The organism is Primorskyibacter flagellatus (assembly GCF_014638275.1).
Lineage (GTDB): Bacteria > Pseudomonadota > Alphaproteobacteria > Rhodobacterales > Rhodobacteraceae > Pseudooceanicola > Pseudooceanicola flagellatus_A.
On record NZ_BMFJ01000002.1, the window covers coordinates 112479 to 169393 of the forward strand.

50 protein-coding genes (2 of these 50 cut by a window edge) are annotated in these 56915 nt (G+C 66.5%); 24 read left to right on the top strand and 26 right to left on the bottom strand.

All coding sequences use genetic code 11. From position 1 onward, the window contains the following. Nucleotides 1-423, top strand: the 3' portion of a protein-coding gene (locus IEV87_RS14770) for a YeiH family protein (RefSeq protein ID WP_188478560.1). The gene continues 570 nt to the left of window position 1, outside the view; only the last 423 of its 993 coding nucleotides appear in the window; its start codon lies beyond the left edge, outside the window; it ends in the stop codon at nt 421-423. Nucleotides 424-445: 22 nt separating this feature from the next. Here IEV87_RS14770 and IEV87_RS14775 read toward each other — a convergent pair whose 3' ends face one another. Next, nucleotides 446-2716 carry an adenosylcobalamin-dependent ribonucleoside-diphosphate reductase gene (locus tag IEV87_RS14775; RefSeq protein WP_188478561.1) on the bottom strand — a complete coding sequence of 757 codons (2271 nt, stop codon included), beginning with the start codon at nt 2714-2716 and terminating at the stop codon, nt 446-448. Between the two features lie 113 nt (nt 2717-2829). On the opposite strand from IEV87_RS14775, the gene IEV87_RS14780 reads away from it, so the two are divergent. After that, nucleotides 2830-3258, top strand: a complete 429-nt coding sequence (locus IEV87_RS14780; protein WP_188478562.1) for a DUF1489 family protein — start codon at nt 2830-2832, stop codon at nt 3256-3258. 55 nt (nt 3259-3313) lie between these two features. Here the strand turns inward: IEV87_RS14780 and hisG are convergent, their stop codons facing one another. From hisG to hisS, 3 genes are read right to left on the bottom strand one after another with little or no spacing between them, the layout of a single operon-like run. Continuing rightward, nucleotides 3314-4009, bottom strand: a complete 696-nt coding sequence (gene hisG, locus IEV87_RS14785) for an ATP phosphoribosyltransferase (protein ID WP_188478563.1) — start codon at nt 4007-4009, stop codon at nt 3314-3316. Then, the gene (locus IEV87_RS14790) at nt 4006-5139 is read right to left on the bottom strand and encodes an ATP phosphoribosyltransferase regulatory subunit (RefSeq protein WP_188478564.1); all 1134 of its coding nucleotides are present in this window, start codon (nt 5137-5139) and stop codon (nt 4006-4008) included. Before IEV87_RS14790 ends, hisG begins: the two co-directional genes overlap by 4 nt. Then, entirely contained in the window at nt 5139-6623 is a 1485-nt protein-coding gene (gene hisS / locus IEV87_RS14795; protein ID WP_188478565.1) for a histidine--tRNA ligase, read from the bottom strand. The genes IEV87_RS14790 and hisS overlap by 1 nt, the downstream gene beginning before the upstream one ends. 114 nt (nt 6624-6737) lie before the next feature. On the opposite strand from hisS, the gene IEV87_RS14800 reads away from it, so the two are divergent. Beyond that, on the top strand, nt 6738-6935 hold the full coding sequence (locus IEV87_RS14800) for a SlyX family protein (protein ID WP_373284060.1): 198 nt from the start codon (nt 6738-6740) through the stop codon (nt 6933-6935). A gap of 70 nt (nt 6936-7005) precedes the next feature. On the opposite strand, the gene dnaE is transcribed toward IEV87_RS14800, so the two are convergent. After that, a complete protein-coding gene (dnaE, locus tag IEV87_RS14805; RefSeq protein WP_188478566.1) occupies nt 7006-10506 on the bottom strand; it encodes a DNA polymerase III subunit alpha in 3501 nt (1166 codons plus the stop codon). Between the two features lie 96 nt (nt 10507-10602). Here dnaE and IEV87_RS14810 point away from each other — a divergent pair, with 96 nt between their 5' ends. The 10 genes from IEV87_RS14810 to IEV87_RS14855 all read left to right on the top strand — a co-directional run bounded on the left by IEV87_RS14810 (nt 10603) and on the right by IEV87_RS14855 (nt 22666). Further along, nucleotides 10603-11346, top strand: coding sequence for a 5-oxoprolinase subunit B family protein (locus IEV87_RS14810; RefSeq protein WP_188478567.1), 744 nt, complete (start codon nt 10603-10605; stop codon nt 11344-11346). Beyond that, nucleotides 11343-12350, top strand: coding sequence for a biotin-dependent carboxyltransferase family protein (locus IEV87_RS14815; RefSeq protein WP_188478568.1), 1008 nt, complete (start codon nt 11343-11345; stop codon nt 12348-12350). The genes IEV87_RS14810 and IEV87_RS14815 overlap by 4 nt, the downstream gene beginning before the upstream one ends. Next, nucleotides 12351-13109, top strand: a complete 759-nt coding sequence (locus IEV87_RS14820) for a LamB/YcsF family protein (protein WP_188478569.1) — start codon at nt 12351-12353, stop codon at nt 13107-13109. Between the two features lie 165 nt (nt 13110-13274). Beyond that, nucleotides 13275-14633 carry a xanthine dehydrogenase small subunit gene (gene xdhA / locus IEV87_RS14825; RefSeq protein WP_188478570.1) on the top strand — a complete coding sequence of 453 codons (1359 nt, stop codon included), beginning with the start codon at nt 13275-13277 and terminating at the stop codon, nt 14631-14633. Further along, entirely contained in the window at nt 14630-17038 is a 2409-nt protein-coding gene (gene xdhB / locus IEV87_RS14830) for a xanthine dehydrogenase molybdopterin binding subunit (RefSeq protein ID WP_188478571.1), read from the top strand. The genes xdhA and xdhB overlap by 4 nt, the downstream gene beginning before the upstream one ends. Beyond that, the gene (gene xdhC, locus IEV87_RS14835) at nt 17031-17960 is read left to right on the top strand and encodes a xanthine dehydrogenase accessory protein XdhC (protein WP_188478572.1); all 930 of its coding nucleotides are present in this window, start codon (nt 17031-17033) and stop codon (nt 17958-17960) included. The genes xdhB and xdhC overlap by 8 nt, the downstream gene beginning before the upstream one ends. Then, nucleotides 17957-19474 carry an ABC transporter ATP-binding protein gene (locus IEV87_RS14840; protein WP_188478574.1) on the top strand — a complete coding sequence of 506 codons (1518 nt, stop codon included), beginning with the start codon at nt 17957-17959 and terminating at the stop codon, nt 19472-19474. Before xdhC ends, IEV87_RS14840 begins: the two co-directional genes overlap by 4 nt. Nucleotides 19475-19534: 60 nt before the next feature. Beyond that, entirely contained in the window at nt 19535-20617 is a 1083-nt protein-coding gene (locus IEV87_RS14845) for an ABC transporter permease (RefSeq protein WP_188478576.1), read from the top strand. Then, a complete protein-coding gene (locus IEV87_RS14850) occupies nt 20617-21537 on the top strand; it encodes an ABC transporter permease (protein WP_188478578.1) in 921 nt (306 codons plus the stop codon). The genes IEV87_RS14845 and IEV87_RS14850 overlap by 1 nt, the downstream gene beginning before the upstream one ends. Nucleotides 21538-21580: 43 nt before the next feature. After that, complete coding sequence (locus IEV87_RS14855; protein ID WP_188478581.1) at nt 21581-22666, top strand: BMP family ABC transporter substrate-binding protein; 1086 nt, start codon at nt 21581-21583, stop codon at nt 22664-22666. A gap of 150 nt (nt 22667-22816) precedes the next feature. Here the strand turns inward: IEV87_RS14855 and IEV87_RS14860 are convergent, their stop codons facing one another. Beyond that, nucleotides 22817-24079 (bottom strand): MFS transporter, encoded by a 1263-nt coding sequence (locus IEV87_RS14860; protein ID WP_188478583.1) that lies wholly within the window; start codon nt 24077-24079, stop codon nt 22817-22819. A 228-nt stretch (nt 24080-24307) separates the two neighbouring features. On the opposite strand from IEV87_RS14860, the gene IEV87_RS14865 reads away from it, so the two are divergent. From IEV87_RS14865 to IEV87_RS14880, 4 genes are read left to right on the top strand one after another with little or no spacing between them, the layout of a single operon-like run. Further along, nucleotides 24308-24886 carry a TetR/AcrR family transcriptional regulator gene (locus IEV87_RS14865; RefSeq protein WP_188478584.1) on the top strand — a complete coding sequence of 193 codons (579 nt, stop codon included), beginning with the start codon at nt 24308-24310 and terminating at the stop codon, nt 24884-24886. Further along, nucleotides 24883-25539 (top strand): pyridoxamine 5'-phosphate oxidase family protein, encoded by a 657-nt coding sequence (locus tag IEV87_RS14870; protein WP_188478586.1) that lies wholly within the window; start codon nt 24883-24885, stop codon nt 25537-25539. The genes IEV87_RS14865 and IEV87_RS14870 overlap by 4 nt, the downstream gene beginning before the upstream one ends. 30 nt (nt 25540-25569) lie before the next feature. Beyond that, nucleotides 25570-26646 (top strand): NAD(P)/FAD-dependent oxidoreductase, encoded by a 1077-nt coding sequence (locus IEV87_RS14875; RefSeq protein ID WP_188478588.1) that lies wholly within the window; start codon nt 25570-25572, stop codon nt 26644-26646. Further along, on the top strand, nt 26643-27299 hold the full coding sequence (locus tag IEV87_RS14880; RefSeq protein ID WP_188478590.1) for a DUF938 domain-containing protein: 657 nt from the start codon (nt 26643-26645) through the stop codon (nt 27297-27299). Before IEV87_RS14875 ends, IEV87_RS14880 begins: the two co-directional genes overlap by 4 nt. A gap of 263 nt (nt 27300-27562) precedes the next feature. Here IEV87_RS14880 and IEV87_RS14885 read toward each other — a convergent pair whose 3' ends face one another. Further along, a complete protein-coding gene (locus tag IEV87_RS14885; protein ID WP_188478591.1) occupies nt 27563-30055 on the bottom strand; it encodes a GcvT family protein in 2493 nt (830 codons plus the stop codon). Nucleotides 30056-30233: 178 nt separating this feature from the next. Next, nucleotides 30234-32036 (bottom strand): gamma-glutamyltransferase, encoded by a 1803-nt coding sequence (gene ggt / locus IEV87_RS14890; RefSeq protein WP_188478593.1) that lies wholly within the window; start codon nt 32034-32036, stop codon nt 30234-30236. A gap of 231 nt (nt 32037-32267) precedes the next feature. On the opposite strand from ggt, the gene IEV87_RS14895 reads away from it, so the two are divergent. Both IEV87_RS14895 and IEV87_RS14900 read left to right on the top strand, forming a co-directional pair. Continuing rightward, entirely contained in the window at nt 32268-33026 is a 759-nt protein-coding gene (locus tag IEV87_RS14895; RefSeq protein ID WP_188478595.1) for an electron transfer flavoprotein subunit beta/FixA family protein, read from the top strand. Continuing rightward, complete coding sequence (locus IEV87_RS14900) at nt 33026-33952, top strand: electron transfer flavoprotein subunit alpha/FixB family protein (protein WP_188478597.1); 927 nt, start codon at nt 33026-33028, stop codon at nt 33950-33952. Before IEV87_RS14895 ends, IEV87_RS14900 begins: the two co-directional genes overlap by 1 nt. Nucleotides 33953-34006: 54 nt before the next feature. Here IEV87_RS14900 and IEV87_RS14905 read toward each other — a convergent pair whose 3' ends face one another. Further along, nucleotides 34007-34894, bottom strand: coding sequence for a DUF6473 family protein (locus IEV87_RS14905; protein WP_188478598.1), 888 nt, complete (start codon nt 34892-34894; stop codon nt 34007-34009). A 145-nt stretch (nt 34895-35039) separates the two neighbouring features. Between IEV87_RS14905 and IEV87_RS14910 the strand changes: the two genes are divergently transcribed. Further along, on the top strand, nt 35040-35915 hold the full coding sequence (locus IEV87_RS14910) for a 3-hydroxybutyryl-CoA dehydrogenase (protein WP_188478600.1): 876 nt from the start codon (nt 35040-35042) through the stop codon (nt 35913-35915). A 151-nt stretch (nt 35916-36066) separates the two neighbouring features. Here the strand turns inward: IEV87_RS14910 and IEV87_RS14915 are convergent, their stop codons facing one another. The 4 genes from IEV87_RS14915 to ccrA all read right to left on the bottom strand — a co-directional run bounded on the left by IEV87_RS14915 (nt 36067) and on the right by ccrA (nt 40149). Then, nucleotides 36067-36432, bottom strand: a complete 366-nt coding sequence (locus tag IEV87_RS14915; RefSeq protein ID WP_188478602.1) for a DoxX family protein — start codon at nt 36430-36432, stop codon at nt 36067-36069. Continuing rightward, nucleotides 36432-37151, bottom strand: a complete 720-nt coding sequence (locus IEV87_RS14920) for an SDR family oxidoreductase (RefSeq protein ID WP_188478604.1) — start codon at nt 37149-37151, stop codon at nt 36432-36434. The genes IEV87_RS14915 and IEV87_RS14920 overlap by 1 nt, the downstream gene beginning before the upstream one ends. Then, a complete protein-coding gene (locus IEV87_RS14925) occupies nt 37148-38683 on the bottom strand; it encodes an ATP-dependent DNA helicase (protein ID WP_188478606.1) in 1536 nt (511 codons plus the stop codon). The genes IEV87_RS14920 and IEV87_RS14925 overlap by 4 nt, the downstream gene beginning before the upstream one ends. Before the next feature lie 176 nt (nt 38684-38859). Continuing rightward, nucleotides 38860-40149, bottom strand: coding sequence for a crotonyl-CoA carboxylase/reductase (ccrA, locus tag IEV87_RS14930; RefSeq protein WP_188478612.1), 1290 nt, complete (start codon nt 40147-40149; stop codon nt 38860-38862). Nucleotides 40150-40528: 379 nt separating this feature from the next. On the opposite strand from ccrA, the gene IEV87_RS14935 reads away from it, so the two are divergent. Further along, a complete protein-coding gene (locus tag IEV87_RS14935) occupies nt 40529-42496 on the top strand; it encodes a protein meaA (RefSeq protein ID WP_188478613.1) in 1968 nt (655 codons plus the stop codon). 211 nt (nt 42497-42707) lie between these two features. Then, a complete protein-coding gene (deoD, locus tag IEV87_RS14940) occupies nt 42708-43412 on the top strand; it encodes a purine-nucleoside phosphorylase (protein WP_188478616.1) in 705 nt (234 codons plus the stop codon). Nucleotides 43413-43476: 64 nt separating this feature from the next. On the opposite strand, the gene creD is transcribed toward deoD, so the two are convergent. Beyond that, nucleotides 43477-44904 (bottom strand): cell envelope integrity protein CreD, encoded by a 1428-nt coding sequence (creD, locus tag IEV87_RS14945; RefSeq protein ID WP_188478618.1) that lies wholly within the window; start codon nt 44902-44904, stop codon nt 43477-43479. Nucleotides 44905-45018: 114 nt separating this feature from the next. After that, complete coding sequence (locus IEV87_RS14950; protein ID WP_188478620.1) at nt 45019-45861, bottom strand: urea carboxylase-associated family protein; 843 nt, start codon at nt 45859-45861, stop codon at nt 45019-45021. Between the two features lie 124 nt (nt 45862-45985). On the opposite strand from IEV87_RS14950, the gene yghU reads away from it, so the two are divergent. Both yghU and IEV87_RS14960 read left to right on the top strand, forming a co-directional pair. Beyond that, a complete protein-coding gene (yghU, locus tag IEV87_RS14955) occupies nt 45986-46864 on the top strand; it encodes a glutathione-dependent disulfide-bond oxidoreductase (RefSeq protein ID WP_188478622.1) in 879 nt (292 codons plus the stop codon). Then, nucleotides 46861-47349 carry a hypothetical protein gene (locus tag IEV87_RS14960; protein WP_188478623.1) on the top strand — a complete coding sequence of 163 codons (489 nt, stop codon included), beginning with the start codon at nt 46861-46863 and terminating at the stop codon, nt 47347-47349. Before yghU ends, IEV87_RS14960 begins: the two co-directional genes overlap by 4 nt. Before the next feature lie 51 nt (nt 47350-47400). Here IEV87_RS14960 and IEV87_RS14965 read toward each other — a convergent pair whose 3' ends face one another. From IEV87_RS14965 to IEV87_RS15015, 11 genes are all read right to left on the bottom strand, one after another. After that, a complete protein-coding gene (locus IEV87_RS14965; RefSeq protein ID WP_188478625.1) occupies nt 47401-48846 on the bottom strand; it encodes an NCS1 family nucleobase:cation symporter-1 in 1446 nt (481 codons plus the stop codon). A 256-nt stretch (nt 48847-49102) separates the two neighbouring features. Further along, nucleotides 49103-50275, bottom strand: a complete 1173-nt coding sequence (locus IEV87_RS14970) for a type III PLP-dependent enzyme (RefSeq protein WP_188478627.1) — start codon at nt 50273-50275, stop codon at nt 49103-49105. A 323-nt stretch (nt 50276-50598) separates the two neighbouring features. After that, a complete protein-coding gene (locus IEV87_RS14975) occupies nt 50599-50751 on the bottom strand; it encodes a hypothetical protein (RefSeq protein WP_188478628.1) in 153 nt (50 codons plus the stop codon). Between the two features lie 284 nt (nt 50752-51035). Further along, nucleotides 51036-51815, bottom strand: coding sequence for a succinate dehydrogenase iron-sulfur subunit (locus tag IEV87_RS14980; protein ID WP_188478630.1), 780 nt, complete (start codon nt 51813-51815; stop codon nt 51036-51038). 11 nt (nt 51816-51826) lie between these two features. Further along, the gene (sdhA, locus tag IEV87_RS14985; RefSeq protein ID WP_188478632.1) at nt 51827-53632 is read right to left on the bottom strand and encodes a succinate dehydrogenase flavoprotein subunit; all 1806 of its coding nucleotides are present in this window, start codon (nt 53630-53632) and stop codon (nt 51827-51829) included. A gap of 27 nt (nt 53633-53659) precedes the next feature. Continuing rightward, on the bottom strand, nt 53660-54031 hold the full coding sequence (sdhD, locus tag IEV87_RS14990; protein WP_188478639.1) for a succinate dehydrogenase, hydrophobic membrane anchor protein: 372 nt from the start codon (nt 54029-54031) through the stop codon (nt 53660-53662). 11 nt (nt 54032-54042) lie between these two features. After that, nucleotides 54043-54432 carry a succinate dehydrogenase, cytochrome b556 subunit gene (sdhC, locus tag IEV87_RS14995; protein WP_188478640.1) on the bottom strand — a complete coding sequence of 130 codons (390 nt, stop codon included), beginning with the start codon at nt 54430-54432 and terminating at the stop codon, nt 54043-54045. Nucleotides 54433-54656: 224 nt separating this feature from the next. Beyond that, complete coding sequence (locus IEV87_RS15000) at nt 54657-55298, bottom strand: TorF family putative porin (RefSeq protein ID WP_188478641.1); 642 nt, start codon at nt 55296-55298, stop codon at nt 54657-54659. A 240-nt stretch (nt 55299-55538) separates the two neighbouring features. After that, nucleotides 55539-56570: a MaoC family dehydratase gene (locus tag IEV87_RS15005; RefSeq protein ID WP_188478642.1), complete on the bottom strand. Its 1032-nt coding sequence runs from the start codon at nt 56568-56570 to the stop codon at nt 55539-55541. Next, nucleotides 56571-56774 (bottom strand): DUF1737 domain-containing protein, encoded by a 204-nt coding sequence (locus IEV87_RS15010; RefSeq protein ID WP_188478643.1) that lies wholly within the window; start codon nt 56772-56774, stop codon nt 56571-56573. Nucleotides 56775-56787: 13 nt separating this feature from the next. After that, nucleotides 56788-56915, bottom strand: the 3' end of a protein-coding gene (locus IEV87_RS15015; RefSeq protein ID WP_188478644.1) for an NnrU family protein. 418 nt of this gene lie beyond the right edge of the window; 128 of the gene's 546 nt are visible here — the last part of the coding sequence; the start codon falls outside the window, past its right edge; its stop codon occupies nt 56788-56790.

A 56915-nucleotide genomic window follows, 5' to 3' on the forward strand; every position in this document is an offset into this window, starting at 1 on the left:
CTGTTCCTGGGCGGCACGATCCACGATGTCGCGCAGGTGGTGGGCGCGGGCTATTCCGTGTCGCCCGAAACCGGGGACACCGCCACCATAGCCAAGCTGTTCCGTGTCGCCATGCTGGTGCCGGTGGTGCTGCTGATCGGCCTGCGCCACCGCGCCGGAGGCCACCGGGCCCCGCTGCCCCTGTTCGTCGTCGGGTTCGCGGCGCTTGTGGTGCTGAACTCCGCCGGCGCGGTGCCTGCCGCCGCCGCCGGCTGGCTGACGACCCTGTCGGGCTGGTGCCTCGTCACCGCCATCGCGGCGCTTGGCATCAAGACCTCGCTCCGGTCGCTGTTCGAGGTCGGCTCGGCCCCGCTCCTGCTGCTGCTTGGCGAAACCGTGGTCCTTGCGCTGTGGATCGGTCTCGGGATCGCCCTGGGCTACTGAGGGGCGCGGGTCGCGCCGCCGCTCACCCGCATTTCGAATGTCCACAGGAGGTGCAGGTCATGCAGCCCTCGGACATGTGCATGGTGTACTGACCGCAGGACGGGCAGGCCTTGCCGCGACCGCCGGTCTCAAGCCCCACGACCTTTGCGGTCGGGTCGGTCTTGAGCCCCTTGCCCTCGCCCTCGATGAAGCCGATGGAGACGAGATGCGTCTCGATCACCCCGCCGATGGCCGCGAGGATCGAGGGGATGTATTTCCCCCTGATCCACGCCCCGCCGCGCGGATCAAAGACGGCTTTCAGTTCCTCCACCACGAAACTCACGTCCCCGCCCCGCCGGAACACGGCAGAGATCATCCGGGTCAGCGCCACGGTCCAGGCGAAATGCTCCATGTTCTTGGAGTTGATGAACACCTCGAACGGCCGCCGCCGCCCGCCAACGATGATATCGTTGATGGTCAGGTAGATGGCATGTTCGCTGTCCGGCCACTTGAGCTTGTAGGTATTGCCTTCCAGCGTCGTTGGCCGGTCGAGCGGGTCGGACATGTAGACGACCTCGCCCCCTTCGACGGGCATGACGGCCGGAGATTCTTCCTTCTCCGCCTCCACTGACAGCACCGACCCCGTCACATCGTTCGGGCGGTAGGTCGTGCAGCCCTTGCAGCCCGAATCCCAGGCCGCCATGTAGACGTCCTTGAACGCCTCGAACGAGATGTCCTCGGGGCAGTTGATGGTCTTCGAGATCGACGAATCCACCCATTTCTGCGCCGCAGCCTGCATCTTCACGTGATCCAGCGGGGCCAGCGTCTGCGCGTTGACGAAGTGATCGGGCAGAGGCGCGTCGCCCTTCAGCTGCTTCCACAGCTGCACCGCGTAATCGACCACCTTTTCCTCGGTCCGCGACCCGTCCTTCTGCAGCACTTTACGGGTGTATTCATAGGCAAAGACCGGCTCGATCCCGCTCGACACGTTCCCGGCGTAGAGCGAGATCGTTCCCGTCGGCGCGATGGAGGTCAGCAGGGCGTTCCGGATGCCGTGCTCCGCCACCGCGGCGCGCACGTCATCGTCCATCGCCATCATCGTGCCAGACGCGAGATAGGCGTCGCGGTCGAACAGCGGGAACGCCCCCTTTTCCTTGGCCAGGTCGACCGAGGCCAGGTAGGCCGCGCGCGCGATGGCCCGCATCCAGGCCTCCGTCTGCGAAGCCGCCTCGTCGGAGCCGTAACGCAGCCCGAGCATCAGAAGCGCATCCGCCAGCCCGGTCACGCCCAGCCCGATCCGCCGCTTCGCCTCTGCCTCGCGCGCCTGCGCCTCGAGCGGGAATTTCGACGCGTCGACGGTGTTGTCCATCATCCGCACGGCCACCCGCACCAGGTCGTCCAGCGCGGAAAGGTCCAGCGCCGCAGCCTCCGTGAACGGGTCCGACACCAGCCGGGCGAGGTTGACGGAGCCGAGCAGGCAGGCGCCATAGGGCGGCAGAGGCTGTTCCCCGCAGGGGTTCGTCGCCGCGATCGTCTCGCAATACCTGAGGTTGTTCGCGGCGTTGATGCGGTCGATGAAGATCACGCCCGGCTCCGCATAATCGTAGGTCGCCTGCATGATCCGGTTCCACAGGTCGCGCGCCTGCAGCGTGTGATAGACCTTGCCGTCGAACTGCAGCTCCCACGGGCCGTCGGCCTTGACCGCCTCCATGAACGGATCGGTGACAAGGACGGACATGTTGAACATGCGCAGCCGCGCCGGGTCGGACTTGGCCCCGATGAAGGACTCGATATCCGGGTGGTCACAGCGCATCGTCGCCATCATCGCGCCCCGGCGCGATCCCGCCGACATGATCGTGCGGCACATCGCGTCCCAGACATCCATGAAAGACAGCGGGCCGGAGGCATCCGCCGCCACCCCCGACACCGCCGCCCCCTTGGGCCGGATGGTGGAGAAATCGTAGCCGATTCCGCCGCCCTGCTGCATGGTCAGCGCGGCCTCCTTCAGCATGTCGAAGATGCCGCCCATGTCGTCGGGCACCGTGCCCATGACGAAGCAGTTGAACAGCGTGACCTTGCGCCCCGTCCCGGCCCCGGCGGTGATCCGCCCGGCGGGCAGGTAGCGGAAATCCTCCAGCGCGTGGTAGAACCGGTCCTCCCACGTCGCCGCATCCTCCTCGACCGAAGCCAGCGCCCGCGCGATCCGCCGCCAGCTGTCCTCGACAGAGCGGTCGACGGGCGTGCCGTCCGCCTGCTTGAGACGGTACTTCATGTCCCAGACCTGTTCGGCAATGGGCGCGGCAAAGCGGGTCATCGGAATCACCTCGGGGCAGCTTCGGGAGGGAAGCACCACCCTACACCCCCTGCTTGCGTATGCCAACAATTAGCCTATCCTTGTCACAGACCAACACGATCTTGGGGGAGACCGTGGCCAGATTCGTCAATCTGCTGAAACTTTCCGTCGGCTCCGAGTCGGTCGACACCCTGCGCGCCTGGCAGGCCTCCCGCCGTCCGCTCTATGACGACGGCCTGCCCCGGCATGTCACCCGCATGTGGCCCAAGCGCGAGTCAGAGCTTCTCGACGGCGGGTCGATCTACTGGGTCATCAAGGGCCAGATCCAGGCCCGCCAGCGCGTCGTCCGCCTTGACGAGGTGATGCACGACGGCATCCGCCACTGCGCCCTTGTCCTCGACCCCGAGGTGCACGCAACGGCCACCTCCCCGCGCCGTCCGTTCCAGGGCTGGCGCTACCTCGACCCGAAGGACGCGCCCCCCGACCTGTCGAAGACCCGCACCGGGGACGACACGCTGCCCGCCGACCTGTCCAAGGCGCTGGCGGATATCGGGGTGCTCTGACCGCCCTCTTCGGTTTGGGAAATATCCCCGCCGGAGGCCATCCGGCGCAGCCGGATCAATCCACCGCCAGCCGTTCCAGCAACCCGGACAGCACCGCGCGATCCGCATCCGTCATCGCCGCCGAACGCGACCGGTAGAGCGTCGCCTGAGATTTCAGGATCAGCCCGTCCGCCATGATCTTCAGGTGGTTCGCGCGCAGGGTTTCCCCGGTCGAGGTGATGTCGGCAATCGCCTCCGCCGTTTCGTTCTTCACCGTGCCCTCGGTTGCGCCCTGGCTGTCGACCAGCTGGTAATCCGCCACCCCCCGGTCGCGCAGGAAGTCGCGCACCAGCCGGTGATACTTCGTCGCGATCCGCAGACGGAAGCCGTGGCGGTCGCGGAAGGCCGCCGCCGCCGCGTCAAGGTCGTCCAGCACGTCGACATCGGCCCAGCAGGACGGCACCGCAAGCACGAGGTCCGCGTGGCCGAACCCCAGTTCCGCCAGCATCTCGACCCGCAGGTCCCAGCTCGCCAGCTTCTCCTGCACCAGATCGGTGCCGGTCACGCCCAGATGGATGCGCCCCTCCGCCAGATCGCGCGGGATCTCGCCGGCGGAAAGCAGCACAAGCTCAACGCCCTCCACGCCGCCGACGCGCCCGGCATATTCGCGTTCCGACCCGGCGCGTCCCAGTTCGATGCCGCGTTCCCCGAACCAGTCGAAGGTCTTCTCCATCAGCCGGCCCTTGGAGGGCACGCCCAGCTTCACGGTCATGACTCCCCCCCGATTTGGGCCCCGAGTTCGACGACCAGACCGGGGCGCACCACGCCGCCGACGGCCGGTATCCCCTCGGGCCGCCCCGCCGACCGCCCCAGAACCCGCGTCAGCGCGTCATAACGTCCGCCGCTGGCCACCGGCGGCAGGTCGGGCCGGGCCTCGGCGTAGAAGCCGAAGACGAAACCGTCGTAATATTCCATGTGCGTGCGCCCGTAGGCTGCCTCGAAGTCGAGCGCGGCGATGTCCACGCCCCGCGTCTCCAGCGCCTGCGCCCGTGCCGCCAGCCCCTCGACCGCCGAAGAGATCGACGGCATGTCGACGGCGATGTCCCGCAGGTGCTCCAGCGCGAAGGGCAGGGTTTCGCGCACGGCGAGGATCGCGTCGATCAGCGCCACCTCCCGGTCCGAGACCGGCGGGGTGTCCGCGTCGGCTTTCAGCGCCGCGATCCGGATCTCGACCTCCTCGCGCGAGCGCAGGCCAAGCTGCGGCCCGGCCGCTGCAAAGGGGTCGGCCGCCGCAAGCAGGGCCGCGCGGGTCGGCGGCACCTCGGCCCGGCCGGCGAACCGGTCGAGAAGAGAGCGGAACCGCCGGGGCCGCCAGATGTGACGCATCAGCGCCGCCTTGCGCGCCTCGGACGTCTGCAGCCCTCCGACCGCAGCCATCAGGATCCCGATGTCCCCGGTGGCCGCCCGCAGCGACAGGCCGGCGGTCGCCGCACGGATCAGCGCGAACACCTCAGCATCCGCGCCCGCCGGGTCGGCCCCGTCAAAGATCTCCACCCCCGCCTGAAGGTATTCGTTGGCGCGTGCCTCGTCCTCCTCCTGCCGGCGGAAGACTTCTCCGGCATAGGTGTAGCGCGCCGGTTCCGCGCCGCCGTTCATGTGCATCTGAACCACCGGAACCGTGAAATCCGGCCGCATCATCTGCTCTCCCCGGAGCGCGTCCGAGGTGACATAGGCCCGCCCCCGGATGTCCTCTCCGTAGAGGTCCAGCAGGGTCGCGGCGGGCAGCAGGATCGGGCATTCCACCGGCACCGCGCCGGAGGCTGCGAAACCGTCGCGCAGGCGCGCCGCGCAGGCCCGGACCTGCGCACGCAGCTCGGGTGAGTGGCCCTGCCAGACGGCCATTACACCTCTCCCGCCAGAAGCTTCTGAATATGCTGAACCAGCTCGGCACGGGGGATTTCCGCCTGCGCCTCATGTTCCTTCCATTCCTCGAGCGAGGCGCTTTCGGCGATCTTCTTGCCAAGGGCGAGGTCCTTGACCTGCACCACGCCGCGCGCCTTTTCATCCGCGCCCTCGATCACCGCGGCAGGGGCATTCCGCTTGTCCGCGTATTTCAGCTGGTTGCCGAAGTTCTTCGGATTGCCGAGGTAGACTTCCGCCCGGATACCCGCCGCCCGCAGCTCCGCCACCATCGCCTGATAATCCGCCATCCGGTCGCGGTCCATCACGGTGACGACCACCGGCCCCGTCGCGTCCCCGCCCATGCGACCCTTTTCCCGCAGCGCGGCCAGAAGCCGGTCGACGCCGATGGAGACACCGACCGCCGGCACCTTCTGCCCGGTGAACCGCGCCACCAGGTCATCGTAGCGCCCGCCGCCCGCGACGGAGCCGAACTGGCGCTTGCGCCCCTTTTCGTCAAGGATTTCAAAGGTCAACTCAGCCTCGAAGACCGGGCCGGTGTAGTAGCCGAGACCGCGCACGACGGAGGGGTCGATGACGATGCGGTCGGGGCCGTAGCCGCCTGCGGCGAGCAGGTCCGCGATCTGGGAGAGTTCGTCGACGCCCTCCGCCCCGACCGGCGCGCTGCCGACCGCGCTGCGCAGGTTGTCGAGCGTCTCCGCAGCCGTCTCACCCTTCGACGTCAGGAAAGCGATGACCGGTTCCGCCTGCGCGTCGCTTAGCCCGACGCCGTCGATATAGGCGCCCGAGGCATCCAGCCGCCCCTTACCGAGCAGTTCCCGGACCCCGGCCTCGCCGACCTTGTCGAACTTGTCGATGGTGCGCAGGACGTCGGCTTGCACGGCGGGATCGGAAACGCCCATGGCCTCCAGCACCCCGTTCAGAACCTTCCGGTTGTTCACGCGGATCAGGTAGTCGCCACGCGCGATCCCGACGGCCTCGAGGCAGTCGGCCAGCATCGCGCAGATCTCCGCATCCGCCGCCACGCTCGCCGTCCCGACCGTATCCGCATCGCACTGATAGAATTGGCGGAACCGGCCCGGTCCCGGCTTTTCGTTGCGCCAGACGGGCCCCATGGCATAGCGCCGGTAGGGCGTCGGCAGGTCGTTGCGGTGCTGCGCGTAGACACGGGCCAGCGGGGCCGTCAGGTCATAGCGCAGCGCCAGCCAGTCCCCCCTGTCGCCGTCATCGGCCTCCTGCCAGGCGAACACGCCTTCGTTCGGGCGGTCCACGTCGGGCAGGAACTTGCCAAGCGCCTCGACCGTCTCGACCGCGGAACTCTCAAGCGCATCAAAGCCATAGCGATGGTAGACCCCGGCGATGCGATGCAGCATCTCCGTCCGCTCGGTCACGTCGGTGCCGAAATAGTCGCGGAAGCCCTTGGGCGTTTCGGCCCTGGGGCGCGGGGTCTTCTTGTCCTTCGCCATGGCGGGTCCTCTCAGGTCGCTCGCGGCGCGGTCTAGCCCAAGCCCCCCCGCGCGGCAAGGGCTTGCCCCCGGCAGCTTCGGGCCCCACATTCCGGACGGGAAAGGAGGACACCGATGGATATGCCCCACGAAGAACGCATTGCACACCTGGAACGGACGGTGGACGACCTGTCCGACATCGTCGCACGGCAGGAGAAGGAGATCGCCCTGCTCATCCGCCGGGTCCAGATCCTGATGGAACGCGAGGCAGAGCGCGTGCAGGACCTTGGCGGCGGCGTGGTGATCGGCGACGAACGGCCGCCGCACTACTGAAACCTGCGGCGTGGGAACTCCGGGCCTAGCCCGGGGATGACGCCGCGTAGGTTGGCAGGTGGCGAGCTGGTCAGATCTCCTCGACCGCCATCACCCCGTTCAGGCTCTTGATCGCGCCCTTGATCTGCGGCGTCACCGGGTATTCCCGGCCCGTGTCGATTTCGACCTCTCCCGGCAGCCCCGCCCCCATGAGGCAGAAGCTGACCGGCCCGCGCGCCGTGCGCGCGGCGGCCTGCGCGGCGGAGTCCAGCACCTCTGCCACCGCCGGGATCGCCTCTGCCGCGTCGACGAAGATTTTCAGGCCCATGCCGCCAACATCCGCCACCACGGTGTCGAGCGGCGCGATCCCCCGCGCCAGCAGCTTGAGCTGGTCGCTTTCCATCGTCGCCTCGACCGTGAAGACCACCATGGATCCGGCGTCGAGGTAATCCCGCGCCGCTTCAAGCGTGTCAGAAAAGACAGTACATTCGAAAGCCCCGGTAACGTCAGAGGCCTGAACGAAGGCGAACCGGTTTCCCCGGGCCGATTTCCGCTCCTGCCGCCCGGCGACGATCCCGGCCATCTTGGCGACGAGCGGACCGCCCTGCGCCAGCTGCGCGATCTCGTCCAGCGTCTTGATATCCTTGCGTTTCAGCGCCCCGGCGTAGTCGTCCAGAGGGTGTCCGGAGAGATAGAAGCCGATCGCGCGGAACTCCTCTGCCAGCCGTTCGGCGGGCAGCCAGTCCTGGACCGGAGAAAGGCGCGGCTCAGGCAGATCCTCGCCCGCATCGCCGAAGAGGGACACCTGATTGGATTGCTTCTGTTCCCAGATCGCGGCGGAATACTGGACCAGTGCGTCAAGGGAATCGAACACCCGCCGCCGGTTCGGATCAAGCACGTCAAAGGCCCCGGCCCGCGCCATCATCTCCAGCGGGCGCTTTCCGACCCGCTTCAGCTCCACCCGCCGGGCGAAATCGAACAGCGTCACGAAATCCTTGTCGCCGCGCCCCTCGACCACCAGCCGCATCGCATCCACGCCGACGTTCTTGAGCGCGCCAAGCGCATAGACGAGCGCCCCGTCCACCACCTTGAACGTCGCACCGGAGCGGTTCACGCAGGGCGGCACGTAGGGAAGAGACAGCGCCTTCTTCACCTCTTCGAAATAGACGGCGAGCTTTTCGGTCAGGTGAATATCGCAGTTCATCACCCCGGCCATGAATTCGACCGGATGGTTCGCCTTGAGCCAGGCGGTCTGATAGCTGACCACGGCATATGCGGCGGCGTGGGACTTGTTGAACCCGTAGTTTGCGAACTTTTCCAAAAGGTCGAAAACTTCTGAAGCTTTCTTCCTGTCGACCCCGTTCTTCGCCGCCCCCTCCTCGAACTTGGGGCGTTCGGCGTCCATCGCCTCCTTGATCTTCTTGCCCATGGCGCGGCGCAGCAGGTCCGCGCCGCCAAGCGAATAGCCCGCCATGACCTGCGCGATCTGCATCACCTGTTCCTGGTAGACGATGATGCCCTGCGTTTCCGCGAGTATGTGGTCGATGGAGGGATGCACGGATTCGATCTGCCGCAGCCCGTTCTTGACCTCGCAATAAGTCGGGATGTTCTCCATCGGGCCCGGACGGTAGAGCGCGACGAGCGCGACGATGTCCTCGATACAGGTCGGCTTCATCCGCTTGAGCGCGTCCATCATGCCCGAGCTTTCCACCTGGAACACGGCGACCGTCTGGGCGCGGGAATAGAGGTCGTAGGTCTTTTCGTCGTCCAGCGGGATCAGGTTGATCTGGTTTTCGGCCCCCGGCGCGGGGTCGTAGATCTGCGTTCCGTCCGCCGCCGTGTGCAGGTTGCGCCCGCCCGCCGCGATCTGTTCCATCGCGTTCTGGATGACGGTCAGGGTCTTCAGCCCGAGGAAGTCGAACTTCACCAGCCCGGCCTGTTCGACCCACTTCATGTTGAACTGCGTCGCCGGCATGTCCGAGCGGGGGTCCTGATAGAGCGGCACCAGCCGGTCCAGCGGCCTGTCCCCGATCACCACCCCGGCGGCGTGGGTGGAGGCGTTGCGCAGCAGCCCCTCGACTTCCATCCCGTAATCCAGAAGGCGTTTCACGACCTCCTCGTTCTTGGCTTCCGCGCGGAGACGTTCCTCCTGCGCGAGGGCCTGTTCGATGGAGACGGGCTTGACCCCCTCCACCGGGATCATCTTGGACAGCCGGTCGACCTGTCCGTAGGGCATCTGCAGCACCCGGCCGATGTCGCGCACCGCCGCCTTGGACAGCAGCGCACCGAAGGTGATGATCTGCCCGACCTTGTCGCGGCCGTACTTCTCCTGCACGTAGCGGATCGTTTCCTCGCGTCTGTCCATGCAGAAGTCGATGTCGAAGTCGGGCATGGAGACCCGCTCGGGGTTCAGGAACCGTTCGAACAGCAGCGAATAGCGCAGCGGATCGAGATCGGTGATCGTCAGCGCATAGGCCACCAGCGACCCTGCACCCGACCCCCGCCCCGGCCCGACCGGGATGCCGTTGTCCTTGGACCACTGGATGAAGTCCGCAACGATCAGGAAGTACCCGGGAAAGCCCATCCCCTCGATGATGCCGAGTTCAAAATCCAGCCGCTCCTGATACTCCTCCGGCGTCACCGCGTGCGGAATGACGGCCAGCCGCGCCTGGAGCCCTTCATTGGCCATGCGCCGCAGTTCCGCGACCTCGTCATCCGCGAATTTCGGCAGGATCGGGTCGCGGCGATAGGCCATGAAAGCGCAGCGTCTTGCGATCTCGACCGTGTTTTCCAGGGCTTCGGGAAGATCGGCAAACAGGGTCGCCATCTCCTCGGGCGTCTTGAAATAGTGCTGAGGGGTGAGGCGGCGGCGCGGCTGCTGCTGATCGACATAGGCACCTTCCGCGATGCAGATCAGCGCGTCGTGGGCCTCGTACATCGACTCCTTCGGGAAATAGACGTCGTTGGTCGCCACCAGCGGCAGCTCCATCGCGTAGGCCATTTCGACAAAGCCGCGTTCCGTCGTGCGTTCCTTGGCCGGAAGCCCCGACTCCCCCGGATGGCGCTGCAGTTCGACGTAGAGCCGGTCGCCGAAAATCTCTGAAAGCCGCGTCATCAGCGTCTGCGCCGCCGGACGCTGCCCCCCCTGCAACAGCATCCCCACAGGTCCGTCCGGCCCGCCGGTCAGGCAGATCACACCGTCGGAAAACTCCTGAAGCTCCGTCAAGGTCACCTGCGGCAGCTGCCCCGCCTTGTCGATATAGAGGCAGGAGTTCAGCCGCATCAGGTTCTCGTACCCCTGTTCGGACTGCGCCAGCAGCACGACCGGTGCAGGCTCCTTCGGCTTCTCGCCGGGCTGGGTTTCCAGATAGGCCAGATCGACCTGACAGCCGATGATCGGCTGAACCCCCTCGCCCGCTGCGGTCACGGAAAATTCCAGCGCGGCGAACATGTTGTTGGTGTCGGTGACGGCGACCGCAGGCATGCCCGAGGCCCTGCAGAGCCCCGCCAGCTTTTTCAGCCGGACGGCACCTTCCAGCAGGGAATATTCGGTATGGACGCGGAGATGGATGAATCGGGGGGAGCTGCTCATCCCGCGACGCTAGCGCGGATTGGCGGGACGGGGAACAGGCGGTTGCAACTCCTCCGCTTTCCTCCGATCCTGCGGGCGAAACGGCGGACCAGACCGATGACCGACACCCTCATGCCCGAAATCCTGCCCCACGGCCCGGACGGAGTCGTCCTGCGCCTTGGCCTGACCGCGAGGGAACAGACGGTCGGTGCCGTGCAGGCCCTGCGCGCCGCCATCGAAACCGCCGCTCCGCACGGGGTGGAGGAGATCGCCGGGTCGCTGACCTCCGTCTACCTGCGCTTCGATCCGGCCCGCACCACGCGGGCGGAGGTCGGCGCAGCGGCAGAGACAATCGCGGCGGCGGCCGATCTGGCAAAGGCGACGCTTCCGGCGGCGAAACGGCGCTGGACCATCCCGGTCGTCATCGGCGGAGAGCACGGCCCCCAGTTCGGCGAGATGGCCGGAGCGGCAGGCCTGTCGGAAGCCGCGGCGCGCGAGGCGCTGCTGGCCGCCCGTCTGCGCGTGCTGGCGATCGGCTTCACCCCCGGCCTGCCCTACATGGGGCTGATGCCGAAGGAATGGGACGTACCGCGCCTGAAGGAGATCACGCCGAACATCCCCCGACGCGCCCTTGTCGCGGCCGTCCGGCAGCTGATCATCTTCACCAACCCGACGCCGACCGGCTGGCGGCACATCGGCCAGACCGCGTTCCAGGGCTTCGACGTGACGCGCGACCCGGCGACGGCGCTGATGGCCGGGGACGAGATCCGGTTCGAAGCGATGACCCCGGCGGACCTGACAGGGCTTGAGGCCGACAATGTGGACGGCCTTGGGGGCGCGACCTGCGAGGCGCTGACATGACCCTGACCATCCACCGCACCGGCCCCGCCGCCGTGCAGGACTTGGGCCGCCCGCACCGCCTGGCCGAGGGCCTGTCGCGCGGGGGGGCCGCCGACCGTCTGGCGTTGCTGGAGGCCGCCGCCCTGCTTGGCCTGAAGACCCCCGTCGCGGGGATCGAGATGGCGTTGATGGGCTGCGAGGTCACGACCGACACCGCCACCCGCATCGCCCTGACCGGGGCCACGATGCAGGCGAGCCTCGTCGGTCAGCCGGTCGAATGGAACACCTGCCTGACCCTCGCCCCAGGTGAGGTGCTGAAGATCGGCGCTGCCCGCGCCGGGACCTACGGATACCTCGTCCCCGCAGGCGGCATCCAGACCACCCCCGTGATGGGCTCCGTCGCCGCGCACCTCACCGCCGGGATCGGTCGTGTTCTGGAACCGGGCGACAGGCTGCCGGCGGGAAAGGATCCGCATCCCGACGCCCCACCCATGGTGCTGAAGCCCGAGCCGCGCCTGACCGGCGGCGCGATCCGCCTGATGCCCGGCCCGCAGACCGGACTGTTCGATGACGACACACGCGCCCGCTTTTTCGCCACCGCCTTCACCCGGTCGCGCACCGGCAACCGTCAGGGCGTCCGGCTCGATTTCGACGGCGCGCCCTTTGCGAGCGGGACCGGCGCGCTCGCGTCCGAGATCATGCAGGCGGGCGACGTGCAGATGACCGGCGAGGGGATTCCCTACGTGCTGCTGTCGGAATGCCAGACCATGGGCGGCTACCCCCGCATCGGTACCGTGATCCCGCAGGACCTGCCCCGCGTCGCCCAGGCCACGCCGGGCACCGCGCTGACCTTTACCGAGCTGACGGTGGAGGAGGCCGACGCGCTCTGGCGGCCCGAAGCGGACCTGCTTTCCACCCTGCGCCGCGCCGTCCAGCCGCTCAGGCGCGATCCCCATGACATCCCGGACCTGCTCTCCTATCAGCTGATCGGCGGCGTGATCCGGGGCGACGAAACGGAGGCCTGAATGGCAAAGACGGTCGATCTGAACGCGGACATGGGCGAAAGCTTCGGCCCCTGGGTCATGGGCAACGATGCGGCGGTGCTGGACATCGTGACCTCGGCCAACATCGCCTGCGGCTTTCACGCGGGCGATGCGGACGTGATGGCCCGCACCTTCCGCATGGCGCTGGAAAAGGGCGTCGGCGTCGGCGCACACCCCGGTTTCGCTGACGTGCAGGGTTTCGGACGCCGCCGGATTTCGCTTTCGTCAGAGGAGCTTGCCAACCTCGTCACCTACCAGCTTGGCGCGGCACAGGCGATGGCCCGCGCTGCGGGCGGTGAGTTGCGGCACCTGAAACTGCACGGCGCGCTGGCCAACATGGCGTCGGAAGATATCGAAATGGCCCGCACATGCTATGCCGCCGCCGAAAAGGTCCAGCCGGGCATCGTCATCATGACCCTCGCCGGCACCGCTCAGGAGGCCGCGGCAGAGGCGCTTGGCCTCAACCGCGCCGGAGAGATTTTCGCCGACCGCGCCTATAACGATGACGCCACCCTGGTCGACCGCAAGCTGCCCGGCGCGGTAATCCACGACGCCGCACTCGCCGGTCCGCGCATCACCGAGATGGTGAAGGAGGGCGCGATCATCACCGCAAACGGAAAGCGCATCCCGACCCGGATCGACACCATCTGCCTGCACGGCGATACACCCGAAGCCATTGATATTGCCGCCTCTGTCCGTGACAGCCTGACCGCCGCAGGGATTTCGCTGAAAAAACTCTGACGCCGGTTTCGCGGGCAGAACCGCGCCGCGCCCCGCCTGATTTTTCAGCAAACACTTGCCAAGGCCGTATACACCCGCTTTGCTGGGCGCCGGGACGCCCGCCCGGTTCTACGCCGCATCGAACCGGGCGCCACGGGCAACGGGTAAGGCGGCGGACTAATGGCCATGACACTCTCCTTTCACCTGAACGGAGACCGGGTCGACCTCACCTCGGTCGCCCCCACCACCACCCTGCTCGACTGGCTGCGGGCGGAGCGTCGCCTGACCGGCACCAAGGAGGGCTGCAACGAAGGCGACTGCGGCGCCTGTACCGTGATGGTGACCGACGACAGCGGGGTCCGGGCGCTGAATGCCTGCATCCTGTTCCTGCCGCAGCTGCATGGCAAATCCGTGCGCACGGTCGAAGGCATCGCCGCGCCCGATGGCACGCTGCACCCTGTCCAGAAGGCGATGGTGGACCATCACGGATCCCAATGCGGCTTCTGCACCCCCGGCTTCATCGCCTCCATGGCCGCGGCGCATGCGCGCGGGGATACGGATCACGACACGATCCTTGCGGGCAACCTCTGCCGCTGTACGGGCTACGCGCCGATCGTGAAGGCCGCGAAGGCGGCTGAGCGCGCCACCGTCCCGGACTGGATCCGCGACAAGGCACCTGAGGTCGCGGCGCTGGCGATTGCGCCCGAGACCTCGGATGACCTCGCAGAATGGTACGCCGCACACCCCGAGGGGACCTTGATTGCCGGGGCCACGGATGTCGGCCTCTGGGTAACGAAGCAGCTGCGCGACCTGACCGACGTCGCCTTCCTGAACCGCTGCGGCGACTTGCAAGGGATTGAGGACACGGATGACGCCCTGCGCGTCGGTGCGGGCGTCACCATGGCCGCCCTGCTGCCCGTTCTCGACCGCGTCCATCCCGGCTACGGCGCGATGGTGCGGCGTTATGGATCGGAGCAGGTACGGCAGGCCGCGACCATTGGTGGCAACATCGCGAACGGTTCCCCGATCGGGGACAACCCGCCCGCGCTGATCGCCCTCGGCGCGACCCTTCACCTGCGCAGGGGGACGGAGCGGCGGGAGATGCCGCTGGAGGATTTCTTCCTCGACTACGGCAAGCAGGACCGCGCCAAGGGAGAGTTTGTCGAGGCCGTCACGATCCCGAAAAAAGCGCAGCGGCTGGCCTGCTACAAGCTCTCCAAACGCTTCGATCAGGATATTTCGGCGGTGCTGGGCTGTTTCAACCTGACGGTGATGGACGGTGTCGTTACGAAAGCCCGCATTGCCTTTGGCGGCATGGCGGGCATTCCGAAACGCGCCACCCATGTCGAAGCGGCCCTGACCGGCCAGCCCTTCAACGGGGCCGCACTGGACCGCGCCGCGCAGGAATGGGCGAAAGACTACTCGCCCATGTCCGACATGCGGGCCTCCGCCGACTACCGCCTCGCCGCCGCGAAGAACATGCTCCGCCGCTACTGGCTTGAGGGTCAGGGGACCGCAACTCAGGTCAGGGAGGTCCGGGCATGAGCACCGGCAAGCCGCTTCCCCACGACGCCGCGCCGCTGCATGTCACCGGCGCTGCGCGCTATGTCGACGACATACCCGCGCCCGCCGGAACGCTGTCGCTGGCCTTCGGGACGTCGTCCGTCGCGCGCGGCAGGCTCGGCGCGATGGACCTCTCGGGCGTCCGCGCCGCGCCGGGGGTCGTTGCCGTGCTGACCGCCGAAGATCTGCCCTTTGCCAACGACGTCTCTCCCTCCATCCACGACGAACCCCTGCTCGCCACCGACCGGGTGCATTTCGTTGGCCAGCCGCTGTTCCTCGTGGTGGCGGAGACCCACCTCGCCGCCCGCAAGGCCGCGCGGCGAGGCAAGGTGGAAATCGACGAGGAAACCCCGATCCTCACCGTGGACGAGGCCTTGGCCGCCAACTCCCGTTTCGAGGGCGGTCCGGTGATCTGGACCAAGGGCGACGCCGAAACGGCCATCGCCGCCGCCCCGCACAGGGTCGAAGGGTCGTTCGAGGTCGGCGGACAGGAGCATTTCTATCTGGAAGGTCAGGCCGCGCTGGCCCTGCCGCAGGACGGCGGCGAGATGGTGGTGCATTCCTCCACCCAGCACCCGACCGAAATCCAGCACAAGGTGGCCGAGGCGCTTGGTCTGCCCATGCATGCCGTGCGGGTCGAGACGCGGCGCATGGGCGGCGGCTTTGGCGGAAAGGAATCTCAGGGCAATGCCCTGGCCGTCTCATGCGCGGTGGCCGCACGCCTGACGGGCCGCCCCTGCCGGATGCGCTATGACCGCGACGACGACATGGTCATCACCGGAAAGCGGCACGACCTGAGGATCGACTATCGCGCCGGGTTCGACGACACCGGGCGGCTGCTTGGGGTGGACTTCCGCCACCTGATGCGCTGCGGCTGGTCGCAGGACCTGTCGCTGCCCGTCGCGGACCGTGCCATGCTGCATGCGGACAACGCCTACCTGCTGGACCACATCCGGATCGAGAGCCACCGGCTGAAGACCAACACCTGTTCCGCCACCGCCTTCCGCGGCTTTGGCGGTCCGCAGGGCATGGTCGGGATCGAACGGGTGGTGGATCACGTTGCGCATGCTCTGGGCCTCGACCCGCTGGCGGTTCGGCGGGTGAACTATTATGCCGATGCGGCGGCGGATGAGGCAGCAGGGGGGCTGTCTGCCCCCCGCCTGACGGCCCCCCCCGAGGATATTTCGGAAACCAAAGAGGACCTGACGTCGCGCGGCGGACCGGCGGAGCGCGTCTCGGTCGCCCCCGCGCGCGGACAGTCGACGCCCTACGGCATGGCGGTCGAAGATTTTGTTCTGAACGCGATGACGGACCAGCTTGCTTCGGGCTGCGACTATGCGGGGCGGCGGGAGGCGGTGGCGGCCTGGAACGCGCGCGAGCCCGTGCTGAAGCGGGGGATCGCGCTGACGCCGGTGAAGTTCGGGATCTCCTTCACGCTGACGCATCTCAATCAGGCGGGGGCATTGGTCCACGTCTATCAGGACGGGTCGGTCCAGGTGAACCACGGCGGGACGGAGATGGGCCAGGGGCTCTATCAGAAGGTCGCGCAGGTGGCGGCGGAGAGTTTTGGCGTGCCCATGGATGTCGTGAAGGTCACGGCGACGGACACCGGCAAGGTGCCGAACACCTCGGCCACGGCGGCGTCCTCCGGGTCCGACCTGAACGGCATGGCGGTGAAGGCGGCCTGCGACACCATACGCGACCGGATTGCCGCCTGCCTGGGCGAACTTCACCAGATCGCCCCCGCGAAGGTGGTCTTCGCGGACGGCGAGGTCACGGCGGGCGGCGAGGTGATCAGCTTCACCCGCGCCGCACAGATCGCCTATGAGAACCGGGTGAGCCTGTCCTCCACGGGGTATTACAAGACACCGGGGCTGGCCTGGGACCGGGTGAAGGGTCAGGGACGGCCGTTCTTCTATTTCGCCCATGGCGCGGCCTGTTCCGAGGTCGTCATCGACACGCTGACCGGAGAGTACCGGATCCTGCGGACCGACATCCTGCATGACGTGGGGCGGTCGCTGAACCCGGCGCTCGACATCGGGCAGATCGAGGGCGGCTTCGTGCAGGGCGCGGGCTGGCTGACGACGGAGGAACTGGTCTGGGACGACAGGGGGCGGCTGCGGACGCATGCGCCCTCCACCTACAAGATCCCCGCCTGCGGCGACCGGCCAGAGATATTCAACGTCGCGCTTTGGGACGGGGAAAACCGGGCGGAGACGATCTATCGCTCCAAGGCGGTCGGGGAGCCGCCGTTCATGCTGGGAATCTCCGTGCTGATGGCGCTGTCCGATGCGGTGGCGGCCTGTGGCAGCGCCTATCCGGCACTCGACGCCCCCGCAACGCCGGAGCGGGTTCTGGCGGCAGTGGATAGGGTGCGGCATGGTTGATTTGGACGCGCTGCGGGATGCTCTTGCGGTTCACGGACGGGTGGTCCGGGTGGTTGTCGCCGACGTACGCGGATCGGCCCCGCGTGAGGTCGGGGCGGAGATGATCGTCGCGGCCTCGGGTCTGGTCGCGGGCACGATCGGCGGCGGGGCGCTGGAGCTTGAGGCGATTGGCGTGGCACGGGAGCTGGCGGCGGCGCGGGTCGGGAAACGGGCGCTTGGTCCGGACCTTGGCCAGTGCTGCGGCGGGGCGGTCGTACTGGCCTGGGACCTTGTGACCGGGATGCCGGAGGTCGAGAATGGTCTGGTCGTACGGCGGATCGACGGGACGGCCGAGAGACCATTGTCTGTAGTCCGCGCGATTGCCGGGGGGCGGAACGGTGCGGCTCCGGCGGCGACGCGGCTGATTGACGGCTGGCTGATCTCTCCGGTGCGGCAGGCCACGGCGGAGGTCTGGGTATGGGGCGCGGGCCATGTGGGCCGGGCCATTGTCGGGGTGATCGCGCCGCTGCCGGGTGTCGCGGTGACATGGGTGGACACGGCGGCGGAACGATTTCCGGAGACCCTGCCGCAGGGTGTCACAGCACTGCCCGCCGCGCGGCCGGAGACGCTGGCGGCCCATGCTCCTGTCACGGCACATCACCTGATCCTGACATATTCCCACGCCATCGACCTCGCGCTCTGCGATGCGCTGCTGCACCGTGGTTTCGCCTCGGCCGGGGTGATCGGGTCGAAGAGCAAATGGGCCCGGTTCCGGTCGCGCCTTTCGGCCATGGGCCACGCGACTGCCCGGATCGACGGCATCGCCTGCCCGATCGGCAACCCCGGCCTTGGCAAGCATCCGCAACAGATTGCCGTAGGGGTTGCCGCCACGCTACTCTCGGCCATGGCGCGAAAAGACGCCCAAAGGGACATGACAGGGTGAGCGAACCGCTTCTTTCCATCCGCGGCCTGACCAAGGCCTATCCCGGCGTCGTTGCCAACAGCGACGTCTCCTTCGATATCCAGCCGGGCGAAGTTCACGCCCTGCTTGGCGAGAACGGCGCGGGCAAATCAACGCTGGTCAAGATGATCTACGGGCTGGTCAAGCCCGACAGCGGAGAGATGCGGGTGCGCGGCGCCCCCTATGCGCCGCCCGAACCGCAGGCAGCGCGGGCAGCGGGGGTGGCGATGGTGTTCCAGCACTTCTCGCTCTTCGACGCGCTGACCGTGGCCGAGAACATCGCGCTTGGAATGGCCGATCCGCCCGCGATGCGCGATCTGGCCAAACGCATCCGCGAGGTGTCGGAAACCTACGGCCTGCCGCTCGACCCCTGGCGGGTGGTCGGGGACCTGTCGGCCGGGGAACGCCAGAGGGTGGAGATCATCCGCTGCCTGCTCCAGAACCCGAAGCTGCTGATCATGGACGAGCCGACCTCGGTCCTGACCCCGCAGGAGGTGAACATCCTCTTCGAGACGCTCCGGAAACTGAAATCCGAGGGCACCTCGATCCTCTATATCTCTCACAAGCTTGAGGAAATCCGCGCGCTTTGCGACGAGGCGACCATCCTCAGGCTTGGCAAGAAGGTGGCGACCTGCACCCCGCGCGACACCACCGCGCGAGAGATGGCAGAGCTGATGGTGGGCACGGAATTGCACGTGCCCTCCCGCGAATACAGGGAGCCCGGGGCGGTCAGGCTGGCGCTCAACGGGCTGTCGGTGAAATCGCCGGGCCAGTTCGGGACATCGCTGAAGGGCATCACGCTTGAGGTCCGCGCGGGCGAGGTCCTGGGCCTGGCCGGGGTCGCCGGCAACGGGCAGGACGAACTGCTTGGCGCGCTGTCCGGAGAGTTGCGGTCCGCATCGGCGATGGTCGTGCTGGACGGCACGGAGGTCGGCGCGGCCGGGCCGGGCGAACGGCGGCGTATGGGCCTGCTGACCGCGCCGGAGGAACGGCTTGGCCATGCGGCCGCGCCGGACATGTCGCTGACCGAAAACGCCGCGCTGACCGGTGCGGAGCGCAAGGGCATCGTGTCGGGCGGCTTCCTGAACTGGGGCCGCGCGCGCGACTTCGCCAAGGAGGTCATCGCGCGGTTCGACGTGCGCACGCCGGGGACCGAGAACGCGGCACGGTCGCTGTCGGGCGGGAACCTCCAGAAATTCGTGATCGGGCGCGAGGTGATGCAGGACCCGCAGGTTCTGGTCGTCAACCAGCCGACCTGGGGCGTGGACGCCATGGCGGCGGCGGTGATCCGTCAGGCACTGCTGGACCTTGCCGCCGGCGGGGCGGCGGTGGTCGTCATCTCGCAGGACCTGGACGAACTCATGGAAGTCTCGGACCGTTTCGGCGCCCTGAACGAGGGACGGCTGAGCGAGATCCGCCCCGCCAAGGGTCTGACGGTGGACGAGATCGGGTTGATGATGGGCGGGTCGCACGACATGGAGGTGGCGCATGTGTAGGGCGTTGGATGCCTCCGGCGGGGATATTTCAGGCAAGATGAAGGCCGGGGGACGCGGTGCATGGTGAGGCTTGAGAAGCGGCTGCAGCCCTCGGCGGTCTTTGCCTGGGCCACGCCGGTGATGGCGGTGATCGCGACGATGATCTTCGGAGGGCTGCTGTTCGCGGCGCTTGGGAAGGATCCGCTGGTCGCCATACGCACGATCTTCTGGGACCCGCTCTTCGGGCAATATGCCTTCTTCTACCGCCCGCAGCTTCTGGTGAAGGGGGGCCCGCTGATCCTGATCGCCATCGGGCTGAGCCTCGGCTTCCGCGCCGGGATCTGGAACATCGGGGCCGAGGGGCAATACATCATGGGCGCCATCTGCGGAGCGGGGGCCGGGCTGGCGTTTTATCCGCTGGAGGCGTGGTACATATTTCCGATCATGGTGCTGGCGGGTGCGCTCGGGGGCTGGGTCTGGGCGATGATCCCCGGAGTGTTGAAAGTGAAGTTCGGCACAAACGAGATCCTCGTCTCCCTCATGCTGGTCTACGTGGCGGAGCAGTTCCTCGCCTCTGTCTCCCTCGGTCTGCTGAAGAACCCGCAGGGCTTCGGCTTTCCCGGCTCGCGCAATCTGCAACAGTATCCGTCGGCCCATAATGCCGAGATATTCGAGGGCACCGGCATGCACTGGGGCGTCGCCGCCGCGCTGATCGCGGTGATCTTCGCCTATGTGCTGCTGAGCCGTCACCAGCTTGGCTACCACATCCGCCTGACCGGAGAAGCGCCGCGCGCGGCGAAATTCGCCGGCGTCTCGCCCTCGCGGCTGATCCTGTTCTGCCTCGGAATCTCGGGTGCCTTCGCCGGGCTGGCGGGGATGTTCGAGGCTTCGGGCCCCGCCGGGCAGATCACCATCGACTTCAACACCGGCTACGGCTTTACCGCGATCATCGTCGCCTTCCTTGGCCGCCTGCACCCGGTCGGCATCCTGCTGGCCGGGCTGCTGATGGCGCTGACCTATATCGGCGGAGAAATCGCGCAGTCCTCGCTCGGCCTGCCCTCCGCCGCGATCCAGATGTTCCAGGGGATGCTGCTGTTCTTCCTGCTGGCGGTCGACGTGCTGACCGGCTACCGCATCCGCTTCGGCCAAAGGGAGGCCGCGTGATGGACCTGTCCGCAATCAATCCCGTCCTGCTGGTCGCCTCGCTCATGGTGGCCGCGACCGCCGTGATGATCGCCGCGATCGGAGAGCTGATCGTGGAACGCGCCGGGGTGCTGAACCTCGGCGTAGAGGGCATGATGATCACGGGTGCGATCTGCGGCTTTGCCGTGGCGGTGCAGACCGGATCGCCGCTGCTCGGGTTTGTCGCGGCGGCCGGGGGCGGCGCGCTGCTGTCGATGCTGTTTGCCTTCCTGACGCAGTTCGCCCTGGCCAACCAGGTGGCATCGGGACTGGCGCTGACGTTGTTCGGGCTGGGCCTGTCGGCGCTTCTGGGTCAGGGCTACCAGGGCATCAAGCCGCCCGCGACGCCGCGGCTCGACATTCCCATGCTGAGCGACCTGCCGGTGGTAGGACGCATCCTCTTCGGCCATGACCTGATGGTCTATTTCGGGTTGGCATTGGTCGCCGCAACCTGGGCCTTCCTGAAATACACCCGTGCCGGGCTGGTCCTGCGCGCGGTCGGAGAGAACCACGACGCCGCCCATGCGCTTGGCTACAAGGTGATCCGCATCAGGGTCATGGCGATTGCCTTCGGCGGGGCCTGCGCCGGGCTCGGCGGGGCCTATATCAGCCTGATCCGCGTGCCACAGTGGACCGAGGGGATGACCGCCGGGATCGGCTGGATCGCCCTCGCGCTCGTGGTCTTCGCCTCATGGAAGCCCTGGCGCGTTCTGCTCGGAGCTTATCTTTTTGGCGGGGTCACCGTGTTGCAGCTTAATCTTCAGGCAGCGGGGCTTGCGATTCCCGTCGAATACCTTTCCATGTCACCATACCTGATCACCATCCTCGTCCTGGTCATCATGTCCGCTGACAAGAGCCGCGCCCCTGCCTCGCTTGGCCGCGTCTTCCATGCGACGCACTGACGGACCGGGACGACCAGAACAGAAGACCAACAGGGAGACCACTATGAACCTTACCAAACGCGCCCTTCTGACCGGCGCCGCCATGGCGATGTCGCTGGCGGCCGCGGGCACCGCCTTCGCACAGGAAAAGACCAAGGTCGGCTTCGTCTATGTCGGCCCCGTCGGCGACGGCGGCTGGACCTATGAACACGACAAGGGCCGTCAGGCGGTCGAAAAGCACTTCGGAGACCAGGTCGAGACCGTCTTCGTCGAATCCGTGCCCGAGGGGCCGGACAGCGAACGCGTGATGACCCAGATGGCGCTGGACGGGGCGAAGCTGATCTTCACCACCTCTTTCGGCTACATGGACCCGACCATCAACGTCGCCAAGAAGTTCCCGGACGTGAAGTTCGAACACGCCACCGGCTACAAGACAGCCGAGAACGTCGGCACCTATTCCGCACGCTTCTACGAAGGCCGCGCCGTGCAGGGCACCATCGCCGGCCACATGACCAAGAGCAACGTGATCGGCTACATCGGCTCCTACCCGATCCCTGAAGTCATCCGCGGCATCAACTCTGCCTATATCCACGCCAAGAAGGTCAATCCCGACGTCCAGTTCAAGATCGTCTGGGCCTTCACCTGGTTCGATCCGGCGAAAGAGGCCGACGCCGCCAAGGTGCTGATCGAACAGGGCGCGGACGTGATCCTTCAGCACACCGACTCCACCGCGCCTCTGGCGGCGGCGCAGGCGGCGGGCAACGTGATCGGCTTTGGTCAGGCGTCGGACATGGCGGAGTATGCGCCGTCGCCGCGCGTCTCCTCGATCATCGACAACTGGGCGCCCTACTACATCAAGCAGACCCAGGCCGTGATCGACGGCACCTGGAAGTCCGAGATGACCTGGGACGGCATCGGCGCTGGCATGGTCGGCATCGGTGAGATCACCGACGCGGTCCCGGCGGAGGTCAAGGCCGAGGCGATGGCGCTGAAGGACAAGATCGCGTCCGGCGAATACCACCCCTTCACCGGCCCGCTGAAGAAGCAGGACGGGTCCGACTGGCTTGCCGAGGGCGAGGTTGCGGATGACGGCACGCTGGCCGGTCTGAATTTCTACGTCGAGGGGATCGAAGGCGAGATCCCGCAGTAAGGGTTGCAGGATCAGGCATGACATGGGGCGGCCTTCACGGGCCGCCCCTTTTGTCTGGTCCGGATAATGGCCTCGGTGGTGGATTGGGTGGTGGGTTGAAAAACCACCCTACGCCAGACGGCGGAATGGGTTCAGACCCGCCATGCCTGCCTACACCGCCTCTGCCACCGCGCCCTTGTGTCCGCCGCCAACCGTCGGATATCCCTCGGCCGCGACCTTCGCGCGGCCCAGCCTCGGGTGCAGGGACCCGGCCAGCCCCCAGGCCACCAGCAGCCCCGCCCCGCCCGCGACGAAGACGCCCCAGACCGGAGCGAAGAGCAGCACCGCCCAGGCCACGCCCGGAGTCAGGATGCCCGACACGTCGCGGAAGCTGGAATAGATCGCAGACATCTCCGTCCGCTCCGAAGGTTTGACGGCCAGCAGGAAGGGCAGGCCCGCGCTCACGTCCAGCAGGATCAGGAAGAACGACCCGGCCATCAGGCAAAGCACCGCCAGTTCCGGCACCCCGTGCAGTGCCCCCGCCGACAGGAACAGCATCGCCCCCGCCACGAAACCCGTGCGCACCGCCCGCCGGACAGAGGTGCGCTGGATGAACCGCAGCATCAGCGGCGACAGGAACAGCGCCGCGTTGGACAGCGACAGCGCCACCCCGCCAAGCCGTTCGCCAAGTCCCGACTGTACCGCGAAGATCGGCAGGTAGACGACGTAGACCCACCATCCGCAGGACCGGAGCACTGCGAACAGCCAACCCGCGATCAGCCGCGACTGTGCGAAGAACCGGCGGAAATAGGCGAAAGGGTTGGCCGATGGCTGATGCGCCCTGACGATCAGCCGCCCGTTGCCGAGCCGCATGATGACGAACACAACAAGCATCGCGTAAGCCGCCAGGAGAGAGATCACGAAAGGCGCCGCCGGCCACAGCGTGTAAAGGAACACCCCGAGCGCCGGGCCCACGGTCCAGCCAAGTGCGCTGTAGAACAGCCGGGATGTCTCCAGCCGACCCAGTTCGACACGCGCGATGTAGTCCAGAACGTAGGCGTTGAAGCAGACGAAGGTCACCACGACCGCAACCGTAACGAAGCCGAGCCCTGCCACCGTGGCCGCCGGATCGCCCGTCATCGCCAGCAATGACCCCGCCGCGAACATCTGCGTTCCGGCGACGTAGAGCCAGCGCCGCGGCAGAAAACGGGTCAGGTACGGCACCGACAGCCCCACGAAGAGGGAACAGAGCCCGACGAGGAAATAGACCTCCGACACCAGCCGCGCATCGCCAAGCGCCCGGTACATCGCCAGCGGAAAGACGGATACGAGGATGCCGCGCGCCACCGCCTCCATCGCGGCCAGGGTGGCAAAGCCCCGGACGCCCGGCGCGGGGGCGTGGCGAAGCCATTCGGGGATTCGGCGGTCGTGCATGTCGGTTATCCGGGTCTTTCGGGCTCAGGAAGCGCGGATTGCGTGCCATTGCATGCCGGAAAGCGACCTCGGCCCGGTGAAATCGGATCATGTCGCCCCGGCGGTGGTCTTCCGCCTGCCTTTGAGAGTTTCACATCGTCCTATTGAAAATTACCGACCGTTCGGTAATAAAAAAGAAGTTCCGATCACTGATTCCGGCGTGCCGGAATCACCGCGAAAGCCCGGACCATGCCGCGCCCCAAGGCCGTCGACGACCCCGCTCTGATCGCCCGCCTGACCGGCGTGTTCCGCGCCGATGGCTACGACGGTGCCTCCCTGACTACGCTGGCAGGGGCTGCGGGGCTGAAGAAAGCAAGCCTCTACCACCGCTTTCCGGGCGGAAAGGCGCAGATGGCAGAGGAGGTACTGGCCGATGCGTTCGACTGGTTCGCCGCCCATGTCATCGCCCCGCTCGACGGCCCCGGCGCGCCTGCCGACCGGCTGGACCATGCGCTGAGGAGCCTCGCGCAGTTCTACGATAACGGGCGACTGTCCTGCCTGCTCAACCAACTCGCCTCGCCCGCGGGGGAAAGCGCGGCCACCGCAGAAAGCATCCGGGCCGGGTTCATCGCCCTGACCGACGCCTTCGCCCGCCTCGCCGCCGACGCCGGCCACCCGGCCGATACCGCCGCAAGCCGAGCAATCCGCGCCGTCGCCCTGCTGCAGGGCAGCCTCGTCATGGCGCGCGGCCTGAACGACACCCGCCCCTTCGCGGAGGCCATGGCAGGCATCCGCGATACCCTCCTGATCTCCGGAGACCGCCGATGACCGCCCGCTACCAGTCCGTCCTCTTCACCCCCGCCGTGCAGGCCGAGCAGGATCGCCACGGCAGCCGCGCGCCCTACGCGGCGTACCTCGCCAAGCACGGCGAGGAGGCCGCGGAACCCGACAGGTTGACGCCCGAGGCCGCCGCCTTCATCGCCGCCCGCGACAGTTTCTACATGGCCAGCGTCACCGAAACCGGCTGGCCCTACATCCAGCACCGGGGCGGCCCGCGCGGCTTCCTGCGGGTGATCGACGACCGGACGATCGGCTTTGCCGACCTGCGCGGCAACCGGCAGTACATCAGCCTCGGCAACCTCGGCGTGGACAACCGGGTGTCGCTGTTCCTGATGGACTATCCCAACCGCGCCCGCCTGAAACTGATCGGCCGCGCACGCCTGACCGATCCCGAGGCGGAACCGACGCTCATGGCCACGCTCACCGGCGCTGCGCAGGGGCCGGTGGAACATGGCATCGTCATCACCGTGGAGGCCTTTGACTGGAACTGTCCCCAGCACATCGAACCGCGCTTCACCGCCGCCGACCTGCAGCCGGAGCTGCAGCGCCTCGGCGCGCATATCGCCCGGCTGGAGGCCGACCTTGCCGCCGAACGCGCCCGGAATCAGGCCGGTAGGGGTGAAGAGCCGGGCACCCCTTGACGCGGCCCGCCGTCCTGTCAGGGTCGCGCCATGACCAGCGATATCCTTATAATTGGCGGCGGCGTGGCCGGGTTGACCGCTGCAGCAGAGCTTTCCGCCCACGCGTCCGTCACCTTGCTCGAAGCCGAACCGCAGCTTGCCTACCATGCCTCCGGCCGCTCGGCGGCGATGTTCCTCGAAGGTTACGGCAACGACACGGTCCGCGCGCTCAACACCGCCAGCGCCGACCACCACCTGCATGCCGACGGCGGCGTTCTCACCCCCCGCGCGATGATGCTGCTCGGCCCGCCGGACAGTGAGGAGGCCTTCATCCGCGAAGCCGCCGCATTCGGCCTCACCCGCATCCCCACGGAAGAGGCGCGCGCCCGCTTCCCCATCCTCGACCCCGTGGCCAGCCCCTTCGCGGCGCTGCGCGAGGATGCCCATGACATCGACACCGACCTGCTGGTGCAGAACGCCCGCCGTCGGGCGCTTGCCAACGGCACGACGATCCGGACCGGGCAGAAGGTGCAGGCGATCTCCGGTCCGGGCCCCTGGCGGGTCACCACGGGCGACGCCGAATACACGGCGACAACCCTCGTCAATGCCGCCGGAGCCTGGGCGGACGAGATCGCCGCGCGCGCCGGCCTGCCCCGGATCGGCCTCACTCCGCTGCGCCGCTCCATGGCCCGCATCCCCCTTCCCGATGGCCTCGACCCCGCGACATGGCCCTTCGTCGACGTTGTCGGAGAGGCCTGGTACGCCAAGCCTGACGCCGGGATGCTGATCGTCTCGCCCGGAGAGGAAGACCCCTCGGACCCGATGGACGCCTGGGCCGACGACATGGTCATCGCCGAGGGCCTCGCCCGGTTCGAAGCACAGGTGACGATGGCCGTGACCCGCGTTCAGTCAACATGGGCGGGCCTGCGCACCTTCGCCCCGGACCGCACGCTGGTGATCGGCCGCGACCCGGTCTGCGCGGACTTCGTCTGGCTGGCGGGACAGGGCGGCTATGGCTTCCAGACCGCCCCGGCGGCGGCGGCCCTGACCCGCGCGCTGGTCAACGGCACTCCGAGCGACCTGCCCGCTCCCGTCGTCGCCGCCCTCAGCCCGGGGCGGTTCCGGTGAGCCCGCGCCTGCCGCCTTCGGCCAGCGTGGCCCATGACACCGGAGACGGCCGCCTGCACGCCCCCTCCGCCGCGCGCAACGCCGGGGTCATCGCCGATCTGCTGGAGCACGCCATGAAGGGCCGCCCCGCCTCCGGCGCGCTCGAGATTGCCTCCGGCACCGGCCAGCATGTCGTGACCAACGCCGCCCGACTGCCGCATCTGACCTGGCAACCGACGGAGCTCGACCCAGACCGCATCGCCTCCATCGACGCCCATGTCCGACTGGCGGGCCTGGCCAACGTCCGCCCGGCGCGCATGCTGGACGCCACCCGCCCAGGCTGGTCCGCCGACGTCACGCCGCAGGATCTGATCCTGCTGGCCAACCTGCTGCACCTGATCCCGATGGCCGCCGTCACAACCCTGATCGAAGAGGCAGGCCACGCGCTGGCCCACGGCGGCACGCTGATCCTCTACGGTCCCTTCATGCGAAGCGGAACCCTGACATCCGATGGCGACCGGCGATTCCATGCGGAACTGACCGGCGCGGACCCGACGATCGGCTATAAATCCGATACGGACATCGCGCGGCTGATCGCCGAAAGCGGAATGATCGTGGAGGAGCGGGTCGAGATGCCCGCCAACAACCTCGCCTTCCTCGCCCGCCGCAGTTGACACGGTTGTGCAAGGGGCGCTGCCCCTCGGCGCGTGCCGCGCCTCACCCCGGGATATTTTCCGGCAAGATGAAAGACAATCTTAACCCTGCCACGGCTATCAAGAGGCGCGGTACAGGCGGGGACGCCGATGACCGCGCAAGGTGAAAGCCCCCCGCAGCACTGCCAAAACGGCGGCCGGCGGGGGGCCGATCCCGGTTTCATCTTGCCCCAAATATCCTCGCCGAAGGCAACGGGCGTGGCCGCGCCCGCCCTGCTCTGGGTTCAGCCGTCCTTGCGGATGGTTTCGTTCTTCGGGTCGTAGGGGCTGTCCTCCGTCACGACCGCATCCCAGAGTTTGGTGAACATCCGCACCTTCAGCTTCTTGCCCGGCACGGCGAGCTCGGGGGTGACGTAACCCATGCCGATGCTCTTGCCGAAGGCGACGGAGTAACCGCCGGAGGTCAGGCGGCCGACCTTGGTGTCGCCGTCATAGAGCGCCTCGCGGCCCCAGGGATCGGCATCCTCCGGCCCGTCGATCAGCAGGGTGACGCATTTCGCGCGCACACCGGTCTTCTCCATCGCCGCCTTGCCGTGGAACTCCTTGCCGAGGTCCACGAAGCGCGGCAGGTCGGCTTCAAGCGGCGTCGCGTCGCGGCCCAGTTCGGTGCCGAAGGCGCGGTAGCTTTTTTCCTGACGCAGCCAGTTCTGGGCGCGGGCACCGACAAGCTTGATGCCGTGCTTCTCTCCGGCGTCCATCAGCAGGTCGAAGAGGTAGTTCTGCATCTCGATCGGGTGGTGCAGTTCCCAGCCCAGTTCGCCGGTATAGGCGACGCGGATCGCGTTGACCGGGCACATGCCCAGTTCGATCTGGCGGGCCGAAAGCCAGGGGAACCGCTTGTTGGACAGCGCGGTTTCCGGGTCGGCGTCGCGGATGACCTCTTTCAGCACGTCGCGCGACTTCGGTCCGGCGATGGCGAAAACGCCCCATTGGGTCGTCACGTCATGGCAGGACATCCAGCCGAAGTCGTCCATCTTGTCCTCGATCGCCTTCATCAGGAAATCGCTGTCATAGGCGGTCCATGCGCCGGCGGAGACGAGGTAGTAGGTATCCTCGGCCAGGCGCACGATGGTGTATTCGGTGCGCGTCGTCCCGGCAGAAGTCAGCGCGTAGGTCAGGTTGATCCGGCCGACCTTCGGCAATTTGTTACAGGTAAACCAGTCGAGGAAGGCGGTGGCCCCCCGCCCCTTGAGCAGGTGCTTCGTGAAGGCGGTGGCGTCGATCAGGCCGACGCCCTCGCGGATCGCCTTCGCCTCTTCCACAGCGTATTGCCACCAGCCACCGCGCCGGAAGGACCGGGAGGCGTGATCGTCGAACCCTTGCGGAGCGTAGTAGTTCGGGCGGTCCCACCCGTTGACCTGACCGAACTGTGCGCCGCGCGCCTTCTGGCGATCGTAGGCCGGAGAGGTACGCAGGGCGCGGGCGCGTTCCCGCTCTTCGTCCGGGTGGTGGAGGATGAAGACGTGTTCGTAGGCTTCCTCGTTCTTGGCCACCGCGTAGTCGGTGGTCATCCAGGACCCGTAGCGTTTCGGGTCGAGGGAGGCCATGTCGATTTCGGCCTCTCCCTCCACCATCATCTGGGCGAGGTAGTGGCCGGTGCCGCCGGCGGCCGTGATCCCGAAGGAGAAGCCCTCGGCCAGCCACATGTTGCGCAGGCCCGGTGCGGGGCCGATCAGCGGGTTGCCGTCGGGGGTGTAGCAGATCGGGCCGTTGAAGTCGTCCTTGAGGCCCACGGTCTCCGACGTCGGCAGGCGGTGGATCATGGACATGTATTCCTCTTCGATCCGCTCAAGGTCCAGCGGGAAGAGGTCGGCGCGGAAGCTGTCGGGCACGCCATAGGCAAAGCGCGCGGGTGCGTTGCGTTCGTATGGGCCGAGGATCCAGCCGCCGCGTTCCTCGCGCACGTACCATTTGGCATCCGCGTCGCGCAGCACCGGATGCTCCGCCCCGCCGTTCCTGCGGTATTCGACCAGCGCCGGGTCGGGTTCGGTCACGATGAACTGGTGTTCCACCGGGATCGCGGGGGTCTTGATGCCAAGCAGTTTCGCCGTGCGCTGCGCGTGGTTGCCGGTGGCGGTGACGACATGTTCGGCGGTGATGACGGTCTGTTCCTCGGACGGGACGAGGTTGCCGCCGCGCTCGACCATCTTGGTGCAGGTGACCTGCCATTCCGATCCGGTCCAGTGGTAGGCGTCGACCTGCCACTTGCGCTCGATCATGACGCCGCGTTGGCGCGCGCCCTTGGCCATGGCCATCGTCACGTCAGCCGGATTGATGTAGCCGTCGGTCGGGTGATAGATCGCCCCCTTCAGGTCATCGACATGCACCAGTGGCCAGCGGTCCTTGATCTGGCCCGGGGTCATCCATTCGTAGGGCACCTCCGCCGTTTCGGCGGTGGAGGCGTAGAGCATGTATTCGTCCATCCGGTCCTGGGTCTGTGCCATGCGCAGGTTGCCGACGATGGAGAAGCCCGCGTTCAGGCCCGTCTCTGCCTCGAGCGACTTGTAGAACTCGACCGAATACTTGTGGATGTGGGTGGTCGCATAGCTCATGTTGAACAGCGGCAGCAGCCCGGCGGCGTGCCAGGTCGAACCGGAGGTCAGTTCGTCGCGTTCCAGCAGCATCACGTCGTTCCAGCCCGCGCGGGCGAGGTGGTAGGCGATCGACGTACCGACGGCACCACCGCCGACGACAAGGGCTTTGACATGCGACTTCATGGGCGGGTTCTCCGGGTTGGACCTGTCGCTTTCTGTAGCAGGCGCAGCAACGCGCGGGCGGTCCAGCCGACATTTCGGATGCGGAAAGCGACAGGGAGGCGGATTTCGTCCGTCCCGGGTCTCATGCGCCTCGTTCGAGCGTCATCCTCGGTCCCGACCCGAGGGAGGGGAGCGTTCCCTATTCCCCGTAGGCGATCCCCTCGCGCCGGGGATCCGCTGCCCCCGCCAGCCCGTCCTCCGTCACCGCCACCGCATGCAGACCGCTGTTCAGATCCGTGATCTCCGTCTCGAACCCCCGCGCCTGCAGCAGGGCGGAAAGCTCCTCCGCCCGCGGTCCGGCCTCCACGTCATAACGGCCGAAGCGATTGACCGCATGCGCCCCGGAAATGGCCTGCTGGATCTCCGCTCCGTTGAGATACCGCCAGACCGATTCCGCCACATAGCCGATGATCCGGCTCCCGCCCGGAGAGCCGATGACCAGCGCCGGTTTGCCGTCCTTCAGCACGATGGTCGGCGCCATCGACGACCGGGGGCGCTTGCCCGGCTCCACCCGGTTGGCCACCGGCACGCCGCCCTCGTGCGAGCGGAAGGAAAAATCGGTCAACTGGTTGTTCAGCAGGAAGCCGCGCACCATCACCCGCGATCCGAAGGCGTTCTCGATGCTCGACGTCAGGGACAGCGCGTTGCCGTAGCTGTCGACGATGGACAGGTGCGTGGTCGACGGCAGCGCCCGTCCGGCGTGGTCCGCCCACAGCAGCGCGTGATCGAAGGCGGGATTGCCGGGAAAGACCGCCCTGCGTGCTTCGACCGAACCCGCCAGTTCCGCCCGCGCCCGCAGGTATCCGGGATCGAGCAGGCCTTTCACCGGCACCGGCACGAAATCGCTGTCCGCCAGGTACCGCCCCCGGTCCGCGAAGGCGAGGCGGGAGACATTGCCCATGAGCGTCAGCGCATCGACCTCTCCGGTCGCATTCGCCGCCCCCTCCGGCGGAGAGGTCGGCGCGGCGGCCGCCATCATCCCGAGGATCTGCCCGACCGCGACCCCGCCCGAGGATGGCGGCCCCATGCCGCAGACCTCATGCGCCAGCACCTCGACGCAGACCGGGTCCCGCTCCTTGATCGTGTAGTTCCGAAGGTCCCATTCGCTAAGCATCCCCGGACGCACCGCGCCCTGCACGGCCGCGACGATGTCGGTGGCGATCTCTCCGTCGTAGAAGGGCACGACGCCCTCCTCGGCCATCAGGGTCAAGGTCGCGGCATAGCCCGGGTTCTGAAGCAGGTCGCCCTGCTTCACCGGCACGCCATCGGGCAGGAAGTAGTCTGCCGTTTCGGGATGCATGGCCAGCCGGTCCGCATCCGCCGCGACCATGGCGCCCAGCCGGGCGGACACGGTGAATCCCCCCTCCGCCAGTCCGATTGCCGGGCCGAGAAGTTCGGCCATCGGCTTTTCGCCCCACCTGTCATGCGCCCCGACCATCAGCGCGGGCGTGCCCGGCACGCCGACCGAAAGCCCGCCGACCACCGCGTCGAAGAAACCGAGAGGCTGGCCCGTTTCGTCCTGGAACAGCAACGGCGTTGCGTCGAGCGGCGCGGTCTCGCGCCCGTCGAGCGTGAAAAGCTCACCCAGATCCGCGTCGTAGTAGAGGAGAAAGCCACCGCCGCCGAGCCCGGAGCTCTGCGGTTCCACCAGCCCCAGCACCGCCTGCGCCGCCACCATGGCATCCGCCGCCGTCCCGCCGTCACGCAGCACGTCGGCGCCGGCCTTGACTGCCTCGGGATGCGCGGCGGAAATCATCCAGTTCGCCGCGAAGACGGATTTGCCGTCCCGCTTCGCCTCCTGCGAGGCGCGGAGTGCGGGATCCGCAATATCTGCCGAGAGGTCCGTCGTCATCTCGGGCGGGACGGCATCGGTGGCCTGCTGCGCCCCGGCGGGCATGGCAAGGCAGAGGAGGATCAGGGAAAGGCGGGGAATCCGACGCATCGGGCAGGCTCCGATTCTGGTGAGGTGCGACAATGATAGCGGCAATTCCCGGGAGGACCATTATTCCGACTGGCGGAATTGATGCCCGCAAATCGGAATTTCGCGGCGTCCTGTCGCGGTAAAGGGTCGATTTTGATCTGTCCCCCCTGCCTTCAAGATTATATCACATCGCGAGAACCGCGCGCCGCGAATCCGCGGCGTGCCCCGGAATTGCAAAGGGAGAGACCGCAGATGAAGGTGCTTGTGCCTGTCAAACGCGTGATCGACTACAACGTGAAGGTCCGCGTGAAGGCGGACGGATCGGGCGTCGATCTTGCCAACGTGAAAATGTCGATGAACCCCTTCGACGAAATCGCCGTCGAAGAGGCGATCCGCCTGAAGGAGGCCGGGAAGGCCGAAGAGGTCGTCGTCGTCTCCATCGGCGTCAAGCAGGCGCAGGAAACCCTGCGGACCGCGCTGGCCATGGGCGCAGACCGCGCGATCCTCGTCACTGCCGCCGATGACGTGCACACCGACATCGAACCGCTGGCCGTCGCCAAAATCCTCAAGGCCGTGATCGACGAAGAGGCCCCGGGCCTGGTCATTGCCGGCAAGCAGGCGATCGACAACGACATGAACGCGACCGGCCAGATGCTGGCGGCGCTGCTTGGCTGGTCGCAGGCGACCTTCGCCAACGAGCTGTCCATCGACGGCGATTCGGCCACTGTCACCCGCGAGGTCGACGGCGGCCTGCAGACCATCAAGGTCAAGCTGCCCGCCATCGTCACCGCCGACCTGCGCCTGAACGAACCGCGCTATGCGTCGCTGCCGAACATCATGAAGGCGAAGAAGAAGCCGCTGGACGAAAAGACCGCCGCCGACTTCGGCGTCGATGTCGCACCGCGGCTGGAGATCGTGAAGACCTCCGAACCCGAGGCCCGCAAGGCCGGTGAGATGGTGCCGGACGTCGACACGCTGATTGCGAAACTCAAAGAGAAGGGGATCGTCTGATGGCCGTTCTTCTGCTTGCCGAAATCAACGACGGCGCGCTGGCGATGGACGCCACCGCCAAGGCCGTGTCGGGCGCGAAGGCCCTGGGCGACGTGACGGTTTTGGCCGTTGGCGCGAAGGCCAAGGATGCCGCCGCCGAAGCCGCCAAGATCGACGGCGTCAAGGCCGTGCTGGTCGCCGAGGATGCGCTCTACGGCCACCGCCTCGCGGAGCCGACCGCGGCGCTGATCGTGTCGCTGGCCGGGGACTATTCCCACATCGTCGCCCCGGCGACGACCGACGCCAAGAACATCATGCCGCGCGTCGCCGCGCTGCTGGACGTGATGATCCTGACCGACGTGACCGGTGTGGTCGACGCCGACACGTTCGAGCGTCCGATCTACGCCGGCAACGCGATCCAGACCGTGAAGTCCAAGGACGCGAAGAAGGTCATCACCTTCCGGACCTCCACCTTCGACGCGGCCGGTGACGGCGGCTCCGCCTCTGTCTCCGACGCCGCCACGGCCGAGGATCCGGGCCTGTCGGAATGGGTCGAGGACAAGGTCGCGGCCTCTGACCGCCCGGAACTCACCTCCGCAGGCGTCGTTGTCTCGGGCGGGCGCGGTGTCGGCTCCAAAGACGACTTCGCCCTGATCGAGAAGCTCGCCGACAAGCTGGGCGCCGCCGTCGGCGCATCCCGTGCGGCGGTCGACTCCGGTTACGCCCCGAACGACTGGCAGGTCGGCCAGACCGGCAAGGTCGTGGCACCGGACCTTTACGTTGCGGTCGGCATCTCGGGCGCGATCCAGCACCTTGCCGGGATGAAGGACTCCAAGGTCATCGTCGCGATCAACAAGGACGAAGAGGCCCCGATCTTCCAGGTCGCCGACTATGGACTGGTTGCAGACCTTTTCACCGCCGTGCCGGAACTGGTCGAAAAGCTCTGATTTCGGGCCCCTGCCTCGGAACGAAGACAAAGGCCCGCCGCACCGGCGGGCCTTTCATGTTTGCGGGATGTCGTCCGCCCGGCGTTGCGGTCGGTCCTGCTCCTCAGTGGCCTCCGGCACCAGCCGCCGCAGCGCTGCGGCGATGTTCGCGGCATTCTCCGCATGCGCGCAGGCATTGAACTGGGTCCGGGCCGCCGCCGCTTCCATCTGCGAAAACACCATGCCCTCCGTTCCGGCCTGCGCCTCCGGCACGGTTTCCACGACCTCCGCAACCTTGCCGCGCAACCGGTCGATCATCTCTCCGTCGACGAACAGCGGATCCCCCTGCTCTGCCATGGGCATCCGGCAGGATAAATCCACCGACATCGGCCGCGTTGAGAACCAGTTGAGCACGACCGGCCCGTCGATCGCCGCGATCAGGTCGCCCATGCGCGCCACCCAGGCCTCTTTGAGCTCTGCCACGAGGATCGCGAAACGCTCCGGCGAAAGGTCCTCAAGGTGACACAGCAAGTGGCGCGTGTAATGGAACGCGGTGAAATCCACGTCCCGGTAGATCGTCTTGAGCAGGGCCGAGGCCTGCACGAACCGGTCATTCCGGCGCGGATGAACCGTGTAATAGCGGTTCGACAGGTTCTGCGCGCCAAGCACCTTGAGCACCGTGACAGTCGCCCCCCGGGTCAGGTCCATCAGAGACGAATCGCTGAGGTAGAGATCCGCCCCCGCGTTCACCACGCCCAGGTTCACCGCCGGGATCCCGGTCTCTTCCGCCACCAGCGACGGGAAAGGGGTCTGCAGGAATTTGCCGTAGGTCGCCGTTCCGCCAAGGAACAGTACATGCGGTTCCCGCAGGTCCTGCTTCGGCCCGCGGAACAGCAGCTGCGACGCGCCGTACCGGCACGGTCTGTAATCCAGGCCTTTCGGCCCGAGTCGTTCGAAGGTCATCCCAACACCACATTTTTTTCACCCGCCCCCTGTGTGACCCGAGAATCTTTCCATTCCCCTAAATCTGGCATTAACGGCAATTCCTCTGTACTTGCGGGGCGGGGCGGTATTGGCCACTCTGCAACCAGCAAGTACGGGGGACGCGATGGAGATCAAATCGGTAGGCGTGATCGGCGCAGGCCAGATGGGCAACGGCATCGCCCATGTCTGTGCGCTGGCGGGCTATGACGTCATCATGACCGACATCAGCCAGGAAGCGCTTGACCGCGCGGTGACCCAGATCGACCGCAACCTCGCGCGGCAGGTCAGCCGCGGGCTGGTGAGCGAGGAGGACAAGACCGCCGCGCAGTCCCGTATCCGGACCACCCAGACTCTGGCCGACCTCGGCCCGACCGACCTGGTGATCGAGGCCGCGACGGAGCGCGAGACCATCAAGGATTCGATCTTCAAGGACCTGCTGCCGCACCTGAAGCCCGAGACGATCCTGACCTCGAACACCTCCTCCATCTCGATCACCCGGCTCGCCTCGCGCACGGACCGGCCCGAGAAGTTCATGGGCTTTCACTTCATGAACCCGGTGCCGGTGATGCAGCTGGTCGAACTGATCCGCGGCATCGCGACGGATCAGGAAACCTACGACGCCTGCCTCGCCGTGGTCGAAAAGCTGGGCAAGACGGCGGCGAGCGCAGAGGACTTTCCCGCCTTCATCGTCAACCGCATCCTGATGCCGATGATCAACGAGGCGGTCTACGTGCTTTACGAGGGCGTCGGCAACGTAAAGTCCATCGACGGGTCGATGAAGCTGGGCGCGAACCACCCAATGGGCCCGCTCGAACTGGCGGATTTCATCGGGCTGGACACCTGCCTTGCGATCATGAACGTGCTGCACGACGGGCTGGCCGATACGAAGTACCGCCCCTGCCCCCTGCTGACGAAATACGTCGAGGCCGGTTGGCTGGGCCGCAAGACCGGCCGGGGCTTCTATGACTATCGCGGGGAAACGCCTGTTCCAACCAGGTAGGCCCCCGCATCCGTCCCGCGGGCCGTCATCCTCGGGCTTGACCCGAGGATCTTCCTCCGTCCATCGCGAGCGCAGACCGAAGGTCCCCGGCTCATTACCCGGGACGTCGCCGCCCCCCGCAACCGCGGGCAGGCGATGTGGGACAGGCCGGCTACCGCCAGCGGACGAAACGGCCCGGGCCATGCGCCCAGAGCACCAGCAGCCCGCCCGCAATCGCCCAGTTCTTGACCGCGATCGTCACCTGCCAGGGGTCCGACCGCAGCTGCCAGTGAAACCAGCTGGTGAAGATGCAGTAGACCGCGAGGATCAGCGCCCATACCCGCACCCGCGGCCCACAGACCAGACAAACCGCCGCCATCAGGTTGAACGCCGCCACCGGCCAGACGAACCACCCCGGCAGGCCGATGCTGCGGATCATGCCCGCGACCGGCCCGGGGTCCGAAACCTTCTGCACGAACCCGCCGAGGAACAGCATCGCGATCAGCACACGACCGGCCAGGTCGGCAAGGTCCCGCATCACCCTCGCCCGATATAAGGCATCTTGGTCGCCATCACCGTCATGAACTGCACGTTGGCCTCTGGCGGAAGCTCCGCCATGTGCAACACCGCCTCCGCCGCGTGAGAGACATCCATCGACGGCGGCGGATTGTCCGGGGTCCGCGCGATCAGCCCCTCGAGCAGCTCCGTCCGCGCATTGCCGATGTCGATCTGCCCGCAGGCGATGTCAAAGGCCCGCCCGTCCAGCGACAGCGCCCGCGTCATGCCGGTCACCGCGTGCTTCGTCGTGGTATAGGCCACCGCCCCCTCGCGCGGGACATGCGCCGAAATCGACCCGTTGTTGATGATCCGCCCGCCCTGCGGCACCTGCGCCTTCATCTGGGCGAAGGCCGCCCGGGCGCACAGGAACATGCCCGTCACGTTCACGTCCACCACCTGCCGCCATTCCGCCAGCGACAGCCCGTCGATGGTGTCCGACCGCCCGAACATGCCCGCGTTGTTGAACAGCACGTCGATCCGCCCGGCTTCGGCGACAAACCGGTCGAAGACCGCCTCCACCGCCGCCTCGTCCGTGACATCGCCCGGCAGGATCACCGCGCCCGACTGCCCGCCGAAGACCGAGCGGAGCACGTCCTCCCGCCGCGCCATCACCCCGACCCGCCAGCCGCGTGCAAGAAACAGCTCTGCCGTCGCCCGGCCGATGCCGCCGCTGGCCCCCGTCACAAGTACCGCCTTCAAATCCCGTCCTCCTCGACCTCGAGCGCCAGCGGCGCCGCCGGGACCGTGGCGAGATCCTCGACGCCGAGCGGCACCGAGGGCTTCGCCAGCCGGTTCCGCACCACCCAGATCAGACGCGTCTCGGCCCGCGTGATCGCCACATAGGCCAGCCGCTTCCACAGCGGCTGCCCCGCCTCGTTCCGCCCCATGCGCGCGGCGACGAAAAGGTCGGGCGCAAAGACCTGCACCTCGGGCCACTGCGACCCCTGCGCCTTGTGGATCGTCACCGCCGCCCCGTGCAGGAAGGTCGCGCCCATGCGCGCGGCGTAGGGAATGAAGGGTTCTTCCTCCTCCGGCTTCTCGATCTTCACGATGGACGCGGCGGACACCTGCGGGCTCTCCGCCCCCACCACATGCAGGCGCGAGAATCCCGGCTTCGACCCGGGGCCGAGGTAGACCACCTGCGCCCCCTTGATGAGCCCCCGCGCCTCAAGGTCCAGCCGCTTCTTGCGGTGCTTGAGAGGCAGCTCGATCCCGTCGCAGATCAGCGGCTCTCCGGGCAGAAGCGCATCCTCCGGCGCGCCGTGCACCGACCGGAAGGCGTTGATCAGACGCACCCGCGTCGCGTTGCGCCAGACAAGAACCGGAGACCGCGCCATGAGATCGACCTCGACCCGCTGGCCCCAAACCACGCGGTCATCGGCCTTCGCCTTGTCCTCGACCATGCGCTCGAAATCCTCGAAGCCGAGCGCGGGGTCGGCCAGGGCATGGGCGAGGTCCAGGATCGGGTTGTCCGCATCCTGCCGGTGCACCCGGTCCAGATGCATGACCTGCGGCGCCGCCAGCCGTTCGAACACCATCTGCCCCGACTGCCCGACAGGGGCCAGCTGCGCCGGATCGCCGAACAGCAGCAGGGTCGGAAAAATCTCCCTCAGGTCGTCGAACTGCCGGTCGTCCAGCATCGAGGCCTCGTCGATCAGCCCCATGTCCAGCGGATCGTCGCGACGCTTCCACCCGGTGATGAAATCCGACCCGCGCAGCCCCGCAGTCGCCAGCGCCCCCGGCACCGACTTGTTCGTCTGGTAGAACGCATGCGCCCGGTCGAGCGCCGCATCGGTCAGCCCCTCGATCACCGGCCGCTCCCCTTCCCCGGCCAGCCATTCGGCAATCCGCTCGTATTCCGGGTCGTAGACGGGCGTGTAAAGAATGCGGTGGATCGTCGTCGCCGGAACCCCGCGCAGCCGCAGGACCGAAGCCGCCTTGTTGGTCGGCGCAAGGATCGCCAGAGTGCGCCGCTGCTGCGTCTTTTTCGGTTCGTAATCGCCCGAGATCAGCGTCACCCCGGCCGCCTGCGCCGCCTGCGATACCGCCGACAGCAGCAGGGTCTTGCCCGACCCCGCCTTGCCGGTCACCGCCAGCACCTGCCCCTTCCCGGCGCCGGGGGGCCGCACGGTGCCGTCCTCCAGATCCACCCCGTCGGCCCGCAGCGCCTCCGCTATACGGTCGAAGGCCTCGGCCTGGTCATGCGAAAACGTTACGGAGGGAAGCGTCATGCGCGAACGTTACAATCACCCGACCCGATAGGCCAGCGGCGGCGTCGCCCGCCGGGGCGCTGCCCCGAACCCCGGGATATTTCCGGCAAGATGAATGGCAGCCGGGTCCATGTCATCTTGCCCGATATATCCCGGGAGGTCCGGAGGGCAGAGCCCTCCGGCGCCTGTCAGCGGGCTCAGGCCTTCCCGGCCGCCAGCACGTCTTCCACGGTCCGAAGCCCCGGGCGCGGCGACTGGACGAGCACCGCCATGTTGCCGGGCTTGTGTTCGTTCCGCAGCATCTTCATGTGCGCCTGCGGGATCTCGTCCCACGGGAACAGTTCGGACATGCAGGGATCGAGCCGGCGCTCCAGCATCAGCCGGTTCGCGCTGGCCGCCTGCTTGAGGTTGGCGAAATGCGAGCCCTGCAGGCGTTTCTGGTGCATCCACATGTAACGCACGTCGAAGGTGCAGTTGAACCCGGTGGTCCCGGCGCAGATCACCACGATCCCGCCTTTCTTCACCACCAGCGTGGACACCGGGAAGGTCGACTCGCCCGGATGTTCGAACACCATGTCGACCGAGACGCCCTTGCCGGTGATCTCCCAGATCGCCTTGCCGAACTTGCGCGCCTCTTTCAGCCATTCATTGTACTCGGGGCTGTTCACCGTCGGCAGCTGGCCCCAGCACTTGAAGTCCTTGCGGTTGATGACGCCCTTGGCCCCCTGGGCCATGACGAAATCACGCTTGGATTCGTCCGAGATCACGCCGATCGCATTGGCCCCTGCCGTCGCCGCCAGCTGGATCGCGTAGGAACCGAGCCCGCCGGAGGCGCCCCAGACCAGCACGTTCTGGCCGGGCTTGAGCTCATGCGGGTGGTGGCCGAACAGCATCCGGTAGGCGGTCGCCAGCGTCAGCGTGTAGCAGGCGCTCTCTTCCCAGGTCAGGTGCTTGGGGCGCGGCATCAGCTGCTGCGCCTGCACCTTGGTGAACTGCGCGAAGGAGCCGTCGCCGGTCTCGTAGCCCCAGATCCGCTGCGTGGGGGAGAACATCGGGTCGCCGCCGTTGCATTCCTCGTCGTCGCCGTCGTCCTGGTTGCAGTGGATCACGACCTCGTCGCCCACCTTCCAGTTCTTCACCGCGGACCCGACCGCCCACACGATGCCCGAGGCATCCGATCCCGCGATGTGGAAATCCTGCCCGTGCACGTCGAACGGAGAGATCGGCTGCCCGAGCCCGGCCCAGACGCCATTGTAGTTCACGCCAGCGGCCATGACGAGAACCAGCACCTCGTGGCTGTCCACCTGCCAGGTATCGACGACCTCTTTCTTGAAGCTGACGTCAGGCTCTCCGTGGCGTTCGCGCCGGATCGCCCAGGCGTACATCTTCTTGGGCACATAGCCGAGCGGCGGCAGTTCGCCGATCTCGTAGAGGTCTTTCTCCGGGGCGTCGTAGGGTGCGATGCCCGTATCCGTGTCCAGTGCCATTGGAACCTCCTTCAAACTGATGCCGCATTGCAGAATCGCGGCGGGCTGAGTGACGGGATATAATCCGTCTCGCAACATTGCAATGATTTTCGGCTTTGTTTTGTAATTTTATGTCGCAGCCGATCCCAGCCCTGACCAGACACTTCAGGGCACCTCCGGGAAAGGGCAATGCCCTGTCAGACTCTGCCTCCACAGGGACGAGTCGGGCCAGAAAATTCGGACGGCGGGGTCCGGGTCAAAGGATTCTGCCCGCACCGTGGCGCTGTCGTGCTAGACTTCAGGGGTGTCGCCGCGACGCGGCGAATTGACATGGCCACATTCTTTCCTATACCCACACTCAGACGTAATAATCTTGCGCAACCGAATCCGGAGGCCCGACATGACCGAGACGAAGAAGGACAAGCCCTGGCTGTTCCGCACATACTCGGGGCATTCGACGGCCGCGGCGTCCAACGAACTGTACCGCGGCAATCTTGCCAAGGGGCAGACCGGCCTGTCCGTCGCCTTCGACCTGCCGACCCAGACCGGATACGACAGCGATCACGTTCTGGCGCGCGGCGAGGTCGGCAAGGTCGGCGTCCCGATCTCTCATCTCGGCGACATGCGCACGCTCTTCGACCAGATCCCGCTGGCCGAGATGAACACCTCCATGACGATCAACGCGACCGCCCCCTGGCTGCTGTCGCTCTATATCGCCGTGGCCGAGGAACAGGGCGCCGACCCGAAGGTCCTGCAGGGCACGGTGCAGAACGACCTCATCAAGGAATACCTGAGCCGGGGCACCTACATCTGCCCGCCCGCGCCCAGCCTCAAGATGATCGCCGACGTGGCCGAATACTGCTATCTCGAGGTTCCCAAGTGGAACCCGATGAACGTCTGCTCCTACCACCTGCAGGAGGCGGGCGCGACGCCGGAACAGGAACTCGCCTACGCCCTGGCAACCGGGATGGCGGTGCTGGACGAACTTAGGCCCCGCGTCCCGGCAGAGGACTTCCCGACCGTCGTTGGCCGCATCTCCTTCTTCGTGAACGCCGGCATCCGCTTCGTCACCGAGATGTGCAAGATGCGCGCCTTCGTCGACCTGTGGGACGAAATCTGCGCCGAACGTTACGGAGTCGAGGATCCCAAGTTCCGCCGCTTCCGCTACGGCGTTCAGGTCAACTCCCTCGGCCTGACCGAACAGCAGCCGGAAAACAACGTGTACCGCATCCTGATCGAGATGCTGGCCGTGACGCTGTCGAAAAAGGCCCGCGCCCGCGCCGTGCAGCTGCCCGCCTGGAACGAGGCGCTTGGCCTGCCCCGCCCCTGGGACCAGCAGTGGTCTCTTCGCATGCAGCAGATCATGGCCTATGAGACCGACCTGCTGGAATACGGCGATCTCTTCGACGGCAACCCCGCCGTGGACGCCAAGGTCGAGGCGCTCAAGAACGGTGCCCGCGCCGAACTCGCCAACCTCGATTCCATGGGCGGCGCTGTTGCGGCGATCGACTATATGAAGTCCCGGCTGGTCGAATCCAACGCCGAACGGGTCAACCGGATCGAAACGAACGAGACCATCGTCGTCGGTGTGAACCGCTGGATCGAGGCAGAGCCGTCGCCGCTCATGGGCGAAGACGGCGGTATCATGACCGTCGACCCGGCGGTCGAGGCGGACCAGATCGACCGCCTCAGGGCCTGGCGCGCGGCACGCGACGAAACGGCGGTGAAAGCCGCCCTCGCCGCCCTGCGTGAAGCCGCCGCCAAGGGCGAAAACTGCATGCCGGCCTCCATCGCCGCGGCCAGGGCCGGGGTCACCACCGGTGAATGGGCTGCGCAGATGCGCGCCGTGCATGGCGAATACCGGGGGCCGACGGGCGTCTCCGCCTCCGTCTCGAACAAGACCGAGGGGCTGGACGACATCCGGGACGCGGTGGATGCGGTGTCCGACAAGCTCGGCCGCCGGCTGAAGTTCGTCATCGGCAAACCCGGCCTCGACGGCCATTCCAACGGAGCCGAACAGATCGCCTTCCGCGCCCGCGACTGCGGCATGGACATCAACTACGACGGCATCCGCCTGACGCCGGAAGAGATCGTGACCCGCGCCCTGGATCAGAAGGCCCATGTGGTCGGCCTGTCCATCCTGTCCGGTTCGCACCTTCCGCTGGTGGAGGAAGTGATGACCCGCATGCGCGAGGCGGGGCTCTCGGACACGCCGGTGATCGTCGGCGGCATCATTCCGGACGAGGACGCCCGCCGGCTGCTCGCCATGGGGGTCGCCAAGGTCTACACACCCAAGGATTTCCAGTTGAACGCCATCATGATGGATGTGGTCTCGCTCGCCGATCCCAAGGCCGTCGCGGCGGAATAGGACGGACAGGGGCGCTGCCCCTGCCGCCGCTGCGCGGCGACCCCGGGATATTTCAGGCAAGATGAAGCCGGAACACGTTTCATCTTGCCGACAAATATCCCCGCCGGAGGCGACGCGCCTGTGCCACCGGCGTGACATCACCCGCCGCGTCGCCGTGGACAATTCCCCCTCCTGTGCCGATAGTCCCCGCGAACCAAGCGGGAGACACCAGATGACCATCCATATCGGGGCCGCCCCCGGCCAGATCGCCGAAACCGTGCTGATGCCCGGAGACCCGTACCGGGCGAAATGGGCGGCGGAGACCTTCCTGGACGGCGCGGAACTGGTGAACGAGGTGCGCGGCATGCTCGGCTTCACCGGGACCTGGCGCGGCCACCGGGTGACGATCCAGGGCTCGGGCATGGGCATGCCGTCGCTGTCGATCTACGCCAACGAACTGATCCGCGACTACGGAGCGCAGACGCTTATCCGGATCGGGTCCTGCGGCGCCATGCAGGACCATGTCGGCATCCGCGACGTGATCCTCGCCATGTCGGCCACGTCGGTCTCCACCCCCTCGCTCGGTTTCTTTCGCGAGGTGAACTTCGCCCCGACCGCCGACTTCGGCCTTCTGCACAAGGCTTTCCACGCCGCCGAGGCGAAAGGCGTGAAGACCCACACCGGCGGCATCTATTCGGCGGATGTCTTCTATGCCGAACGGCCCGACCTCGACGAGGCGATGGAGCGGCACGGCATCCTCGCCGTCGAGATGGAGGCGGCGGAGCTTTACACCCTCGCCGCCCGCTACGGCCGCCGCGCGCTGGCCGTTCTGACCGTGTCGGACCATCTCAAGACACACGAGGCCCTTCCTGCCGCCGACCGGGAAAAGAGCTTCGGCGACATGGTGGAGATCGCGCTGGAAGCCGCGTTCTCCTGACCGGGACAGACGGCGGGAAATCCCCGGCTCCGGCCCGAGGACGCCGGTTCTGCCAGTGGCCGTGTCAGCCTCCCGCCGGGCCGGGGGATCTCCCGTCAGGCGCCGGAACTTCAGCTTTTTTCCGCCCGAAGACGCCCGTCCCTTCCGGCCCGTACCATTCCTCGTTCCGGGTCGCGAACATCGTCGCGGCGATGGCCACGAAGGCCAGTGTCGACCCGGCCAGCAGGGCGTAATCCTGGCTCTGCAGGATCAGGAACAGCACCGCGTAGACCAGTGCAAGCATCGCCCCCAGGACAAGCGATCGCTTGCCAAGCCCCAGCCCGATCCAGCCGAACAGCGTCAGCAGAACCGTCACCGCCCCCGCCGCGATCAGATAGGCCGGACCGAACCCGATCTGTTCGGCGTAGGACACCATGAGCAGCACGAAGGTCGACTGCGCCAGCCCGATCAGAAAGTACTGCACCGGATGCACCGGGGTCGCGCGGTTGCGGTCCACCAGAAGCACCGTCAGGAAGGTCAGCGCGATGTAGAGAATACCGTAGCGCGATGCCCTGTAGGCCTTCTGATAGAAGTCGTTCGGCTCGTAGAGGCTGACCCCGAACCCCATGAGGCCAAGCGCATAGGGCGACACCTCCTCCCGCGTGACCTGTTGCAGCGACCGCGCCAGGTGCGGGATTGTCCAGCTGGCGGTAAATCCTGTTTCCGTCACCTCGGACTCGTCGGGCAGGAAGGCTCCGGTAAAGCTCGGGTCCGGCCAGTCCGAGCTCATTGTGACCCGGCTGGTTCGCCCGACCGGTGCGATCAGGAACCGCCCCGCCCCGTTCAGCCCGAGCGACAGGTGATAGCCCCCGCCGCCGCGTGGATCGCCCAGCTCTGCCCGGATGCCGGGCTGGTCGGGGGTGCCCGAGGGCTCCATCGCGATCTCGCCCGACGGACCGGTCAGAACCGCATCGCCGCGCAGCCCGGCAGAGTTGGACACGAAAACCTCGAGCCAGGCCTCCTCCCACTGGATGACCGAACTCCCCGCGTTGAGCGCGGCGAGCGTGTCGGCGGGAAAGTCGAAATCCACCTCGATCTGCGCGCGATAGACAGGCGCGGTAAAGATGCCGCGGCGGCGCAGTTCCGTCGTACTGGACACCGTCGCCTCGAAGGTCCGGGGGTAGACGTGGATCGGAGCACGCCGCTCTGTCACCCGCTGCCGCACCGTCTCGGTACGCGCGCGGCCCGTTGCGGGGTCGATCAGCGCCGCGCCGGTCTCGGGGTCGGTCTTGTCACGCAGGGTCTCGCGGATCACCTCCTCCGTAACCGGGATCACCAGCCGTGGCCCGGCAAAGGACTGCTCCCCGCCCCAGGTGCGTCCGATCTCTGTCACCGTGTCGTTCGACAGGGTGCGCCGGCCGCCGACGACCTCGGCCACGAAGAAAAGCGGGATAAACATCAGCAGGATCAGCACCCCGACAACCAGAAACCGCATTCCGAAACCGCGCCGCATGGAACCCCCGCACTTGACCGTGGTCAGGTTAGCGGGGCCGGACGCCGGGCGGTAGGGGATGTTTGCAATGAACGGCGGAATGCCCCCGAGGGCGGTATCCGATCCGCCGCCCTCCTACGTCCCGTGCGTGCCGGAATAGCCGTTGCGCGCCGGGCTCTTCCAGCCTTCCAGCGCCCCCGGCTGCGCAGCGAAGACCTCTACCAGCAGCGGGAAGCAGGCAGCGGTGTCCGAGGAATGCTCTGACGAACAGTCGCCCCCCGGACAGGCTGAAAGCACGCCCAGCAGGTCGATTTCCGCGAAGAACTCAAGGTAGTCGCCGGGCCGCACCGGAGAGGCTTTCATGAAATACTGCCCGGTGTCGCGGGTGAACCCGGTGCACATGAAGACGTTGAGCACGTCATGTACCGCGCCCGCGGCCTCCGCCACCGGCATCCCCGTCGCCGCGGCAAACCCGCGGGTGAGATTGGAATGGCAGCAGTGGTGATAGTCCTCCCCGCTGAGCAGGTGGTGCGTATGCGGATCGCAGCGCGTGCCGATCACGTCATGCACCCGGCCCCCGTGTTCGTCCGCCCCGTACCAGCCGAGCGTATCCTCTACCATGGTCGCCATCGGACGCAGGTAGGGAAAGCAGCTCCACATCCGGTCGCCGACGGTCAGATGCGTTCCGTGCAGCGCGCGGGTCTTGCCGGAGTAGAACCGTTCCGACAGGTCGGCGGCGTTCCACAGGTTCAGGTCCCCGACCTGCGGCCCCTCGACCGAAGTGATGCGGAAGAACCCGCCCGCGGGAACCTCGAAGGCCGCCGCATCGCGCGGCGGCACCACGACCTCCGCCACCTTCTGCGCCCCGGCCCGCGCTGTGCGATAAAGCCCGAGGTCCGGCTGCGGCAGGGTCCCGGTCGGGTAGCATATCACCGGCGCAACGGCACGGCGGAGGGCGGCATCGGAAGGCTCTGTCATGCGCGGATCCTGCGCCGCCGCGCGGTTCTGCGCAATCCCGAACAGACGCCCCGACTGGTGAGCATTGAGCAAGGCGCGCAATGCTGCTCTAGTCGCGTCAACCGCATAAAAGGGAGACCACGCCATGCCCGACGATACCTACACCCCGCCCGAGGTCTGGACCTGGGACAAGGAAAGCGGCGGCCGTTTCGCCAGCATCAACCGTCCCGTGTCCGGCGCGACCCATGACAAGCCGCTTCAGGTCGGCAAGCACCCGTTGCAGCTTTACTCTCTCGCCACGCCGAACGGCCAGAAGGTCACCATCCTGCTGGAAGAGCTGCTCGCCGCCGGTCACACCGGCGCGGAATACGACGCCTGGCTGATCAATATCGGGGACGGGGACCAGTTCGGGTCCGGTTTCGTGGAGGCAAATCCGAACTCCAAGATCCCCGCGCTTGTCGACCATTCCGGGGACAAGCCGGTGCGGGTCTTCGAATCCGGCCACATCCTGCTGTACCTTGCGGAAAAGTTCGGGGCCTTCCTGCCCCAGGACCACGCCGCGCGGACCGAGGCGATGAACTGGCTCTTCTGGCTTCAGGGTTCCGCCCCCTATCTCGGCGGCGGCTTCGGCCATTTCTACGCCTATGCGCCGTTCAAGATGGAATACCCGATCAACCGCTTCGCGATGGAGGTGAAACGCCAGCTCGACGTGCTGGACAAGCATCTCGCCGACAATGAATTCCTTTCGGGCAGCGAATACTCCATCGCCGACATGGCCACCGCGCCCTGGTACGGGCGAATGGTGACGGACGGAGCCTATGGGGAATCCAAGACCTTCCTATCCACGCACGAATACAAGAACGTCATCAGATGGGCCGACACGATCTTTGCCCGCCCCGCAGTCAAGCGCGGCCGCATGGTCAACGCAGCGAGCGGAGAGCCGTCGCAACAACTGCGCGAACGCCATGACGCGAGCGATTTCGACACGAAGACCCAGGACAAGATCGAGGCCGCGGCCAAGTGATCCGGCGGACGGAGGTTCCGGCAGGCACGCTCCTCCACGCGCTCAGGCGCGAGAGGGGCGGCCACGCCGATTGCTTCGTCACCGAATGTCCGGGGGCGGTGACGCTCTTCGACTACGTCACCGCATTCTACACCAGCCCCCTGTTCCGGGCGGAACGGGCGGTGCTCCGCGCCGGCGGGCACCGCTCCTCCGACGCCGATATCCCGCTCATCATGACCGGACAGGCGGACCGGTTTGCGGTCTGGCGCGTCCGCAGGCGCACCGACACCGAATTGCTCATGCGCCAGATTGGCGGCCCGACAGCGTCGTGGTTCATGGTCGCACCGTCCGGCCCCACGACCCGGCTGTACTTCGGCTCTGCCGTCCTGCCAGACGAGGACGGCGGCCTCGGATCGGGCGTCCGGTTGCTGATGCCACTGCACCTGATCTATTCTCGCGCCCTGCTGGCGGCAGCGAAGCGGGGGTTGGCGCGCGCGCGCCGCTAGTCGTTCAGAAATGTCGCCGCGCCAGCGACGGACCGGCCCGACCCTCGAAAGTCAGGCCACCACCTTCCCCTTCGCCAGCCGGTGATAGATCACACCACCCAGCACCGCCCCGATCACCCAGGCGTAGCCCGAAAGGAACCCGAGGAACGGCACCCAGACCGTCGCCACGGAGAACACGGCCGCACAGCCGAAGGCGATCATCGCCGCGTCGTTCCACCCGTTGCCGTAGTGATAGCGCCCGCCCGTCATGTCATAGAGATCGGCGCGCTCAAGCTCCTGTTTCCGCAACAGGTAGTAATCCGCCATCATGATCCCGTAGACCGGCGCCAGCGTCGCCCCGAGCGTGTTCACGAAACCGGAAATCCCGAACTCCGAGATGAACGAGGTCCACAATCCCCCGATCACCAGCGCAAAGACAGAGGTGATCATCCCCGCCGTCCGGAAGCTGATCTTCGACGGCGCGAGGTTGGCGATCCCGTTCACCGACGGTATGAAGTTCGCCACCAGGTTGATGCCCACGGTCGCCGCAAAGAAGGTCACCGCCGCGATGATCGACAGGATCACGCTGTCCGTCTTCTCCACGATCTCGGTCGGGTTGATGATCTTCTCCCCGTAGACGACCGCAGCGCCCGCCGTCGTCAGCAGCGCCAGCGCCGAGAACAGGATCATGTTGAACGGCAGCCCGGCGAGGTTCCCCAGCATCATCGCCCGCTTGTCCTTGGCATAGCGCGAGAAGTCCGAGAAGTTCAGCAGCACGGCCGAGAAATAGGCGATCATCGTGCCGACAATTGCGACGAACCCGGACAGCTCCGTCCAGAAGGTCGCGTTCTCTGGCGTGAAGATGGTCTGCGCCTGTGCCAGCAGCTGCCCGTCCGACCTTTGCCACAGCACGATGACCAGCCCGATCATCACGGCGTAGACGAAGGGCCCCGCGATGTTGAGGAAGGTCTCGACCCACCCCATGCCCCGCCAGAAGATGAAGATGTGAAAGGCCCAGACGATCAGGAAACTGACCCAGTCCACGCCGGACAGCCCCAGGAAGCCGCCCTCGCCGCTGGAAATCCCGAACAGCGTGTAGATCAGCAGCGCCAGCGCGGTGGAGGCGAAATAGACCTGCACCCCGTACCAGAACACCGCCACAGTCGCCCGCAGGATCGCCGGCAGCTTGGCCCCCTGCGTACCTTTGGACGCGCGCGCCAGCACCGGGTAGGGAATGCCGTATTTTTCACCCGCAGCGCCCGACAGGTTGACGAGGAACATGACGAGCAGCCCGGCCACGATCAGCGCGGCAAAGGCGGTCCAGCCCGACACTCCGTAGGAAATGAACAGCGACGCCACCAGTGAATAGCCAAACAGCGACTGGATGTCGTTGGCCCAGATGTTGAAGATGGCAAACCAGCCCCAGGTCTTGTCCTGCGGCGCGATCGGCGCCAGCGTGTCGCCCCCGCTCTCTGCAGCCGGCAGTCCGATTTCCAGATCCGTCGTGTGTGTCGTCATGGCTCTCTCCTGTCCCCCGATGGAGTGGTCTGCCGGTTACGGACCCGCATCACGTGCATGCAGGGTGGCCGGCGCATCCGAGCGTAGATCCGAAGCTGGGCTACGGGGTCACGAAAACGTCATGTGGCCGCTGCGTCGCGGCGAAACCGGCGCGGACGGTCCAAAAATCATGCAAAATGGACACATGAAAAAACCGCGCCACCCTGCGGCGGCGCGGTCAGGAAGCCGGAGGCGGGTTCACCCGCCCCCATGTTATTCAGATCACCACGATGTCCAGCGGCGGGAAGCCGTTGAACCCGACCGACGAATAGGTCGAGGTATAGGCACCGCAGTTGCGGATCACGAACCGGTCGCCGGAGCGCAGGCCAAGCGGCAGCTCGACCGGGCGCTTTTCATACAGCACGTCGGCGGAGTCGCAGGACGGTCCGGCCAGGATGCAGGGCCCGGTCGCCTCGTGGTCGCGGTCCGTCAGGAACTGGTAGCGGATCGCCTCGTCCATGGTCTCTGCCAGGCCCGAGAACTTCCCGATGTCCAGATAGACCCAGCGATGCAGGTCCATGTCCGACTTCTTCGACACCAGCAGCACCTCTGCGGCAATCGCGCCAGCTTCGGCGACCAGACCACGGCCCGGCTCAGCCATCACATGCGCGACGTGGCCGAACCGCTCTTCGATCAGCTCCATCACACGGGCGGCATAGGCCGTCGGACGCTGGATTTCCTCGCCGTAATAGGCCGGGAAACCGCCACCGATGTTCAGCAGGGTCAGGCTGTGACCCGCCTCATGCGCGGCTTTCCAAACCGCCGCGATCTGGTCGAGCGTCGCGATCCACATCTCGGCCCGTTTGGTCTGCGACCCCACGTGGAAGGAAAATCCAACCGGCTCCAGCCCGAGACGGGCGGCCATGTCCAGCAGCGCAATAGCCTTGTCACGGGCACAGCCGAACTTGCGCGAAAGCGGCCAGTCGGCTTCCGAGGCATCCACGATCAGGCGGATGTAGACCTGCGCGCCCGGCGCATGTTCGGCGATCTTTTCAAGCTCTTCTTCCGCGTCCGCCGCGAACAGGGTGACACCGGCGCCATAGGCGAACTCGATATCGCGCACCTTCTTAACAGTGTTCCCGAAGGAGATGTTCTCGGGCCGCGCACCAAGCGACAGGCACAGCTCCACCTCGGCGCGCGAGGCAGCGTCGAAACCCGACCCGAGATCGACCAGCCGCTCCACGATCTCACGCTGCGGGTTGGCTTTCACGGCATAGTGGATGCGGGCCCGGCCCAGACCGGCCTTCAGCGCGTGGTACTGCTCTTCGACGCGGTCGATGTCGAGCACGAGCGTCGGGCGCTCGAATACGGAATTGCGGATGAAGGTTTCTACGCGGTTTTCACGGCGTGCAGCTTTGACGGCCGAGAAATCGGCTACGTATGCGTTCATGGTCATCTCCAATAGACCCGGCCATATATGACCGCTCAGTTCCAAGGGAGACGTTACCGTCGCTACGTAACCGCAGGGCCTATCGGATTAGCCCTCTCGCCAGAGGCGCGTGCGTTGGCGTCTTTGTAAGGCGCGATATCGGGCCAAACGATGAGTCGTTCAAGAGGGATTTGTCCCGAGGTCCGAAAATGTTTTCGTCGCGCCCCGAGATACCGCGCAACATATTGGAAATAAAAAAGATACACAGCTCACCCACAGGCAGGATGCTGCTGATTTGCAACAACGCCCCGCCTCCGGCGGACCCGGTGGCGGGGCGGCGTGGTTCAGGCGGCGCGGGTATAGGGCAGGTAGGCGGTGCCGCCTTGTGCCGGGGCCGGCGCGTCCGAGGTGAAGTAGTCATAGGCCTGATTCAGCGCGTTCAGCGCGGCCTGCGCGCGGCGCAGCTCTTCGGGGGATGGTTTTGCGATCTTGTCCATGGGGTGCCTCATCGGGTCTGGCCCCCTCCCTGACCGGTATATGCGCCTCGGCGGCGCCGCGGTCAGCCCCTGATTGCTGCATTGCAGCATTGCGCGCAATGCAGATGTCCGTGCCGCTGGCCACGGTCGCGCAACGGGGGGCTTTCCGCCCCCCGCACCCCCCGGAGGATATTTGTGAAACCAAAGAAGCCGGCCCGGTTTCTTTGGTTTCACAAATATCCCGGGGTGAGCCCCGCAGGGGCGAGGGGCAGCGCCCCTCTGCCAGCATCGGGGCAGCCGCCGGGTCAGACGGTGCGTTCAACCATCATCTGCTTGATATGCGCGATCGCCGCCGCCGGGTTCAGCCCCTTGGGGCAGGTCTTGGCGCAGTTCATGATCGTGTGGCAGCGGTAGAGCTTGAAGGGATCCTCCAGCTCGTCCAGCCGCTCGCCCGTCGCCTCGTCGCGCGAGTCGATGATCCAGCGGTAGGCATGCAGCAGCGCGGCGGGGCCGAGGTAACGGTCGCCGTTCCACCAGTAGCTCGGGCAGGAGGTGGAGCAGGAGGCGCACATCACGCATTCATAAAGCCCGTCGAGCTTCTTGCGGTCCTCGATGGACTGCCGCCATTCCTTCGCCGGTTTGTTGGTCTTGGTCTCCAGCCACGGCATGATCGAGGCATGCTGCGCGTAGAAGTGGGTCAGGTCCGGGATCAGGTCCTTCACCACCGGCATGTGCGGCAGCGGATAGATCGTCACATCGCCCTTGATCTCGTCGAGGCCATAGATGCAGGCCAGCGTGTTGATCCCGTCGATCATCATCGCGCAGGACCCGCAGATCCCCTCGCGGCAGGACCGGCGGAAGGTCAGCGTCGGGTCGATCTCGTTCTTGATCTTGATGAGCGCGTCCAGAACCATCGGACCGCATTTGTCCATGTCGAGGAAATAGGTGTCGACACGCGGGTTTTCCCCGTCGTCCGGGCTCCAGCGGTAAATCTGGAACTTGCGGACATTGGTTGCGCCGTCGGGCTTGGGCCAGGTCTTGCCGGTCCGGATGCGGGAGTTCTTGGGAAGCGTGAATTGTGCCATGTCGTCCTCCTTCAGAACGTCCGCGCCTTGGGCGCGATGCGTTTCAGTTCGATCCCGCCCTCGGCCTCGGAGGTCAGCGGATCGGTGATGACCGGGCGGTAGCTCAGCTCCACCTTTTCGCCGTCCACGCGCGAAATCGTGTGCACGCGCCAGTTCTCGTCGTCCCGCTCCGCGTAGTCCTCATGCGCATGCGCGCCGCGCGATTCATGGCGCGCCTCGGCACCGACGATGGTCGCCAGGGCGTTCGGCATCAGGTTCGTCAGCTCCAGCGTCTCCATCAGGTCGGAGTTCCAGACCAGCGAGCGGTCCGTCACCTTCACGTCGCCCATCTTGCCGGCAATGGCGGTCATCTTCTCGACCCCCTCCTTCAGCGTGTCCGAGGCGCGGAAAACCGCGGCGTCCGACTGCATGGTACGCTGCATCTCCAGCCGCAGTTCGGCGGTCGGGATCGCGCCCGAAGCGTTGCGCAGTGCGTCGAACCGGTCGAAGGCCTTGTCCACGGCGGCGAGGTTCACCGTCGGGTTTGCCGCTTCCGGGTCCACGACCTTGCCCGCCTTGATCGCCGCCGCGCGGCCAAAGACCACGAGGTCGATCAGGGAGTTCGATCCCAGACGGTTCGCCCCGTGGACCGAGGCGCAGCCCGCCTCGCCCACGGCCATCAGGCCCGGCACGATGGCGTTCGGATCCTCGGCGGTCGGGTTCAGCACCTCGCCCCAGTAGTTCGTCGGGATGCCGCCCATGTTGTAATGCACCGTCGGCAGCACCGGGATCGGTTCCTTGGTGACGTCAACACCGGCAAAGATCTTCGCCGACTCGGAAATCCCCGGCAGCCGCTCGGCCAGCGCCTCTTTCGGCAGGTGCGACAGGTTCAGGTGGATGTGGTCGCCGTGTTCGCCAACACCCCGCCCCTCGCGGATCTCCATCGTCATCGAACGCGAGACGTAGTCGCGCGGCGCCAGGTCCTTGTACTGGGGCGCATACCGCTCCATGAACCGCTCGCCTTCCGAGTTGGTCAGGTAGCCGCCCTCGCCCCGCGCGCCTTCGGTGATCAGGCAGCCAGAGCCGTAGATGCCGGTCGGGTGGAACTGCACGAACTCCATGTCCTGAAGCGGCAGACCGGCCCGCGCCACCATCCCGCCGCCGTCGCCGGTGCAGGTATGTGCCGAGGTGGCCGAGAAATAGGCGCGCCCGTAGCCGCCCGTCGCCAGCACCACCATCTTGGCGGAAAACAGGTGCATCGTCCCGTCATCCAGTTTCCAGCACAGAACGCCGGTACAGACGCCGTCGTCTGACATGATCAGGTCGATGGCGAAGTATTCGATGTAGAATTCCGCGTTGTTCTTCAGCGACTGACCGTAAAGCGTGTGCAGGATCGCGTGGCCGGTCCGGTCCGCGGCGGCGCAGGTGCGCTGCACCGCGGGGCCTTCGCCGAATTCCGTCGTGTGCCCGCCAAAGGGCCGCTGGTAGATCTTGCCCTCTTCCGTCCGGGAGAACGGCACGCCGTAGTGCTCAAGCTCGTAGACGGCCTTGGGTGCGGACCGGGCGAGGTACTCCATCGCGTCCGTATCGCCCAGCCAGTCCGACCCCTTCACGGTGTCGTACATGTGCCACTGCCAGTTGTCCGGCCCCATGTTGGACAGGGACGCGGCGATGCCGCCCTGCGCGGCGACGGTGTGCGACCGGGTCGGAAACACCTTGGTCACGCAGGCCGTGCGCAGGCCCTGCTCGGCCATGCCGAGCGTGGCGCGAAGACCCGCACCACCTGCACCTACTACCACGACGTCATATGTATGCGTCTCGTATTCGTAAGCTGTCATGAGTTGTATTCCTTCGCGCGTGTCTTCTCAGATCGCGAGTTTCAGCAGCGCAAACAGCCCCACGGCCATCAGCAGGTAGGTCACCGCGCTCACCGCGATCAGGGTGAGTTTGCCGGCAAGCCCGTGCACGTAGTCCTCGACCGCCTCGTCGATCTCCATCCGGAAGTGGTTCAGCCCGACGATCAGCCCAAGCGCCAGCACCAGCACGACGAAGGGACGCGACAGGAACGCCTGCACCTCTTCGAAGCTGCTGCCCAGCCCGGCGCCGAAGGTGAAGATGAAGAAGGGCGCGATCACGGCCAGGCAGATCGAGGACACCATCATCTTCCAGTGATGATGCGTCCCTTCGCTGCCGGAACCGGACCCGACGGCACGCTTACGATCGGTCAGATAACGCATGTCGCGGCTCCTTATACGACGAGGACGGTGAACAGGGCCAGCACGGTGGCCCCGATGAACATGCCCCATCCCATCTTCTGGGAGGTCTCGACATCCAGCAGAAAGCCGAAGTCCCACACGACATGCCGCAGGCGGCCCAGAACGTGATACCAGATGGCCCATGCGGCCAGCAGCATCAGCAGATCGCCCAGGTAACTGGTCAGCAGCCAGTCGACCCGGCCGAACGCGGCCTCGGACGTCGCGGCGGCGACCAGCCAGCAGATCACGAGGAACGCGAAGCCGTAGCAGGCGATTCCGGTGATGCGCACCATGATCGAAGAAATGGACGTGATTTGGGGCCGGTAGTACGGACCGATCATGAAAGGCGAAAGCGGGCGGTTGCCCCGGTTCACATCTGCCATGAAATCCTCTTTCGGTTTACCTGGGGCCGGTTCTAACGATTTTTCCAGCCTTGTCATCAGGACACACCCGCGCAGGCGCAGAAAACGCGCCATGTTGCAGCACAGCGCGCATGTCGTGATCACACGCGTCAACTCTGTGATCACAGTTGGCGGCAAGAGGCCCGGAAAACGGCAAGGGACCGCGAGTCGCCCCGCGGTCCCTCCCCAGGTCTGCGATGTCGAGGTCAGCGCAGGCTGAAGCTGGTGTCCACGCTCAGGACAAATATGCCCGGGTTCGTGGTGGAGTCGTGCCAGGTGCCCGAGACCGAGAAATTGTCGGTGATGGCGTAGCTTGCGCCCACGGTCCAGTATTCCTGACCGCCGTGGTCGATGTCGCCGAAGGAAGCCGACAGCCCGATCTTGTCGTTCACCGCGAAATCCGCGGTCAGACGGGAATTCAGAACATCCGTGTCCGGATCGAAGGCGAACCGGGTGCCGAGGCTCAGCTGATCGGTGACCGCGTAGCCCATGGACAGGATGAATTCGCCACAGCAGTTGCTGTAGGGCTCGTGATAGTAGTAGCGGGCATAGCCGAAGTCATAGCTCAGCTTGCCGACTTCGTTGCGGTAGCCGGCATAGATGTCCAGTTCGTACTTGCTTCCGACGATCGAGGTCGCGGTGTTCGACGCCCAGAGCCCGGCGTAGAAGCCGTTGATCTCGGCCTCGACCCAGGGTTGGAACGCGGCGCCGGTGGTCTGCTCGACCCCGTTGGAGACATAGCGGCTGGCCAGCGTCGCACCGGCGGAGACGCTGATCTCCTGCGCTGCGGCGACGGAGGGAAGCGCCAGGCCCAGCACAAGCGCGGAGGATTTCACAATGGATCTCATTTCGACCTCGGAAAGATGACACGCCTGTAACAAGCGCCTGTTTCGCCTCCCCGGGAAGAGCCCAAATTCGCGGTGTTGCCGCGCTGCCGCATGAACGTTCGCGCTCGCAGAAATCACAGGCGCAAACAACTGGAATCAGACAAAAAAGCGCAGAACCGTCCGAAAGGTCATTCACAGACTGCGGTTTTTTTCGGCACCGGTTTCCCGCACCGGCCGGCCGCCGGTGCGGACGGGTGTCCCTCAGACCGGAATCAACGCCCAGTAGTCGAGATCCAGCAGAACCTGCGGCAGGTATTTCCCCGCCTCGTCCTTCAACTCTCCGACCGACGCATCGCTCACAGCCACCAGCCTCAGCCGCAGCGCGCCGACACCCGGGGCAGACGTCTCCGCCTTGTCCAGCACCTCGGACCAGGCCTTGACGGTCGTGCCGCTGAAACAGGGGTTCGCATGCGCCCCGCCGTTCAGCCCGACGATCATCTGCGCGTTGGCCAGCCCGTTGAACGACAGTGCCCGCGCCATGGAAATAACGTGCCCGCCATAGATCAGCCGCTGCCCGTCCGGCCGGAAGGTCGCGTCGAAATGCACCTTGGCCGTGTTCTGCCAGAGGCGCGTGGCGATCATGTGCTCCGCTTCCTCAATCGTCACGCCGTCGACATGGCCGATCACTTCGCCCACCTCGTAGTCGCCGAAGCGGTGCGGTTCCCCCGCCAGCGTGAAATCGTAGCCGGTGAAATTCAGCCCCTCCGGGATCACCAGGTCGGTAGGGTCAATCACCTCCGCCAGATCCGGCACCACCGTCTCGGGCGCGGGCGCGTCGACGTCGTTCTTCCGGACCATGACCCAGCGAACGTATTCCATCACCGTCTCGCCCCGCTGGTTGGTCCCGCGCGTGCGCACGTAGACCACCCCGGTCTTGCCGTTGGAATTCTGCTTGAGCCCGATCACCTCCGACGACGACCTCAGCGTATCGCCCGCCCAGACCGGCTTCAGCCACCGCCCCTCCGCATAGCCAAGGTTCGCCACCGCGTTCAGCGACACGTCCGGCACCGTCTTGCCGAAGACCACATGAAACGCCGCCAGATCATCCAGCGGAGACCCCGGCAGCCCGCAGCTCCGCGCAAATTCGTCCGACGAATACAGTGCATGCCGCATCGGGTAGAGCGCATGATACAGCGCCCGCTCCCCCGCCCCGACCGTGCGCGGCACCGCATGGTCGATCACCTGCCCGACCGCGTAGTCCTCGAAGAACCGTCCCGGATTCGTCTTTGCCATCTACAGTGCTCCCAGCTTGGTGTCGGCCGTATAGGTTCCCTCGGCATCCTTCGTCACCGCCTGCCCGCAGCGCATCACGCCGGTGGTGGCGTCGTGGGCATAGGTCGGATCGCCATACAGCTCCCAGCCGTTGTTCAGCGCGGCGGTCACCTTGTGACAGAAGGCCGAGGTGTCGTCGGCGGTAAGGAAACGGTAGGCTTTCATGATACTCTCCAGATCAGCCGAAGGTGGGATACCCCAGCCAGGTGTGAATGAACCCGATCACGCCCAGCAATACCAGCGACGCGACTAGGAACATCGCATCCTTCGCGATCGATCCCTTCGCGGGCGGGGTCCACTCCGGCT

Bases quoted from the DNA above. Each gene is read 5' to 3' on its own strand.
- ggt (WP_188478593.1), bottom strand. From the start codon at position 32,036: ATGCGTCGGATTCCCCGCCTTTCCCTGATCCTCCTCTGCCTTGCCATG.
- IEV87_RS14935 (WP_188478613.1), top strand. From the start codon at position 40,529: ATGACCGAGACGAAGAAGGACAAGCCCTGGCTGTTCCGCACATACTCG.
- IEV87_RS15000 (WP_188478641.1), bottom strand. From the start codon at position 55,298: ATGAGATCCATTGTGAAATCCTCCGCGCTTGTGCTGGGCCTGGCGCTT.
- IEV87_RS14775 (WP_188478561.1), bottom strand. From the start codon at position 2,716: ATGACCCGCTTTGCCGCGCCCATTGCCGAACAGGTCTGGGACATGAAG.
- IEV87_RS14925 (WP_188478606.1), bottom strand. From the start codon at position 38,683: ATGACGCTTCCCTCCGTAACGTTTTCGCATGACCAGGCCGAGGCCTTC.
- xdhC (WP_188478572.1), top strand. From the start codon at position 17,031: ATGGTTGATTTGGACGCGCTGCGGGATGCTCTTGCGGTTCACGGACGG.
- ccrA (WP_188478612.1), bottom strand. From the start codon at position 40,149: ATGGCACTGGACACGGATACGGGCATCGCACCCTACGACGCCCCGGAG.
- xdhB (WP_188478571.1), top strand. From the start codon at position 14,630: ATGAGCACCGGCAAGCCGCTTCCCCACGACGCCGCGCCGCTGCATGTC.
- IEV87_RS14915 (WP_188478602.1), bottom strand. From the start codon at position 36,432: ATGCGGGACCTTGCCGACCTGGCCGGTCGTGTGCTGATCGCGATGCTG.
- IEV87_RS14810 (WP_188478567.1), top strand. From the start codon at position 10,603: ATGACCGACACCCTCATGCCCGAAATCCTGCCCCACGGCCCGGACGGA.
- IEV87_RS14970 (WP_188478627.1), bottom strand. From the start codon at position 50,275: ATGAACGCATACGTAGCCGATTTCTCGGCCGTCAAAGCTGCACGCCGT.
- IEV87_RS14790 (WP_188478564.1), bottom strand. From the start codon at position 5,139: ATGGCCGTCTGGCAGGGCCACTCACCCGAGCTGCGTGCGCAGGTCCGG.
- IEV87_RS14820 (WP_188478569.1), top strand. From the start codon at position 12,351: ATGGCAAAGACGGTCGATCTGAACGCGGACATGGGCGAAAGCTTCGGC.
- IEV87_RS15010 (WP_188478643.1), bottom strand. From the start codon at position 56,774: ATGAAAGCCTACCGTTTCCTTACCGCCGACGACACCTCGGCCTTCTGT.
- IEV87_RS14815 (WP_188478568.1), top strand. From the start codon at position 11,343: ATGACCCTGACCATCCACCGCACCGGCCCCGCCGCCGTGCAGGACTTG.
- IEV87_RS14870 (WP_188478586.1), top strand. From the start codon at position 24,883: ATGACCGCCCGCTACCAGTCCGTCCTCTTCACCCCCGCCGTGCAGGCC.
- dnaE (WP_188478566.1), bottom strand. From the start codon at position 10,506: ATGAGCAGCTCCCCCCGATTCATCCATCTCCGCGTCCATACCGAATAT.
- hisS (WP_188478565.1), bottom strand. From the start codon at position 6,623: ATGGCGAAGGACAAGAAGACCCCGCGCCCCAGGGCCGAAACGCCCAAG.
- IEV87_RS14865 (WP_188478584.1), top strand. From the start codon at position 24,308: ATGCCGCGCCCCAAGGCCGTCGACGACCCCGCTCTGATCGCCCGCCTG.
- hisG (WP_188478563.1), bottom strand. From the start codon at position 4,009: ATGACCGTGAAGCTGGGCGTGCCCTCCAAGGGCCGGCTGATGGAGAAG.
- IEV87_RS14980 (WP_188478630.1), bottom strand. From the start codon at position 51,815: ATGGCACAATTCACGCTTCCCAAGAACTCCCGCATCCGGACCGGCAAG.
- IEV87_RS14855 (WP_188478581.1), top strand. From the start codon at position 21,581: ATGAACCTTACCAAACGCGCCCTTCTGACCGGCGCCGCCATGGCGATG.
- IEV87_RS14860 (WP_188478583.1), bottom strand. From the start codon at position 24,079: ATGCACGACCGCCGAATCCCCGAATGGCTTCGCCACGCCCCCGCGCCG.
- IEV87_RS14905 (WP_188478598.1), bottom strand. From the start codon at position 34,894: ATGACCTTCGAACGACTCGGGCCGAAAGGCCTGGATTACAGACCGTGC.
- IEV87_RS14975 (WP_188478628.1), bottom strand. From the start codon at position 50,751: ATGGACAAGATCGCAAAACCATCCCCCGAAGAGCTGCGCCGCGCGCAG.
- IEV87_RS14895 (WP_188478595.1), top strand. From the start codon at position 32,268: ATGAAGGTGCTTGTGCCTGTCAAACGCGTGATCGACTACAACGTGAAG.
- IEV87_RS14850 (WP_188478578.1), top strand. From the start codon at position 20,617: ATGGACCTGTCCGCAATCAATCCCGTCCTGCTGGTCGCCTCGCTCATG.
- IEV87_RS14965 (WP_188478625.1), bottom strand. From the start codon at position 48,846: ATGACGACACACACGACGGATCTGGAAATCGGACTGCCGGCTGCAGAG.
- deoD (WP_188478616.1), top strand. From the start codon at position 42,708: ATGACCATCCATATCGGGGCCGCCCCCGGCCAGATCGCCGAAACCGTG.
- IEV87_RS14900 (WP_188478597.1), top strand. From the start codon at position 33,026: ATGGCCGTTCTTCTGCTTGCCGAAATCAACGACGGCGCGCTGGCGATG.
- xdhA (WP_188478570.1), top strand. From the start codon at position 13,275: ATGACACTCTCCTTTCACCTGAACGGAGACCGGGTCGACCTCACCTCG.
- creD (WP_188478618.1), bottom strand. From the start codon at position 44,904: ATGCGGCGCGGTTTCGGAATGCGGTTTCTGGTTGTCGGGGTGCTGATC.
- sdhA (WP_188478632.1), bottom strand. From the start codon at position 53,632: ATGACAGCTTACGAATACGAGACGCATACATATGACGTCGTGGTAGTA.
- IEV87_RS15005 (WP_188478642.1), bottom strand. From the start codon at position 56,570: ATGGCAAAGACGAATCCGGGACGGTTCTTCGAGGACTACGCGGTCGGG.
- IEV87_RS14910 (WP_188478600.1), top strand. From the start codon at position 35,040: ATGGAGATCAAATCGGTAGGCGTGATCGGCGCAGGCCAGATGGGCAAC.
- yghU (WP_188478622.1), top strand. From the start codon at position 45,986: ATGCCCGACGATACCTACACCCCGCCCGAGGTCTGGACCTGGGACAAG.
- IEV87_RS14845 (WP_188478576.1), top strand. From the start codon at position 19,535: ATGGTGAGGCTTGAGAAGCGGCTGCAGCCCTCGGCGGTCTTTGCCTGG.
- IEV87_RS14950 (WP_188478620.1), bottom strand. From the start codon at position 45,861: ATGACAGAGCCTTCCGATGCCGCCCTCCGCCGTGCCGTTGCGCCGGTG.
- IEV87_RS14885 (WP_188478591.1), bottom strand. From the start codon at position 30,055: ATGAAGTCGCATGTCAAAGCCCTTGTCGTCGGCGGTGGTGCCGTCGGT.
- IEV87_RS14800 (WP_373284060.1), top strand. From the start codon at position 6,738: ATGGATATGCCCCACGAAGAACGCATTGCACACCTGGAACGGACGGTG.
- IEV87_RS14875 (WP_188478588.1), top strand. From the start codon at position 25,570: ATGACCAGCGATATCCTTATAATTGGCGGCGGCGTGGCCGGGTTGACC.
- sdhC (WP_188478640.1), bottom strand. From the start codon at position 54,432: ATGGCAGATGTGAACCGGGGCAACCGCCCGCTTTCGCCTTTCATGATC.
- sdhD (WP_188478639.1), bottom strand. From the start codon at position 54,031: ATGCGTTATCTGACCGATCGTAAGCGTGCCGTCGGGTCCGGTTCCGGC.